The organism is Chryseobacterium sp. PTM-20240506, assembly GCF_048296755.1.
In the GTDB taxonomy this organism is placed as follows: Bacteria; Bacteroidota; Bacteroidia; order Flavobacteriales; family Weeksellaceae; genus Chryseobacterium; species Chryseobacterium proteolyticum.
Genome location: NZ_CP182581.1, coordinates 2,765,399 through 2,823,069 on the forward strand (window position 1 = coordinate 2,765,399; position 57,671 = coordinate 2,823,069).

The following is a 57,671-nucleotide window of genomic DNA, read 5'->3' on the forward strand; positions in this document are numbered from 1 at the left end:
TGTATTGCTTACCCAACGCCGGTGCACGGCCAATTAATCCTCGTAATCCATTCCTTTGTCCTTTTTCGGCCCAGTTTCCAATAGTAAATGCATTCCAGGTATTGACTGCATTTACAGTAATGGTTGTATTATCTGAAAATTTCAGTTCTCCATAATTGGTTTTGGCATCGTTGGTATAAGTAGGATAAAGAGAATAAATAGGATTGTTGAAATCACCGGGAATGTAAAATGTTTTGTATGCCCTAGGATCCATTTTGTTCGGAATTCCATCCAGCCAATATCCTGCAGATGGATCATTAGTAAGTTTTGTGAACTGCTCATCATATCTTATTCCAATATAATCTTCGTCCCGTATTGCACTATGCTTATCAGCGCTAAGTTGATCTGCAGAATTTATACCTCCCAATCCAACATATAGATTGTTAAGAGTAGCAGATAATAACTGTGAATTCCATTCACGCGACATCACACCGGTAAGAGCATCCCATCCCGGCTTTTCCGCGACACTAAAATTTTCGGTACTTACACTGATAAAATTATTAGTTGCCACAGCCGCCTCAAATTCTGATTTTGCCTTAGCCGGATCTACTCCAGAAATTCTCATTGCTATTCTCATGCGAAGCGAATTGGCATATTTAACCCATAAATTCCATTTTAATTTATAGGCAAGATCATATTTTGAGATATTGTCCGCAGGCACCGGCTGATTAAGATCGATTTTGCCCACAGCATCTTTTAATTCCTCCAGGATATAGTAATATACTTCTTTTTCAGAATTAAAATCAGGATTAACTGCCTGAAATGCCTGGATCGGCTGAGGTCCGAAATTATCCGAAAACTCACTCATTAGATAGGCTCTCCATATACGGGCAACCTGAATCAAATTGTCATAATGAGGCAGCCCCTGACCCTTAGCTTTCTTTTCATTGGCAATTTGAATCGTAGCATTGGCATTATTCAGCCATTGTGAGATATACTTCCAATATTCCACACTCCACGCATCATTATCCGTACCGCCGGCTATACCCGTACTGAGATGCTGCCTTGCTGCTGTTTTCCAGTATAACACAAAAACTCTTTCTGCAATATTGGGATCTTGCTGTGCTCCTAAGATTGAACTGTTTAGAAAATATTCAGGCTGTACCTGATCAATATTGGCAGATAACGGATCTGTATTAATTTCTTCAAAATCTTTACATCCTGAAAATGCTACAAAAATTAATACGAGAAGTGTAATTATATATTTTTTCATGGGTATTGTATTAAAATCCTAAGGTTATGGTAAATAAATATGATCTCATGGTCGGAAAGGCAAGGTTTTCAAAACCTACCGCATTTGAACTTATAGCGAACACTGATTCGGGGTCAATTCCCTTTGCCTTACTATAGATCATCCAAACATTATTTGCTGTGAATGCCACTTTAGCGCTTTTTATCACAAACTTTTCAAACATTGTCTTTGGAAAGTTATAAGAAACCTGAATATTTCTTAGTCGTATGTTCGTTGCATCATAAATATTCTGTTCTGTAATACCTAAATTTCCTGTGGTAACCGCTTCCCAGTAATTCTGCTGTGTGATCTCTTTAGTGTTGGCTGTAAAGCCTCCATTATTTCCGGCAACGACTCCGTCCACTACAAAATTATCGCGTTTTCCGCCAGGTGCAGTATCTTTCGCTAAACCTGATTTTTGCAATGCTAATTGGGTTCCTGAGAAAAATTCTCCACCGATACGCCCGTCAATCTGAAAGGAAAGACCAAAATTTTTGTAAACAAAACTATTGGTAAAACCAAATAATGCTTTAGGAGACTGATTTCCCAAATAGAAAAGACCGGTTTCCTTTTGAGGCGCACCATTTCCATCTACGATCAGTTTACCAAAATAAGGACTGCTTGTATCTTCAACCCTCTTAAATTTGGAGCCGAATATAGCACCATATCTTCTTCCAACCTCTGCGAATATGCTTACATCATCAAATCCGCCAAGCGAATATTTAGTAACCTCTCCATCGATCTTATCAATTCTGCTTGTCATTTGGGAAAAGTTGATATTCGCATTCCATGTAAAATCCTGTTTTTTAACAATATCCGTATTGAATACTACTTCAATTCCCTGATTCTGCAGGCCTCCTGCATTGATCTTTTTTTTCTCATACCCTGAAAGAGGATTCATTGGCAGGTTGATCAGCTGATCTGTTGCTTTGGTATTGTAATAACTGACATCCAGTGAAATCCGGTTAAATAATCGCAGATCCAGACCAACTTCAAATGTTTTAAGTTTTTCATTCCTTAAGTTCGGATCATATAAAATCTTTTTCCGATCTGCTGTTACGTTTCCGTTAGGATCTTTTTTAACTTCAAAAGTATTGTAGAGTTCATAAGCTTCCAACGAGTTTCCAGTTACAGCATAAGAAGCTCTTACTTTAGCAAAAGATAAAAATTTGAGCTTGGTCCCGTTTATTTTTGCAAGCATATCGGTAATAACCAATGAAGTACTTATTGAAGGATAAAAATAAGACCGGTTTTCTACCGTAAGCGTTGATGACCAATCATTCCTTGCTGTAGCATTAATAAACCAATATCCATCATAATTTATTTCTGCTGCTGCAAAAGCTGAGTTGATTTTTTTATTTAAAATTACTTCCCGTATGTCGGGATTACCTACAGAATTATTGATATTAAAAAAGTTGGGAGAAGTCAAATTGGGAGCTGAAAGATAGATCGCATTTGTCCTTGTTTCCATCATTTGTCCATATATCGATAAGGAACCACCCCATTTTCCAATAATATTGTCCTTTTTGGCATTCAAACTCGTTATATAATTATTCTCATAAAACTTTTCCTGGCTTGTATTATAAGAATTATTCAGCCTGGATCCCGTCCATGTTTTCGCATTGGCATCCAAGGAATAAAAGTCCGTTCCTAAGCGAACATCTGCGCTCAGCCAGTCATTGAATTGATATTTAAGATAGCCACTTAGCAAAAAGCGGTCTTTTTTATCTTCATTCAACCTATTGTAAGAAGCCCAATAAGGATTAACTCCGTTATTTGTTATCCATCTCTGCGTAACGTTATTCTCGGTCATTCCTTCTTTGTAATCTCTTATATCAATATTTCTCGGCATTAATAAGACACTACCATAAGTATTATTATCCAAACCTCCATTAGGACGATTATTTGCCTTGGTACTTATATACTGGATTTTCACATCAGTTGTCCATCTCTTTTGCGCCCCGAAATTAGAATTCATTTTAGCCATGAAATTCCATCTTTCATACTTCGAGTTGGGAACCTGACTATTGTCGTATAAATAATTTCCGGAAGTATATAAGTTTGTTCCCTCGCCCAAGTTTTCCTGAAAACTTATTGTATGTTGGACACTCGTACCTGTCCTGAAAAAACCTTTAAGGTTATCATAGACTTTCATATCTGTTCCATCGATCTGGGGTCCCCAACTGTTTGTATTATCAAGATTACTTGGCAGATTTGGAAGTCCGTTGCTTCCCTGAGCAAAGTTACTTTGCAAGTCGGGCTTCATAAATATCTTTTCAAAACCTAAACTTGTGGAGTACGTGATGCCAACTCCTCCTTTCTTTTTGCCGGATTTCGTTGTGATGAGAATAACCCCGTTTCCAGCTCTTGCTCCGTATAATGCCGATGCAGCTCCTCCTTTAAGAACAGAAATAGTTTCGATATCGTCAGGGTTAATATCACTTAAACCATTTCCCATATCAGTATCCGGGTTCCACAAATCATTATTCTTTGCCCCGTCCTGGCTCCTGCCTTTTACTCCGGCTGAATTATTAATGGGAATACCATCCACGACAATTAAAGGCTGGCTATCTCCTTCAAAGGAATTGAATCCCCTGATATTGATTCTGGAAGATGAAGCTGGACCAAATCCGCCCTTTACAACCTGAAGTCCCGCCACCTTACCTGTTAGTGCATTGGTGACATTGTTTTCCTTAGCGTCTACTAAAGCCTGTCCTTTAACATCCTGGAAAGAATATCCCAGAGATTTCTTCTCTTTTTTCACACCATATGCAGTAACAACTACTTCATCAATTTTTGAAGTTTTAATTGAATCTGTAGATTGTGCATAAAGCCCATTGAAACAAAAGAATGCAGATTGTAGTAGACCAATCCTAAATAGTGTTTTATTCATATTATATTAATGTGATGTGACACAAACATAATATTTTAATACTATTTAACAAAGTAGCAAAATCTAAAAAGAGGAATTAATGTATAAATTTGAATCTAACACATTTATATTCAAATCAAAAAAATGACGACAAAGTGAAATATTCCACTATATTTTAACCGGAATATCGTGTTTCTGTTGCATTATAACAATTAGGAAAATCAGAATATTTACCTAACAGGCTTTTACAAATCATTTTCTGAAAAAAAAGAATAGGCAAATTGTCGAATTCGTTTTGCCTGTTCAACCTCAAACCTTGCCTTGGCAGCAATTTCACCATAAGCAAAAGCACGCGCCATCTGAATTTTTTTAAACTTCTCTTTTGGAGTAGATTCCGATCTCATTTTCATCAGCTTGTACTCATTGGTTTGTATTTTATAGGTAGCTTCTTCAAGCTGGCGTGCTCTTTTTTCAAATTTTTCAATATGTTTATCTATCACAGAAAGTGCCTGTTCTAAAGTACACTTTTCCATGTAAGAAGACCAAAGTAAAAAAGGCTCCCGAATGGGGATATATTGAATATCATCCTGAATCCAATCATCAAGCTCTTTTCGACCGGTGTCGGTAAGGGTATACTGCTCCACATTCATTTTTTCTCCCCTGATACTATTTTCAGTTTCTACCAGGTTGCTCTCTTTCATACTTTTAAGAGCATTATAAATCTGGCTAGCTGTAGCACTCCAAAACGGAACTACTGAAGTACTCAAATTTTGAGCAATTTCGTAGCCTGTCATAGGGGCTATTTCCAACATAGACATAATGATGTGTTTGGTCGACATACAGATGTTTTATACAAATATAATCATTACAATTCTATTTTCTCATCAACTTAAAAATATTACTTAAAATACTATTTAAAAATGATATTGAAAAAACAACACATTATCAAAATATTTAAATTTATTCAAATTTAATTTGGAAAATTCATTTATTTATATCTAAATTTAACATCATCATATTATTTCAACTATAAAGGCAGTAATCCATATTTTGTAAAAATAAAATAAAATAATATCATAAATACTATATTATGGAACAAAAAGCAGCATTATACTCCAAACTCAAAGAGCAGAATTTAACTCCTCTTTGGCTTGTTGAGCAAGATGTATTACCACTACACCCTAGTCCGGCTGCTATCCCCTGGCTTTGGAAATGGGAGCAGTTGCATCAATTGGCAGCAACTGCCGGTAAGCTGGTAAACCTTGAAGACGGAGGGGACCGACGTGCTTTAGGATTAAGCAATCCCGGACTTAACGGAAAACCTTATGCTACTGAAACCCTATGGATGGCATTACAATGGTTAAATGGTAAAGAGATCGCTCCTCCACACCGCCATATTGCACAAGCCTCAAGATTCATTATCCAAAGTGAGGGATCCTATAGTACTGTTGAAGGAAATAGAATTTTTTTGGAAAGAGGAGATTATGTACTTAATCCTCCCATGCTATGGCATGACCATGGTTCTATTAATGATAATCATGCAATATGGCTGGACGCTTTAGATATTCCGCTTACCAACTATCTCAATGCGAATTTTTTTGAATCCTACCATCTGGATCAACAGGAAATAACCAAGAAAATGAATGCGTCTGTACTGAAGCATGGCAATGGTAATTACCGTCCTTTGTGGGAACCTTCTATCAATGAGTATCCTCCGGTATCAGTTTTTAAATGGAAAGACACCCTAAAAGCACTTAATGATCTTAAAGAAGCAGATGAAGCGAGTCCTTATGATGATGTTGCCCTGGAATACGTCAATTCATTCAATGGAAAGGCAGTCATGAAAACCTTTGGTGCATCAATACAAATGATCCGTCCTAAAGTACATACCAAAGCTCATCGTCATGTTTCCAGCAATGTATACTATGTTTTTGAAGGAAATGGCTATTCAGTGATAGATGGGGTACAATTTAACTGGTCGGAAGGGGATTTCTTTGTGATTCCTACCTGGGCCTATCATGAACATTGTAACATTTCAGAGGATTCTGATGCAATCCTATTCTCCGTAAATGATACCCCGCTGATGCAGACACTCGATAAATACAGAGAAGAACCTTATCTCGAAAACGATGGTTATCAAACCGTTCGCGAAGTCTTTAAAAGTCCTCTCTAATTCTTCTAATCAATTTAAAATTTTAAAATACATCCAATGAAATTATTAATGTTTACCGTGGGCTTTTCACAGCCCAAATTCGGGGCTTTTGTTCAGGAAAAAATCATTGATCTTAATGAAATTGCCCGCCTGGCAAAGCTTTCCCTGCCTCCCAGTATACAAGAATCTCTAAAAAGCAGTTCCGGATTATCAGATGCTGAAAAAGTTATCGCATATGCTGTGGCAAACTGGAATCAACTTCCGGAAAATGCGATTTGGAAAGAAGATCAGATTGAATGGCTTCCTATAGTAGGATCTCCCGAAAAAATTGTATGTGTGGGACTGAATTATAAGCACCATATTATGGAAATGAAAAGAGAAATGCCTTCCACACCTGTATTATTTGCTAAAATGGCAACGACATTAAACGGACATAGACAAGATGTTCCGTATATAGACCTCTCTAATTCTTTAGATTATGAAGCAGAAATGGCTGTTATTATCGGTAAAAAAGGGAAAAATATAAAAAAAGAGAATGCCTTGGAGTATGTAGCTGGGTATTCATGCTTTAATGATGTAACAGTACGTGAATATCAATTTAGAACTATTCAGTGGATGCAGGGAAAAAACTTTGATGGACATGGACCTATAGGCCCTATGCTGGTAACCCCCGACGAAATAGAAGATCTTGCTGCTTCCAGAATTACCCTTCGACTCAATGGAGAAGTAATGCAGGAGTCTTTTATTGGTGATCTCATTTTTGATGTTCCCACCCTTATTGAAGCTATATCAGAAATCATGACCCTGAATCCCGGAGACATCATCGCCACTGGCACTCCCTCTGGTGTCGGATTTGGGAGAACTCCAAAAGTATTCATGCAAAGAGGAGATGTAGTGGAAGTAGAAATTACCAATATCGGCTTGCTACAAAATATTATTAAATAAATACGATTCTTAAAACATAAATCATGAGCAATACAACATTAACTCTTGAGGAGATCAAGGAATCTCTTCAACATTCCCAAAAAAAATTCTTGGATTTACTAGACAAAGTTGTTCCCACACAAAAGCTATATATAAGGCCTTCGAGCGAAGAATGGTCTTCTGGTATTGTATTCTGGCATATTGGTGAAGCCCGGATTTTCTTTGTAAACGAAATCCAAAAAGTATTGGATGATCCTTCTATTTCTATTGGTAGAAAAATGGATAATCCAATTCGTTTAGCCAATATAGAAGAAGCGGATAAGACTCAACCATCACCAGTAGAAATCCGGGACAGGCTGGAAAAAAGCTATACCGAAATTACCCGTTTATTTGAAAAGCTGACCCCTTCCGACTTAGAAAAGGAAATTCAGCATATGAATCCTAAATTCGGATTAATGAAACTTAGGGATTTTATTGATCATTTTATCGTTGAGCATGATGCTATCCACGTTGCCCAAATTAACAGGGTCGTGAGTCAGATCAACTAGGGATATAATATATTCACATAAAAAATAAAACTTATATGGACTCTCAAATTTCTGAGCATAAAAGGCTGGGGCAAACCCAGCCTAATTATGCACTACTATTACTGACTTTGGTATTTGCGCTAGGGTTATTGGACCGGGTTATTTTCAATGTACTTTTGGACCCTATCAGAGAGGAATTCCACCTATCAGACACTGTGATGGGTTTATTATCAGGCTTCGCTTTCGTTGCATTTTATTCTGCCATGACCTTTCCCGTTGCAAGACTTGCCGACCGATATAACAGAAGGAATATTGTGGTTACAGGACTTACTATATGGAGTGCCATGACTGCTTTTAGCGGACTTGTGGCTAATACTCTTCAGCTTACTATTGCCAGGATCATGGTTGGCTTTGGAGAGTCAATGGGGTCTGCTCCTGGTCATTCTCTTCTTTCCGATTTTTTCCCGAAAGAAAAGCGTCCTAAAGCTTTCAGCATTTATTCCGGAGGTCTTCACATTGGAATACTGTTAGGCTATATCATTGCTGGTCTTGTAGGCCAAATGCTGGGATGGCGTTATGCCTTCTTTTTTGCCGGAGCACCAGGACTTATACTTGCTCTCATTATCCGTTTAACAATGAAAGAACCATTACGAGGCAGCTCAGAAGAACATTACAAACTAAAAGAGCTTGGAATTCCTTTAAAAGAAGCCCTTAAAGACATTTTTAGCCGGCAAAGTTATCTTCTTGTACTCATCGCAACCACTATGGGAGCTTTCGTGATTTATGCATTAAGTACGTGGGAAGCAACTTTCCTCAGAAGAATTTATCACTTTAATGGAAAACAAATAGGATTGATTGTAGGAGTGGTGAAAGGGGGAACGGGTCTTGCAGGTGCCTTTCTCGGAGGATGGCTTTCTAATACCTTTGGAAAGAAAGATTATAAATATATCTTACAAATCCCAGCTATAGCAACATTTTTATGTGCCGCCTTTTCTCTTGTATTCCTATTTTCCACAAATGCTGCTATGGCCATTATAGGACTCGGTATTACAACATTTTTTCTCGCATTTCATATTGGAGTATCGTGGGGTGTAGCTCAGACAGTCACACGTGTTGAAGTACGTACACTGGCAGCTGCAATATTAACCATATCCTGCAACTTTATCGGTCATGGATTTGGCAGTTCTATCCCAGGCTTTTTCAATGATCTTTTGTCTGAAACATATAGTGTTAATGCCATACGCTATTCATTGTTATCTGCAACAGGTGTAGCATTGCTAGCAAGTATCATTTATTGGAAAGCTTCAGGGCTTCTAAGAAAAGACATTAATACAATAGAACAAAGATAGATTTATTCTTACTGTTTTTGATACAACCTATTTTAATTGTTCATCTTAAAACTTATATCTCTATGCTGTATTCGTATAAAAAAAATTTCAGCTATTGCCTTTTACTTTTATCATACTTATTCCATGCACAAATCACCAATGATAGTATCCCATCTCCACCGATAATTCAAACAGAGATTGATGCAGGTTATAGAAAAATACTGCTGTCCACAATTGTTACAAAAAAAATTGATAGACAGAAGAAATTTAATTTTCTTAACATAACAGCTGTACACAGCTTCTATACTAAAGATGATCGCCGTTTTGATGAAGTATTTAGTAATATGGCTGTAACCTATAATTACGCAGGTCCTTTTGCGGCGGGTGCCGGAATGAAATTCGTTAATACTACCGGAATTACTCCTTTTCTAACAGCACAATATTCCAAACGTACTCCAAGATTATCCGCTATAATACTTCTTTCTTACATGGTAATCAATATTCCTTTGCGGGAAGCTATTGTAATGATCAATTATCGGTATCCAATCAATCGAGATTATCAGCTCTTTACCCAGCTACTGGCCACTACCAGCTGGTTAGATTTTAAACTACACCGTAGAAGTCAGCAACAATTTCGGATAGGATTGGACAACAAAGCCTTTCAATATGGACTTGCTATAGATTTTGATCAGTATGACTTAAACCCTGTAACCAAAACCAATGTTGGATTGTTTCTTCGAAAAGAGTTTAGATAGCTAGCATTAATAATAAATGATGAATGATAAATGATAAAAGATCATTTATCAATCATCAATGATAAATGATCACTGACCCTTATCGTTTATCATTTATTCCTATGGTATGGTAGGTATAGATGTGTATAGGTATAGTTATAAAACAAAAAAGTCTCATACAAATTCATGTATGAGACTTTTAATAAAAACTGGCGGCGACCTACTCTCCCGCTTGTCGCAGTACCATCGGCGCTGGTGGGCTTAACTTCTGTGTTCGGAATGGGAACAGGTGAGCCCCACCGCTAAAACCACCCTAAAGAAGGTATATAAGATATCAGAGGCTAGATTTCAGATTTCAGACTCATTATAAAGTCTGTCATCTGATGTCTTGTATCTGACATCTGTTTTATCGGTAAATTTCATCACAAAGGCAAAACCAGTATTGCACTTATAAGACTTGAACTAGTGTAACCTATAGGCTATAAATCTACGGGTAATTAGTACTACTCGGCTATGCTGTTACCAACTTTACACCTGTAGCCTATCAACGTGGTCATCTCCCACGACCCTTAAAAGATGTCTCATCTTGAGGCGAGTTTCGCACTTATATGCTTTCAGTGCTTATCTCTTCCAAACATAGCTACTCAGCGGTGCACCTGGCGGTACAACTGATACACCAGAGGTTTGTTCAATTCGGTCCTCTCGTACTAGAATCAAGCCCTCTCAAACATCTAACGCCCGCAATAGATAGAGACCGAACTGTCTCACGACGTTCTGAACCCAGCTCGCGTGCCACTTTAATGGGCGAACAGCCCAACCCTTGGGACCTTCTCCAGCCCCAGGATGTGACGAGCCGACATCGAGGTGCCGAACCTCCCCGTCGATGTGAGCTCTTGGGGGAGACTAGCCTGTTATCCCCGGAGTACCTTTTATCCTATGAGCGATGGCCCTTCCATACGGAACCACCGGATCACTATGTCCTGCTTTCGCACCTGATCGACTTGTAGGTCTCACAGTCAAGCACCCTTATGCCATTACACTCTACGCACGGTTACCAAGCGTGCTGAGGGTACCTTTGAAAGCCTCCGTTACTCTTTTGGAGGCGACCACCCCAGTCAAACTACCCACCACGCAATGTCCTTCCTAAAGGAAGTTAGGCTCCAAGTAAGTAAAGGGTGGTATTTCAACGTTGACTCCACAAACACTAGCGTGCCTGCTTCATAGTCTCCCACCTATCCTACACATTACTTACTCAAAGTCAATACGAAGTTATAGTAAAGGTTCACAGGGTCTTTTCGTCCCATTGCGGGTAATCGGCATCTTCACCGATACTACAATTTCACCGAGCTCGTGGCTGAGACAGTGCCCAGATCGTTACACCATTCGTGCAGGTCGGAACTTACCCGACAAGGAATTTCGCTACCTTAGGACCGTTATAGTTACGGCCGCCGTTTACTGGGGCTTCAGTCAAACGCTTCGCTTACGCTAACGCCCTTCCTTAACCTTCCAGCACCGGGCAGGTGTCAGACCCTATACAGCATCTTTCGATTTAGCAGAGTCCTGTGTTTTTGATAAACAGTCGCCTGGGCCTCTTCACTGCGGCCACCATTGCTGATGGCGTCTCTTCTTCCGAAGTTACGAGACTATTTTGCCTAGTTCCTTAGCCACGACTCACTCGAGCACCTTAGGATTCTCTCCTCGACTACCTGTGTCGGTTTTGGTACGGGTTGCTTCACTTCGGCTTTTCTTGGAAGCACTTTCCCTGCAGCAGCTTCGCCCGAAGGCTAGGCCTTGACTATTCCGTCAGTCTCCAGCAGGTACGGCACTCCGTCCCCTTTTTAGTGTGAGCAAGTATGGGAATATTAACCCATTGTCCATCCACTACCCCTTTCGGGTTCGCGTTAGGTCCCGACTAACCCTCAGCTGATTAGCATGGCTGAGGAAACCTTAGTCTTTCGGTGAGGGGGTTTCTCGCCCCCTTTATCGTTACTTATGCCTACATTTTCTTTTCTGTCCGCTCCACAATACCTCACGATACTGCTTCGGCGCAAACAGAATGCTCCCCTACCAGATGTACAATGTACAAATCCATAGCTTCGGTAATATGTTTATGCCCGATTATTATCCATGCCGGACCGCTCGACTAGTGAGCTGTTACGCACTCTTTAAATGAATGGCTGCTTCCAAGCCAACATCCTAGCTGTCAATGCAGTCCAACCGCGTTGCTTCAACTTAACATATATTTGGGGACCTTAGCTGTTGGTCTGGGTTCTTTCCCTCTCGGACATGGACCTTAGCACCCATGCCCTCACTGCTGATCAACATTTATTAGCATTCGGAGTTTGTCAGGAATTGGTAGGCGGTGAAACCCCCGCATCCAATCAGTAGCTCTACCTCTAATAAACTTATAATCAACGCTGCACCTAAATGCATTTCGGGGAGTACGAGCTATCTCCCAGTTTGATTGGCCTTTCACCCCTACCCACAGGTCATCCGAAGACTTTTCAACGTCAACCGGTTCGGTCCTCCACTCTGTGTTACCAGAGCTTCAACCTGCCCATGGGTAGATCACAAGGTTTCGCGTCTAATCCTACTAACTATCCGCCCTATTCAGACTCGCTTTCGCTCCGGCTCCGGACCTGAAGTCCTTAACCTCGCTAGTAAAATTAACTCGTAGGCTCATTATGCAAAAGGCACGCCGTCACCCAACTTGTGGGCTCCGACCGCTTGTAGGCGTACGGTTTCAGGTTCTATTTCACCCTTCTATTCGAAGTGCTTTTCACCTTTCCTTCACAGTACTTGTTCACTATCGGTCTTTCAGGAGTATTTAGCCTTGGAGGATGGTCCCCCCATATTCAGACAGGATTTCACGTGTCCCGCCCTACTCATTTATCATCTATATATACCTTTCGAATACCGGGCTATCACCGTCTATGGCCGCACTTTCCAGTACGTTCTTCTAAATATATAAAGACTTTTGGGCTAATCCGCTTTCGCTCGCCACTACTTACGGAATCTCTTCGATTTCTTTTCCTCCGGGTACTTAGATGTTTCAGTTCTCCGGGTTTGCTCCTCTTACGAGGTAATACATCTTCAATGTATTGGGTTGCCCCATTCGGACATCTGCGGATCAATTCGTGTGTGCCAATCCCCGCAGCTTTTCGCAGCTTACCACGTCCTTCGTCGCCTCTGAAAGCCTAGGCATCCGCCATACGCCCTTAACGATTTCTTTCCTATTTTTAGGTTACTCAAGCACTTATAAGTGCTCGGTTTTCTCTTTGTGATGTCTTTACCGTTAATGTCAATGATCTTTATTTCTTCTGTATTAATGTAAAACGTATTCATGTATCAATGACGGCTCTCGTCATGAGGTTTACATGCTTCTTTTTTACATATACAAACTGTGGAGAATAAGGGAGTCGAACCCTTGACCTCCTGCGTGCAAGGCAGGCGCTCTAGCCAGCTGAGCTAATTCCCCCTCTAGTAGACTTCAGATATCAGATCCTAGATCTCAGACTTAATGTCTCATGTCTTATATCTGATCTCTTCCCGTCTTATAATTAGTAGTCTCGGGCAGGCTCGAACTGCCGACCTCTACATTATCAGTGTAGCGCTCTAACCAGCTGAGCTACGAGACTTTGTTTTAGATGTTAGATTTTAGATATCAGATGTTAGACTAATCTCTAACTTCTAATTTCTAACTTCTTTTCTAAATCTCTTCCCTTTTACTAATTTCTAGTGGGTGTTGTATTTTTTTATATATCAACCAAATAAAAAACTAAAGCTTCTCTTTAAGTAAGTACATGGTACACTTAAGTACCTTTATTTTGTTTAACGTTCTTCAACGCTCTAAAATGAGATGTTCCAGCCGCACCTTCCGGTACGGCTACCTTGTTACGACTTAGCCCTAGTTACCTGTTTTACCCTAGGCAGCTCCTGTTACGGTCACCGACTTCAGGTACCCCAGACTTCCATGGCTTGACGGGCGGTGTGTACAAGGCCCGGGAACGTATTCACCGCGCCATGGCTGATGCGCGATTACTAGCGATTCCAGCTTCATAGAGTCGAGTTGCAGACTCCAATCCGAACTGAGACCAGCTTTCGAGATTAGCATCCAGTCGCCTGGTAGCAGCCCTCTGTACTGGCCATTGTATTACGTGTGTGGCCCAAGGCGTAAGGGCCGTGATGATTTGACGTCATCCCCACCTTCCTCTCTACTTGCGTAGGCAGTCTCACTAGAGTCCCCAACTGAATGATGGCAACTAGTGACAGGGGTTGCGCTCGTTGCAGGACTTAACCTAACACCTCACGGCACGAGCTGACGACAACCATGCAGCACCTTGAAAAATGTCCGAAGAAAAGCCTATTTCTAAGCCTGTCATTTCCCATTTAAGCCTTGGTAAGGTTCCTCGCGTATCATCGAATTAAACCACATAATCCACCGCTTGTGCGGGCCCCCGTCAATTCCTTTGAGTTTCAAACTTGCGTTCGTACTCCCCAGGTGGCTAACTTATCACTTTCGCTTAGTCTCTGAATCCGAAAACCCAAAAACGAGTTAGCATCGTTTACGGCGTGGACTACCAGGGTATCTAATCCTGTTCGCTCCCCACGCTTTCGTCCATCAGCGTCAGTTAAGACATGGTAACCTGCCTTCGCAATTGGTGTTCTAAGTAATATCTATGCATTTCACCGCTACACTACTTATTCCAGCTACCTCTACCTTACTCAAGACCCGCAGTATCAATGGCAGTTTCATAGTTAAGCTATGAGATTTCACCACTGACTTACGAGTCCGCCTACGGACCCTTTAAACCCAATAAATCCGGATAACGCTTGCACCCTCCGTATTACCGCGGCTGCTGGCACGGAGTTAGCCGGTGCTTATTCGTATAGTACCTTCAGCTACCCTCACGAGGGTAGGTTTATCCCTATACAAAAGAAGTTTACAACCCATAGGGCCGTCATCCTTCACGCGGGATGGCTGGATCAGGCTCTCACCCATTGTCCAATATTCCTCACTGCTGCCTCCCGTAGGAGTCTGGTCCGTGTCTCAGTACCAGTGTGGGGGATCACCCTCTCAGGCCCCCTAAAGATCATTGACTTGGTGAGCCGTTACCTCACCAACTATCTAATCTTGCGCGTGCCCATCTCTATCCACCGGAGTTTTCAATATCAAATGATGCCATCTAATATATTATGGGGTATTAATCTTCCTTTCGAAAGGCTATCCCCCTGATAAAGGTAGGTTGCACACGTGTTCCGCACCCGTGCGCCGCTCTCTAGATCCCGAAAGATCTATACCGCTCGGCTTGCATGTGTTAGGCCTCCCGCTAGCGTTCATCCTGAGCCAGGATCAAACTCTCCATTGTATGTTTGTCTGACTCACTCAAAGTTTTGACGCTTTAGTTTTTCCTTACTTGGTTGTTATATTGTATTTCAATGATCTCTCTTCTTCCGCTTTTCTCTAAAGCTTTTTTTCTGTCGTTTTTGCTTTAGATTTGCGAGTGCAAAAGTAATTAATGTTTCTGAACTGACCAAATGTTTTTGAAGAAAATTTTAAAGTTTTTTCTGTAACCTTAATCCCTCTCTAACACTTATCTCAATTTTACTCCGCGCTCCCTTAATTGGGACTGCAAAGATACAAACTTTTCTCAATTTTCAAAATAAATTATTATTTATTTTTTTAAATCTTCGTTTATAATTACCCTCTTCTGCGCTACCTACTATCTCTCGTTTTCAGTGGGGCAAAAGTACACCTTATTCATCACATAATCCAAATCATTTTATACTTAAATTCATATTTAGTTCATATTTGATCTTAACTCACTGATAAGCAACTTAAAAAATTTCAATGCTTTTTCCTGGGTTTAGAATGATAAAGGCGAAAACATAAGAGAAAACTGCCATAACAAGGGAAAAGGAAAAAAATAAAAGCTATAAAATGAAGGGTTTTCTATGGAAAAATGGAGGGTTGAGACAGGAAAAACAAGAAGTAGAAAGGGAAAAGTAAGGAGAAAAATGGAAAATGAAGTGCTGAAGAGTAAAGAAAAAAATATCTGACTAAAAAAAAGACTGCAATAAATTCGGTTTGAACACAACAAAAAATATGATGTAGCATTTTATAAGATCAATAAGTATCTCTTTATTCTTTATTCTTTATTCTTTATTTAAATTTCCTCCTTTTTCACCACATTGTGGTAGCTTGAATAATAAATCAACATACTTATTACTGGTAAAGGTGCAAGATAGGGTCTTTATATGATCTCCGATTATATTGATATTCGTAATCCATATCATTATGCCCGTTATTAAAGTATAGATCATATTATATCTTGTATTGCTCCGGATGACAGGATAAAATCTTTGAGCTCAAATTTCCTAGGATTTAGATCCTGTTCCTAAAGTAAAGCTTTTCATCAATTGCAATATACTATTGGGATATCTTTATTCCGGATAAGGTCATTCTTCCAGGCATATAATTCATTAAGCTGTGCATGCAATAACAATATGGAATAATTTATAATTGATTAAGATATTATTGGTGATTGGCGATTAAAACCTAAAAGTTGAAAATTAAAAATGGAACGTTTTTAAGTTGGCTAAAGCCACTAGGATTTTGGAGGCTATTACTGAAGGGCTAAAGACCACCTCTATTGATGAAAGCTTGTAAAAGAATAAAGAGCCTAAAGTAGTAGTAGTAGTAGTAGTAGTAGTAGTTGTTGTTGTTGTTGTTGTTGGAAGAGGAATAAAATACAAAGTCCTACTAACTATGAATGATAAATGATAAAATGATGATTGATAATGAGCCCTATTAATTGATATTTGTCTGTTAATCAATAATGATTGATAATTGATGATTGATCTTTTATCATTTATAATTCATCAATGATCATTTATCTTTTATTCCTATGGTATGGTAGGTATAGATATGTATAGGTATAGTTATAAAACAAAAAAGTCTCATACAAATTCATGTATGAGACTTTTAATAAAAACTGGCGGCGACCTACTCTCCCGCTTGTCGCAGTACCATCGGCGCTGGTGGGCTTAACTTCTGTGTTCGGAATGGGAACAGGTGAGCCCCACCGCTAAAACCACCCTAAAGAAGGTATATAAGATATCAGAGGCTAGATTTCAGATTTCAGACTCATTATAAAGTCTGTCATCTGATGTCTTGTATCTGACATCTGTTTTATCGGTAAATTTCATCACAAAGGCAAAACCAGTATTGCACTTATAAGACTTGAACTAGTGTAACCTATAGGCTATAAATCTACGGGTAATTAGTACTACTCGGCTATGCTGTTACCAACTTTACACCTGTAGCCTATCAACGTGGTCATCTCCCACGACCCTTAAAAGATGTCTCATCTTGAGGCGAGTTTCGCACTTATATGCTTTCAGTGCTTATCTCTTCCAAACATAGCTACTCAGCGGTGCACCTGGCGGTACAACTGATACACCAGAGGTTTGTTCAATTCGGTCCTCTCGTACTAGAATCAAGCCCTCTCAAACATCTAACGCCCGCAATAGATAGAGACCGAACTGTCTCACGACGTTCTGAACCCAGCTCGCGTGCCACTTTAATGGGCGAACAGCCCAACCCTTGGGACCTTCTCCAGCCCCAGGATGTGACGAGCCGACATCGAGGTGCCGAACCTCCCCGTCGATGTGAGCTCTTGGGGGAGACTAGCCTGTTATCCCCGGAGTACCTTTTATCCTATGAGCGATGGCCCTTCCATACGGAACCACCGGATCACTATGTCCTGCTTTCGCACCTGATCGACTTGTAGGTCTCACAGTCAAGCACCCTTATGCCATTACACTCTACGCACGGTTACCAAGCGTGCTGAGGGTACCTTTGAAAGCCTCCGTTACTCTTTTGGAGGCGACCACCCCAGTCAAACTACCCACCACGCAATGTCCTTCCTAAAGGAAGTTAGGCTCCAAGTAAGTAAAGGGTGGTATTTCAACGTTGACTCCACAAACACTAGCGTGCCTGCTTCATAGTCTCCCACCTATCCTACACATTACTTACTCAAAGTCAATACGAAGTTATAGTAAAGGTTCACAGGGTCTTTTCGTCCCATTGCGGGTAATCGGCATCTTCACCGATACTACAATTTCACCGAGCTCGTGGCTGAGACAGTGCCCAGATCGTTACACCATTCGTGCAGGTCGGAACTTACCCGACAAGGAATTTCGCTACCTTAGGACCGTTATAGTTACGGCCGCCGTTTACTGGGGCTTCAGTCAAACGCTTCGCTTACGCTAACGCCCTTCCTTAACCTTCCAGCACCGGGCAGGTGTCAGACCCTATACAGCATCTTTCGATTTAGCAGAGTCCTGTGTTTTTGATAAACAGTCGCCTGGGCCTCTTCACTGCGGCCACCATTGCTGATGGCGTCTCTTCTTCCGAAGTTACGAGACTATTTTGCCTAGTTCCTTAGCCACGACTCACTCGAGCACCTTAGGATTCTCTCCTCGACTACCTGTGTCGGTTTTGGTACGGGTTGCTTCACTTCGGCTTTTCTTGGAAGCACTTTCCCTGCAGCAGCTTCGCCCGAAGGCTAGGCCTTGACTATTCCGTCAGTCTCCAGCAGGTACGGCACTCCGTCCCCTTTTTAGTGTGAGCAAGTATGGGAATATTAACCCATTGTCCATCCACTACCCCTTTCGGGTTCGCGTTAGGTCCCGACTAACCCTCAGCTGATTAGCATGGCTGAGGAAACCTTAGTCTTTCGGTGAGGGGGTTTCTCGCCCCCTTTATCGTTACTTATGCCTACATTTTCTTTTCTGTCCGCTCCACAATACCTCACGATACTGCTTCGGCGCAAACAGAATGCTCCCCTACCAGATGTACAATGTACAAATCCATAGCTTCGGTAATATGTTTATGCCCGATTATTATCCATGCCGGACCGCTCGACTAGTGAGCTGTTACGCACTCTTTAAATGAATGGCTGCTTCCAAGCCAACATCCTAGCTGTCAATGCAGTCCAACCGCGTTGCTTCAACTTAACATATATTTGGGGACCTTAGCTGTTGGTCTGGGTTCTTTCCCTCTCGGACATGGACCTTAGCACCCATGCCCTCACTGCTGATCAACATTTATTAGCATTCGGAGTTTGTCAGGAATTGGTAGGCGGTGAAACCCCCGCATCCAATCAGTAGCTCTACCTCTAATAAACTTATAATCAACGCTGCACCTAAATGCATTTCGGGGAGTACGAGCTATCTCCCAGTTTGATTGGCCTTTCACCCCTACCCACAGGTCATCCGAAGACTTTTCAACGTCAACCGGTTCGGTCCTCCACTCTGTGTTACCAGAGCTTCAACCTGCCCATGGGTAGATCACAAGGTTTCGCGTCTAATCCTACTAACTATCCGCCCTATTCAGACTCGCTTTCGCTCCGGCTCCGGACCTGAAGTCCTTAACCTCGCTAGTAAAATTAACTCGTAGGCTCATTATGCAAAAGGCACGCCGTCACCCAACTTGTGGGCTCCGACCGCTTGTAGGCGTACGGTTTCAGGTTCTATTTCACCCTTCTATTCGAAGTGCTTTTCACCTTTCCTTCACAGTACTTGTTCACTATCGGTCTTTCAGGAGTATTTAGCCTTGGAGGATGGTCCCCCCATATTCAGACAGGATTTCACGTGTCCCGCCCTACTCATTTATCATCTATATATACCTTTCGAATACCGGGCTATCACCGTCTATGGCCGCACTTTCCAGTACGTTCTTCTAAATATATAAAGACTTTTGGGCTAATCCGCTTTCGCTCGCCACTACTTACGGAATCTCTTCGATTTCTTTTCCTCCGGGTACTTAGATGTTTCAGTTCTCCGGGTTTGCTCCTCTTACGAGGTAATACATCTTCAATGTATTGGGTTGCCCCATTCGGACATCTGCGGATCAATTCGTGTGTGCCAATCCCCGCAGCTTTTCGCAGCTTACCACGTCCTTCGTCGCCTCTGAAAGCCTAGGCATCCGCCATACGCCCTTAACGATTTCTTTCCTATTTTTAGGTTACTCAAGCACTTATAAGTGCTCGGTTTTCTCTTTGTGATGTCTTTACCGTTAATGTCAATGATCTTTATTTCTTCTGTATTAATGTAAAACGTATTCATGTATCAATGACGGCTCTCGTCATGAGGTTTACATGCTTCTTTTTTACATATACAAACTGTGGAGAATAAGGGAGTCGAACCCTTGACCTCCTGCGTGCAAGGCAGGCGCTCTAGCCAGCTGAGCTAATTCCCCCTCTAGTAGACTTCAGATATCAGATCCTAGATCTCAGACTTAATGTCTCATGTCTTATATCTGATCTCTTCCCGTCTTATAATTAGTAGTCTCGGGCAGGCTCGAACTGCCGACCTCTACATTATCAGTGTAGCGCTCTAACCAGCTGAGCTACGAGACTTTGTTTTAGATGTTAGATTTTAGATATCAGATGTTAGACTAATCTCTAACTTCTAATTTCTAACTTCTTTTCTAAATCTCTTCCCTTTTACTAATTTCTAGTGGGTGTTGTATTTTTTTATATATCAACCAAATAAAAAACTAAAGCTTCTCTTTAAGTAAGTACATGGTACACTTAAGTACCTTTATTTTGTTTAACGTTCTTCAACGCTCTAAAATGAGATGTTCCAGCCGCACCTTCCGGTACGGCTACCTTGTTACGACTTAGCCCTAGTTACCTGTTTTACCCTAGGCAGCTCCTGTTACGGTCACCGACTTCAGGTACCCCAGACTTCCATGGCTTGACGGGCGGTGTGTACAAGGCCCGGGAACGTATTCACCGCGCCATGGCTGATGCGCGATTACTAGCGATTCCAGCTTCATAGAGTCGAGTTGCAGACTCCAATCCGAACTGAGACCAGCTTTCGAGATTAGCATCCAGTCGCCTGGTAGCAGCCCTCTGTACTGGCCATTGTATTACGTGTGTGGCCCAAGGCGTAAGGGCCGTGATGATTTGACGTCATCCCCACCTTCCTCTCTACTTGCGTAGGCAGTCTCACTAGAGTCCCCAACTGAATGATGGCAACTAGTGACAGGGGTTGCGCTCGTTGCAGGACTTAACCTAACACCTCACGGCACGAGCTGACGACAACCATGCAGCACCTTGAAAAATGTCCGAAGAAAAGCCTATTTCTAAGCCTGTCATTTCCCATTTAAGCCTTGGTAAGGTTCCTCGCGTATCATCGAATTAAACCACATAATCCACCGCTTGTGCGGGCCCCCGTCAATTCCTTTGAGTTTCAAACTTGCGTTCGTACTCCCCAGGTGGCTAACTTATCACTTTCGCTTAGTCTCTGAATCCGAAAACCCAAAAACGAGTTAGCATCGTTTACGGCGTGGACTACCAGGGTATCTAATCCTGTTCGCTCCCCACGCTTTCGTCCATCAGCGTCAGTTAAGACATGGTAACCTGCCTTCGCAATTGGTGTTCTAAGTAATATCTATGCATTTCACCGCTACACTACTTATTCCAGCTACCTCTACCTTACTCAAGACCCGCAGTATCAATGGCAGTTTCATAGTTAAGCTATGAGATTTCACCACTGACTTACGAGTCCGCCTACGGACCCTTTAAACCCAATAAATCCGGATAACGCTTGCACCCTCCGTATTACCGCGGCTGCTGGCACGGAGTTAGCCGGTGCTTATTCGTATAGTACCTTCAGCTACCCTCACGAGGGTAGGTTTATCCCTATACAAAAGAAGTTTACAACCCATAGGGCCGTCATCCTTCACGCGGGATGGCTGGATCAGGCTCTCACCCATTGTCCAATATTCCTCACTGCTGCCTCCCGTAGGAGTCTGGTCCGTGTCTCAGTACCAGTGTGGGGGATCACCCTCTCAGGCCCCCTAAAGATCATTGACTTGGTGAGCCGTTACCTCACCAACTATCTAATCTTGCGCGTGCCCATCTCTATCCACCGGAGTTTTCAATATCAAATGATGCCATCTAATATATTATGGGGTATTAATCTTCCTTTCGAAAGGCTATCCCCCTGATAAAGGTAGGTTGCACACGTGTTCCGCACCCGTGCGCCGCTCTCTAGATCCCGAAAGATCTATACCGCTCGGCTTGCATGTGTTAGGCCTCCCGCTAGCGTTCATCCTGAGCCAGGATCAAACTCTCCATTGTATGTTTGTCTGACTCACTCAAAGTTTTGACGCTTTAGTTTTTCCTTACTTGGTTGTTATATTGTATTTCAATGATCTCTCTTCTTCCGCTTTTCTCTAAAGCTTTTTTTCTGTCGTTTTTGCTTTAGATTTGCGAGTGCAAAAGTAATTAATGTTTCTGAACTGACCAAATGTTTTTGAAGAAAATTTTAAAGTTTTTTCTGTAACCTTAATCCCTCTCTAACACTTATCTCAATTTTACTCCGCGCTCCCTTAATTGGGACTGCAAAGATACAAACTTTTCTCAATTTTCAAAATAAATTATTATTTATTTTTTTTTTAATCTTTCGTTTATAATTACTCTCTTCTGCGCTACCTACTATCTCTCGTTTTCAGTGGGGCAAAAGTACACCTTATTCATCACATAATCCAAATCATTTTATACTTAAATTCATATTTAGTTCATATTTGATCTTAACTCGCTGATAAGCAACTTAAAAAATTTCAATGCTTTTTTCTGGGTTTAGAGTGATAAAGGTAAAAACATAGGAGAAAACTGCTATAACAAGGGAAAAGGGAAAAATTAAAATCTAATAAAAGACGGGATTTTATCAAAAAGAAAAGTATAAAAGATGAAGAGACGGGTAAATACTAGATAAAGTTTACATATAGTATATATAAAAGAAAAACGACCTCTATGAATTTGAGGTCGTTTTTTATGCAAACAAGAAGATCCTTCTTATTTAGAATCTAATTTGGTATATATTAAACTTAAAAATTCAGCAAAAGATTTTTCCAGTCCAATAATATCACCTGATTTAAGGTTTAATCCACCAACTCCGGTATTATCAGATTTTACTTTAAGAGCTGACACCTGGAAATACTGATTGGTTTCATTTGCCTTAGGCTGAATTTTGATCGTCGAGCCTAATAATTTCCTCGTAGATATGGTATACACTTCACCCGGAACAACGTCTATTACAAAAAAAGATCTTGGAGATAATAAATAGTCTTTCTTATTAACACTAATTTTTTGATCTTTATCCGAGGATGCAAACAAAAATATATGATCTGTTTGTGAAACAAATTTTTCTTTTGGCAAATAATATAAATTCAATTTATAATTTGAAGGATTAAAAGCCTGATGAGATCCATCTACATTGTTAAAAGGCTGTAAAGAAATTGCATTTGCTCCGATTTCTTTTGCTTTTTTAAATATCATAGAAAAAACAGCAGCATCGTCTTTCGAAAAACCACGCACTTCAACTTCTCCCAGATATTGCGCATCTTTTATTTCCTCTTTAATTTTAAATAAAAATTTATCTGAGTTATCATTTGTTTTCTCAACTTTTGTTAAATACACATTTTGTGCATTAAAAAAATGAATGGCAAAAACAAAAATTACAATTGCAAGGTTCTTCATAGATATTTATTGTTGTGAAAGAATGCTAACACATTCTTCAAGACTATTCTCCCAATGTTTGGGTTCAATTTTATAAACTTCTTCAATTTTGTCTAAGCACATTGTACTTCTCTTAGGTCTTTTGGCCGGAGTAGGATATTGTTCAGTAGTCAGTGCATTTAATTTAACTGAAGATTCTGATAATTCAGCAATTTTTTTTGCAAACTCATACCAGGTGGTTTCAGGATAATTTGAAAAATGGAAAACACCAAAGTTCTTACGTGAGGTTTTAATAATATCCATAATGGCCTCTGCAAGATCATTTGCGTTAGTCGGTTGTCCGAATTGGTCTGCTACAATTCCCAACTCATCCTTTTGCGAAAACAAGTTCAGCATGGTTTTTACAAAATTCTTATTGAATTCAGAATACAGCCAGGAGGTTCTCAGGATAATTGTTTGAGGGTTAATTTCCAATGCAAGTTCTTCTCCTCTTAATTTAGATGCTCCATATACCCCAATCGGATTTGTAAAGTCATCTTCAGAATAGCATAAATTTGTTTCTCCATCAAAAACATAATCCGTAGAAACATGTATTAAAACTGTTTTATGTTCAGAACATGCCTGGGCAAGATGTGCTACCCCATCAGCATTTACTGCAAATGCTTTTTCTTTCTCTTTTTCAGCCAGATCTACCGCTGTATACGCTGATGCATTGATACAGAAGTCCGGCTTATTATCGTAAAAGAAGGTGTCTACCTGGTCTTCATCTGTAATATCAAGGGTCTGGGAGTCCGTAAAAATAAATTCATAATCACTTTCAAAATCAGGGGCTATTTTCCTTATACAATTGCCTAACTGACCATTACTGCCTATAACAACTATTTTCTTCATTATGGATTTTTTGCGTTTTGGGATCTTAAAAACTTAACTCTTGATTGAAAATCTTTTTCTTCTAAATCTACGTAGAACTTATGGAAAATTTCTTTAATATCTTCAGGATGTATATCTGATTTTCTTGTTTTAACATTAAAATAAATTACGGTAACCCATAAAACAGCATGAATTGTACTTTCATCAAGACTCTTCATAAGAATTTCAACTTTTGCAGTTCTGTCCTGTATGTCGATTGTTTTGCTGCTGATTACAACCTGGGTATTGTATCTTACTTCTTTCAGGTATGCTATTTCATTCTGTATAGCAATCCAGGTACAGCCAGTTTTTTTGGTGTACTCTTCATAAGTAAAGCCATAAAATGTTTCAACGTGATCTTCTCTCGCATTAAACATATAATCCAAATACTTTACATTATTGAGATGCCCGATAGGATCGCAATCACTGAATCTGACTTTTACCGTTGTTGATACTTCTTTTTCCATTTGGCAAAAATAAAAAAACCACCCCTAAAAGAGGTGGTAAGTTTTATAAATGTTTGTTAATTTGTTAGATTATTGAACACCTAATTCTTTTTTTACAGCTGGAGTCGCATCCGGACCTCCTTTGTATACAAATGCGGAAGAGTTTGCATCCATAATGAAATCATATCCTGCAGCTTTAGCTACTTTAGATACAGCCTCGTTTAGTTTCTTCTCAATAGGCTCGTAAGCTGCATCTTGTTTAGCCACAAAATCTTTCTGAGCTTTATCGTTCATTTGTTGAATTTCTTCTTGCATTTTAGCTAATTCAGCTTCTCTTGCTTTGTTTTCATCGGCAGTTTTCTTAGGAGCTTCCTCAGAATATTGCTTTAATTTAGCTTGTCCAGCATCTGCTTTCTTTTTGATCTCAGCTTGCTTAGTATCTAAGAAAGTCTTTAAGTCAGCATCAGCCTTTTTCTTTTCAGGCATTGCGTTAAGAACACCTATAACATCTAAAGTAGCAATTTTTTGAGCTTTTGCCATACCTACAGATACAACCATCATTACTGCTGCAAATAATACACTTAATTTTTTCATAATTGGTAAATAAATAATTTAATTTGTTTTAGATTTTTAATTTCAGTAAAAGTTAATTCCATCGATTACTTTTTACCTCTTGTATTAGTTTTTTCTTTCTTTTCTGTTCCTTTTAAAAGAATGTCTAGTACTTTGTCTGTATAGTCATATCTTTTTTGAAGAAAAATAACATTAATGTTATTGCTTTTATCAAGAACTATGCCCAAGCCATTTTTCTCGGACATGGTTTTTACAGCATTCCAAATTTGATCCTGAAAAGGTTCAACGAGATTAGATCTCAATTTTGTAATCTCCCCGTTTGTTCCAAAGCGTAAACTTGTTGTTGTTTTAATGTTTTTGTCGAGATCCATTACTTCCTTTTCTCTCAGTTTGAGCTGGTCTCCAACTAATAATACTCTCTCATTTTCAAATGCAGATCTTTTCTTTTCATACTCAGCATTCAAACTCTGAAGTTCCGATTCCCAAGTATCAATCTGCGAATTTAATCTTGCTTCTGCCTCTTTATATTGTGGAAGCTTGTTCAAAATATATTCTGTATCAACTACTCCAATTTTCTGCGCATTGCTAAAACTGAAGAGCAAAAATAATACAAATGTGAAAATGATTTTAATTTTTTTCATGTGATCATTATAATGATTGGTTCATTAAGAAGTGTGTCTTCCATCCTGAAGGCTCTGATGAGTTTATTGGTTTATCAAATCCATAAGCAAAATCAAATCCGATCAATCCAAATGCTCCCATATATACTCTTACCCCTACACCCACTGATCTTTTTAACTGGAAAGGATTGTAGCTTCCCCATGAGTTCCAAACGTTACCTCCTTCAGCAAAGGTTAGTGCATAAATTTTTGCTGTCTGATTTAATGATATCGGATATCTTAGCTCTAATGTAAATCTATTATAAATGGTACCTCCTCCTTGTGGAGTGATATCTCCCTGAGTACCATCTCCTCCGTAAGTAGAAGCATTTTCATAACCTCTTAAAGGAATTAATTCCCTACCGTCATATCTTCCTCCGAAAAGCCCGGTTCCTCCCATATAGAATCTTTCGAAAGGTGGTGCTCCCAACTGCTTGTTATAACCATCCATGAAGCCCATTTCGGCAGAAGACCTTAGAACTAACTTACCTGCAATTTCGTTATAAACATCAGCTTTGAATTTAATTTTATAAAATTCCATCCACTTATATTTATCCGTAGGCGACATTGTAGAATAGTCTTTATTACTAAACAATGAATATGGTGGAGTTAACTTCGCAGAAAGTTCGATATTGGAACCCATTGTAGGGAATATCGGGTCGATACCTGCAGAGTTTCTGCTTAGTCCTAAGTTTAAACTTAAGTTATTGGCAGTCCCGTAATTCTCTGTAGTTCCACCAAAGTCAAATGGGTAGTTTTTGAAATCATATTTCTGGTACTGAATCCCAGTATACAATGAGAAATAATCATCCGGCCATTTCAATAGCCTGTTTAACCCAACAGATGCCGAAAAAATGTTCAATCTTGATGCGTCAGTACTTGTCGTTGTAACTGACGTACTATATCTAACAATTGAGTTATTAATACTTACAGAAAGTGCCGTTGGCTTTGTTCCGAATAACCATGGTTCAGTAAACGACACCCCATAATTCTGAAAATATTGTCCGGCCTGAGCCTGAATAGACAGGGTCTGTCCATCTCCCTGAGGTACAGGTCTGAAATCCTTAAACTTCAGGAAGTTCTTTAAAGAGAAGTTATTAAAGGTTAAACCTAATGTTCCGATAAAGCTATTTCCTCCATATCCCGCTTGTAGCTGTACTTGTGAGGATCCTTTTTCAACAAGTTTCCAGTTGATGTCTACTGTATTGTCCTGCTGATTTGGCTGGATATCCTGACCGATCTGTTGCGGATCAAAGAAAGACATACCTGCTAAATCAAAATAAGTTCTTTTGATTTCGGTTTTCTTAAATAGCTCCCCTGGTTTTGTTCTTAATGCCCTCAGAATTACGTGGTCATGAGTTGTTGTATTTCCTTGCCAAGTAACTCTGTTCCAAGTTGCCTGTTCTCCTTCGTTTACTCTGATTTCCAGATTAATAGAATCACCAGATACTGATTTTTCAACAGGGGTTACATTAGAGAAAAGGTAACCATTATTCATGTATACCGATTTGATATCGGAATCATCCTCCTTACCTCCATCTTCTCCAACTTTTTTGTTGAAACCTACTGCATCATAAATATCTCCTTTTTTATAACCGAGAAGTCTTTGCAGGTATTCTGTGGCATATACTGTATTTCCGGTAAAAGTGATATCTCCGATATAGTATTTTTTACCTTCTTTTAATTTTACGTTGATTTCGTAATTATTTCTTTTATTTCTCCAAACAGAATCGGATACGATAGCAGCATCTCTATAACCTAATGAGTTATAATAGCTGATCAGGCTTTGTTTATCTTCCTGATATTTATCTTCGATAAATTTTGAGGATTTCAAGATACCACCGATCCCAAATCTTTTTTGTTTGGTTTCTTTAAATGCTTTGTTTCTAAGTTTAGAATCGCTCACATTTTCGTTCCCTTCGAACTCAATATGATCAATCTTTACTCTTTTGCCTTTATCTACATTGATGGTCCAGTCCACTAATGCAGGGTCATTTGCATTTACTTTATCCTGAATGGAAATCTTTGCATCTGCAAACCCCTTCTTAATATAGTCTTTAGGAACATTTGTTTTTAGGCTTGAAACTAAATTCTGTGTAATTTTAGTTCCCGGCTTAAGGTTATTATCCTTAGCTAGTTTCTCGCTTTTTGACTTTCCAATTCCTTTACCGGAAAATTTAACTTCTCCAAGTTCTTTTAAGTCCTGCAAGTAAAATTTCAAAACTACTGTTTCTCCTTCAATACTTTGAACATAAACCTCTACTTCTGAAAATGATTGGGTATCCCAAAGCTTTTTGATAGCATTGCTAACTTTTTGTCCGGGGATATCCACACTTTCTCCTTTAGATAATCCTGTAAATCTTAAGATTTGTGCAGGTGTATATTTCTTAACCCCATCTACAACAATGTCTTTAAGAACGTAGGTTCCTGTTTGGTTTTCTGCATGCACAGGGTTATTCACTTTTGTGCTATCCTGTGGAGTCACCTGTCCATAAAAATGTGCAGAAGCAACAAACATGATGATGGGTAATAGTCTAAACTTCATTTTATCGTAGTCTTTCTTTTCTTTAAATTTTACTGGATTTTTATTTGTTCGCCGGTTAGGCCATATCTCCTTTCTTTGTTTTGATAGTCTACAATACATTGGAAGAAAATATCTTTTGTGAAATCTGGCCACAGAACATTTAAAAACTGGAGTTCTGCATAGGCGATCTGCCAAAGAAGAAAATTACTAATTCTTATTTCACCACTGGTTCTTATTAATAAATCGACAGGTGGAAAATCTTTTGTATAGAGATAATTTTCGAATAATTTCTCATCAATATTCTCTACATTCACCTTGCCTTCTTTTACATCAGAACTTATATTTCTCACGGCATTCAGGATCTCGTTTTGCGAGCCATAGCTGATCGCTAATACTAAATTACCTTTTGTGTTTTCTTTTGTTAATTCCACCACTCTTAGCAGCTGCTCTTTTACAAGAGGTGGCAGCTTATCCAGATTCCCAATAACATGCATTCTTAGACCTTTGCTGAAGATTTCTTCCGCTTCCAGCAATAATGTTTCAGTAAGCAAATTCATTAAAGTATTTACTTCATCGCTCGGCCGGTTCCAATTCTCCGAAGAGAATGTATACAATGTTAAATATGGGATATTGATCTCATTACACGCATTAATGGCATTTCTTACAGCATTAATGGCATTTTTATGACCAAATGTTCTTTCTTCACCACGAGATTTTGCCCATCTTCCATTGCCATCCATAATGATAGCAACATGTTTTGGTAAATTCTCTGAATTTATTTTATCTTTAATCAACGACATACTAATTACTCACAATAACACGGAGGTCTTCCAAAGGAGAATGTAAGACCTAAGCTAAAGGTATTCATCCAATCCTTAGATTTTGTATCTCCAACATTTCTTCCATTAACAAATGCAGCTTCTCTTTCTTTTGAAACAGCATAATAATTTCCTGTTTGCAATAAAGACCCTCCTGTTGTAGGATTTACTATATCTCCATTATAGGTAGATACAACATCTTTAGTTAATATTTTACTATGATCCAACTGATCTGTTAATGTATATCTAAACGTAGCTTCCGCAAATATTGCCCAGCTATGGTTAAATTTATATTTTAATCCGACTCCAAAAGGAATATGCATTGTTACTTTCTTACCCAGAGAATATTCTGCTCTTGTAGTAAAATCCCTTTCATTAATCGGAGCTTGTGCTACTCCATCTGCATCTCTTCTAAAGTCATTCACTAAAGTCGCTTTAGGAGCATCAAACATTAAACCTCCAATACCCCCAAATATATAAGGGCTAACCATACTTATCTGCTCATTATTTACCGGGAAAAAATTATATTCAAATACCAAACTTGCTTCATATACATTATTCTTTCCAAATGAGTTTCTATTTCTTCTATAATCTTCTTTCGCTGCTTTATCACTGAACTGTACCTGATTATAACCTAAATCTAGTCTAACAGTTTGGTAGGGATTAAAATTAAATCTATATAATATACCACCATAAAATGGAACTCCCCAATCTGATGCTCTGCTTAAATCCAACGGCTTTTGTAAAATATAACTCGTACTTCCTATATCACCCACTAGGTTACTCATACCTAGACGAACTCCCAATTCGTTTCTTTGTGCTTTCACACCAGTCATTGTTCCAAGGACGGCCAGGAAGCTAAATAATAATTTTTTATTCATAAAAGAATATGGATTTATGGTTATTTTAAAATTTAATTTTTGCAAATATAAAACATTTTTATATTAATGATATTCTTAATGTTTAGTTAAAAACAAACAAAAAAACATAATTTGTTATAAAGTAAACGACAAAGTACCGAAAATATTCTTTTTTTAATAGAATCAATAAAAGCCTTATATAATAAACCCTCATTAAATGAGGGTTTAATGTTTTATTTTTTATTAAAAATTGCCTGTATTTTATTTCTTATTTTAATCAATAGCGGCTCTTTGTAATTTTTGTCCTCATCAAAATAGCCATAACCGTATCCGTATCCATAGCCATAACCATATCCCTGCTTTATAATATAATCATTATATACAAGACCAAGGTTTTCAATCTCATTATTATGATATTTTTCCGTAATCATTTTAAGCATATACTTTTCAGTATATTCATGACGCACCACATAGATGTTAGTATCAGAATATTTCATCAATTCATATGAGTCTGCAACAAGTCCTACCGGCGGGGAATCAATAATGATAAAATCATAAATCTCCCTTAACTCTTCAATGAATTTAATATTCTTTTTGCTCATTAACAGCTCTGACGGATTCGGAGGAATTGGCCCTGATGTGGCAACATCAAGATTTGGAATTGTTGTTTTATTGATAATCTGGTCAATGGAAACTTCGCCTGTAAGATAATTCGAAATTCCATATTTATTATCAATTTTGAAATCACCGAATATTTTTGGTTTTCTTAGGTCCATTCCCAAAAGAATAGTCTTTTTATCACTTAAACCAAGAACTGAAGCAAGGTTAATTGAAACATATGTTTTACCTTCCCCTCCAATCGATGAAGTAATTAAAACAACTTTACTCTTTTCATTTTCATCAGACAAAAATCGCATATTCGCCCTTATTCCTCTAAATGCTTCAGAAACTGAAGACTTAGGCTGATCAAGCACGGTAAGCATATTCTCATTATTATTATTACCTACCACTCCAAGCAATGGAATTTTGGTAGCACTCAATAATTCTTTAATATTTCTTATTTTATTATCCAGCAATTCTCCGATTAAAATAAACAAAAACGGCAGAAGTAATAAACCTCCCATAATGACCAGCTTCGTTCCTTTTACGTTGGGCCCGATAGGAGACTGTCCTACATTTTTGGCAGGGTCAATAACAGATATATCAGATTGATTCGTCGCCATCCTCATCTTAGTTTCATTCTGCCTTCCCAGTAAACTATTATAAGTGGCTTCAATCATATTGTATCCTCTTTCTGCATCTAAATACTTTCTTTCCTTTTCAGGGTAAGCGTCAAGATCAGCATTAGCTTCAGCTACCTGTTGATTAATCTTATTGATTTCAACATTAAATCCATTATAGTAATTGCTCAAAGAGTTGGAAGAGCTTAATTTTGCATCACTGATCAGCCTGTTGATTTCTTTCATAGGTTCTGAATTTGGCGTATAAATCGTAGCCATTTCTCTCCTTTTAAGATACAATGCCTTAAGTTCCGAAACTGAAGCCGTAAACATTCCGTCTTCGAACCCTGCAGCATTTGTACTGATCATTTTATCAAAATTCTGGTTCTCCAGTGTGTTCTTAATAAGATTAAGGGAGTTAATTTTACTTGTCAGGTCTGCCTTTTTTGCTTCCAGTTCCTTAATCTTCGTCAGAGATTTTTCATCTCTATCTTTAATGTCGTAGAGCTTTTCCGAAGTTTTTAAATAGTTGAGAACAGTAGCACTTGAATCCAGTTTCTTTCTTACTCCTGTAAGATTATCCTGAAGATAGGTTTCCGTATTTTTATCAACGGTCATTTTATCAAGCATCCTTTTCTTCTGTAGCTCACTTACAGACTTGTTAAGGAAATTTACAGTTCCATTAAGATTGAAACCTGTTTTTGTAATGATCATAATAGAATTGATCTCCTTATCAAACTCTACTCCGATGGTTGATACAATCTCATTAACGGACTGATTGACAGAACTAAGATTAACAATAATATTATCCAGTTTAATATTTGGGGTTATTGGATTCTGAAGCAGTCTAAATTTAATATTAGGTGCTATGAACCATTCTCCTACTTTAATTATTTTATTCGATGGTCTTTTAAAGCTATGAATATCCTGAAACCCCTCCACTTCATAATTATACAAATGAGTTGATTCTCCTTTATCAGGTAATACCACTTCATACGTATTTCCTCCTTTTGGCATCAATGTAATAGGATAATTAATCTGTTGTAAGTGTTTCTTATCAATCTGCACAAAGACCGGTGAATCGTCTTTATCCAGATAAGTAGATTTTATAGATCCTTTTGTAGAATAGTTAACAAAAAGATCAAGCTCCTTTACAAGAAATTCATTGTGTGATCTTGACAAAAGCATTTTTTTCAAATAAATCCCGTCTTGATTTCCTCCCTGTCCCCAAATAAAGTTAATTGACTGGTTAGGAGTAAAGTAGCTGGAAGTATTATTAGATACACTTAAAGAAAGGTTTGAAGCATAAATACTCTGTGCATAATATTTACCATACATCCATGAGATACAGTAGCCAATAAACAGCATTAAAACAAACCAATACCAGTTCTTTAATATCCTTCTTAAAAAGTGCTCAACATCAAACAATTCAAAAGAACCGGTTTTATCTTTTTGAGAATTATTCTTCTCAACGTTAGTTTCTTTTCCTGGAATCATGATATTAAAGTCTTGTTAGGATTAAATAAACTGACAACGCTGTAGTAATTAATGAAATTCCTGTTGTGATAGTCTGTACAGGGTCTTTTCCCAATCCATTCAAGCTTTTCCCTCTGGTATTAAGATAGATTTCATCACCATTTTGCACATAATAATATGGTGAATTCATTACATCTTCCCGGGTTAAATCTATTTTCGCAATTTTAATTCCTTCCGGTAATTTTCTGTGGATAACAATTGTTTTTCTATCTACACTTTTATTTAATCCTCCATTAATTGCCAGTGCTTCGGTAATGGTAAGCGTATTTTTGTGAGCCACTTTTTCTCCTGTAATAGCAACAGCTTCCGTATCTCCAAGAATATAATAAGTTATCCCGTCCGTATTTAATCTCACCTGAGACTTTCCATCCTGGAAATTTTCATTTACTTTCTCCTGGATCTCTTTGGTGATATCTTCGATAGTACGTCCTTCTGCTTTGATGTAGCCGATTCCAAAAACATTAATATCTCCATTGGAATCCACTTTTAATCCATTAAAATAGAAATTGGTATTTCCTCCACCACCACTTCCTCCACTTCCGCTTCCAACACGTCCTAAAGTTCCTATAGTTGTGGGATTAACCCCGGGAGCAACTGTACTACCGGAAGTATTTAAAGTAGAATAAAACTGCGCTGCATCGCCCTTTGGAGTAGTAACAATATTGAGATTCAGTATATCGTTCTTCGTGATCCTGTATACGGGAATGTTGTAAGGAACAAGACCTTCCTCATTGATCACAAGATTTTCATTAGGCTGCATATATCTTACATCTTTTTTTGTGATACAAGAGGTAATGAAAAAAGGCAGGATTAAAAGGGATAAATATTTAAAATTTCTTATCATAATCAAATGTTGTTTACAAAAATAAAAATTTAATTGTTACTTCCTATTATTTCTTATCCGATAAATAAAATCCGGCAAATAAGCACCAGTAAAGCCCAGCACAAGTATCACCAATAACAATAAATTTACATTTATATGTCTTAAAAAATATGCCACCATTACTATAAAAAGATAATAGACGACAATATAAAAACCCGATCTTCTATGGGTAAAGTCAAGCTTCAGAAGCTTATGGTGTATATGATTCTTATCCGCATCAAAGGGAGATTTTTTATTCCAAAGTCTTACAAAGATGACATTCAAAGTATCTACAATAGGTAAAATCAATATGGCTACAGCTATCGCCGGAGCTGACTGTAAGTGATACCTTGGAATATCCGGAAGCTTCTTGTCTATAAATATATCAATAAAACAGATGCTTGTAAATGCCAATAAAAATCCTAACAACATAGATCCTGTATCTCCCATGAATATCTTATTGGTCCTGTAATTCGAGAGGTTATAGTATAAAAATGCCAAAACAGCTCCAATGATTACAACGGACAATACGACCAGAGGATAATTATATTCTCCTAATCTATAATAACTTATCCCAAACAATGCACTACATATCACTGAATACCCTCCAGCGAGTCCGTCAATCCCATCAATGAGATTAAATGCATTAATAAGAACAATAAAAGTAATAACACTAAATATAACACTGACAACATACTCAAGTTCATAAATGCCAAAGATCCCAAAGAGATTTCTGATTCTTATATCAGATCCTATAACGATAAGCGTGGATACCACAATCTGGGCAACAAGCTTTTTGTAAGCTCTCATCACTACAATATCGTCCATTACTCCTACATAAAGGAGAATGAGCAATGAAGCAAATAAAAACTTATACAGATCAAAAAGTTCATAGGCAAAAATAGAAGTACAAATACCTATAGAATAGAAAATAGCAATTCCTCCAAGATTGGGAATTTTTCTCAAGTGTGAACTTCTTACCCCCGGCTCATCCATCAGATTTTTTCTTCTGGAAATTTTAATAATGGTTGGGATAGAGAAAAACGTGATTAAAAAAGAAAACAAGAATCCAAATCCTATTTTTACATAAAAAATAGAAATATCCATCTCGCTTAAGAACAATTCAAAATTCTTCATTTTTTCCTATTTAAGTACTTTCATTATGCTTTAGCACTCATTACTTAAGATCTGCTAAATAGTATCTACGAAATTTGTAATATATCGAAATGACAGTACTTACATTTGTGTTTAAATCAACTTTCTTATCAATTTTTTTTGCCCTGCAAAAAACAATAGATAAAATATCTTTTTTTTCAGTGGCAAATATAAAATATAATTCTTACCAAAACGACTATAGAACAATATATCTTTAATTTTAATATTCCTTTCCTCTATAAAATTTTTCAGCTGATCAGCCATATCGTAAAAAACTTTATCATCTTTTACAAACGCCAGATAGGCCAAAAAACTATATACTCCCTCTAAAATCTGGAAGTTTTTCAGTTCCTCTTTTTTTGTTGAATAGGATGATGTTTTAAATTCAGATTCTACATCTTTTACTGCTTTGAGGATATCTAATCCTTTTTCAGTATGTGTTTTAGTGATAGAATCATTTCTTTCCAAATAGTGATAATGAAAGTTTTGCGTCTGTGCTACAATCTTACACTTGAGTAAAAGTTGTGGAATGAGCTGAATATCTTCAAAATGCACCCCTTTTTTGAACCTTTTATCATTAAAAAGTTCCTTCCGGAACAACTTGTTGCATGCAAAATAGCTGAGATCAGAAAACACAGAAAAGTTTTTCTCCAAATCAATTTTTTCCGGCATATTAGGAATTTGAGTAAGCTTTTGGGTAACAATTCCCGACTCGTCAACTTTTTGAATATTACAGATGACCATTTCGGCATTATGCTTTTCCGCAAGGTTAAACATTTCTTCAAACATGGTTTTTCCGACATAATCATCACTATCCACAAAACCAATATAATCTCCCGTCGCTCGGTCAATGGCAAAATTCCGGGCATCGCTTAAACCTCCATTTTCTTTCTTCCAAACTTTTAGTCTTTCCGGAAAACGCTGGCCATATTCCTGTGCAATCAATCCAGAATTATCACTGCTACCATCGTCCACAACGATAATTTCAATTTCCTGCAGACTTTGATTAATCAAAGAGTCGAGACATTTAGCCAAATAATTTTCAACATTATAAACAGGAACTATGATAGAAACTTTTGAGGGAACAGTATTCATTATAAATTAAATTTTCGTCAGCCTTGCATTCAACCAGCCTTTCTTTGCTTCGTCAAAATCTTTTCTTGAACAAGGAATACAATTCTCAATATTCTCATCATCTCCAAAATACCACAGATTACTAAACGTATCACGCTTAAATGTATGTTGGCTATCATCGATCAACACATAAAAAATTTCGTAGTGCCTTTCTTTTGGGTGTGATCTTTGGATATTGATTCCTTCTATCAGATACCAGATCATCTGTGCCAACAATTGATGATTCAACTGGCTTTCCGAATATATGTTATAATTAAAAATTCCGACAGACTTCAAATTTTCACTCAACCCAACTTCCTTCATGTAAGCGCAGATTTCCCGTCTATTTAGTCCATTCACCTGCGGATTTATTGAAAAAGGTTCTCCAAAACTTTCAATTGCATCACAATTGAGAGTCACCAAATCAGCCTTTCTGAAGAAGGGCTCTGTTTTTTCTGTAGAATTCATCATTTCTGCCAGACGGACAATATCAAACTCAACTTCTTTAATCAGCTTTACAGAATCTACTTCGTTCAGGTGCTTCTGATATCCCAAGTGGTGGTAATTCTTAATCGAAAAATTCTTAGCACCCAAAATTTTGCTTAGAAAAGTATGCTCATTGATATGCTCACCCTGTTTAAGAGAAATGACGTTACTGATCTGTGTATAATTGATATTTTTTTGATGAAAATTCAATCCTGAAAATAAAGAAAAGGCGAAATCATTAGAACCTCCGATAATGACAGGAATTGCTCTTTTATAGTGACAGGCAGAAAGAACCTCTTGTAAGATATAATGGGAATCCTGAACAGATTTACCGGAAACAAGGTCTCCAAGATCAACGATGGGAATTTCAAAATCCAACTGTGATAATTTATAAAATTCCTTTCTTACAGAGGTAAAATCCTGTACTTCAGCATCGCCACCTGATCCTCTGTAATCTGATACGAAAAGCAAAACAATACTGTCTTCTTTTATTTCTTTGGTAATCTGGTTTCCAATCTGCCAATTCTCAGTTTTGAAATTCCTAGGGGCAATTATAAAATCTTCAAAATTCATTCTCTCTAATTAAGTCTTAAAAACCAAAAATATTAAAATAAAATCATTTAATGGTCATAAAAAAAGCCATTAACACTGTTTGTTAATGGCTTTGTAATATCATTACTTTTTATTTCTTTTTTGTGGCAGTCGCTTTTTTCTTGGCTGCCGGCTTTTTTTTCTCGGCAAAAGCATTTTTATCCTGGGCAGTAATCCACTTTTTCACCTCATCCAATGAAACTTCTTTCAGTTCTTCAGCATCATATTTTGTGTCATCTTTTTTCTTTGGAATTTTGAACATGCTCTTTCCAAACTTAATAAATGGTCCCCATCTTCCATTTTCAATAGATATTTTTTCTTTCTCCCACTGCTGAATATATCTGTTTGCTTCTTTCTCCAGTTTAGCATCAATTAATTCATTAATGTCGCTTTGAGAAAGATTATCGAAATCATACTTTTTAGGAACGTTTACAAAAATACTCTGATATTTGATAAATGGACCAAACCTTCCTGTTCCTTTGGTTACCGGCTCTCCCTTGTAGGTTGCAATAGGAGCATCAGCTTTTTTCTTTTCTCCGATAATTTCTTCAGCCCTGTTCTGATCTACAGAAAGCGGATCCTCTCCTTTTGGAATACTGATATACGTTTCACCCCACTTTACATAAGGACCGAATCTCCCCACACCTACTGAAACGGATTGGCCTTCATAATCTTTCAGATCAAAAGGCAGCTTGAATAGTTCCAATGCTTCTTCAAGCGTAATGGTTGCAATATTCTGCCCACTCATTAGCGATGCAAAAGTAGGTTTTTCTTCATCTTCAGTCTCCCCTATCTGGATCATAGCTCCAAATCTTCCAATTCTGGCATGAACATTTTTACCTGTTTTTGGATCAACACCCAACAGCCTATCCCCATTTGCACGGTCCGCATTTTCTTCTACGTCTTCAATTCTTGGATGGAATTTGGAATAAAAATCAGTCATCATCTCCTTCCATTTCTGATCTCCGTTTGCAATTTCATCGAAACTTTCTTCAACTCTTGCCGTGAATCCGTAATCAAGAATTTCCTTAAAATGATCAATAAGAAAGTCATTGACTACCTCACCAATATCTGTAGGAACAAATTTATTTTTATCACCTCCGAATTTCTCGTCGAGTATTACCTTTTTAATTTTATCTTTTACCAAAGACATTTTCACCACTTCACGAATCTGTGGCTCAATCTCACGCTTATCAACATACTCACGGTTCTGGATGGTCTGAATGGTAGGCGCATACGTGGAAGGACGGCCTATTCCCAATTCTTCAAGCTTTCTTACCAATCCTGCTTCTGTATATCTTGCGCTGGGTCTGGTGAACTTTTCAGTTGCCGTAATTGATTTATAACTTAAAACTTCTCCTACTTTTACTTTCGGAAGTAATTTCTCATTATTTTCCTCGTCGTCATCTTCCGTTTTTACAATACCGTAAGCTTTAAGGAAACCATCAAAAATAATAACCTCACCCTGAGCTTCAAAATGCTGAGGCAAGCTCGCATTACCTATTTCAATGACCGTTTTTTCAATTTTAGCATTAGCCATCTGAGAGGCCAGCGTTCTTCTGTATATTAATTGATATAATCTGTTTAATTGAGCATCCCCAATACTTTTTACTGCGAAATCAGTCGGTCGTATCGCTTCGTGAGCCTCCTGTGCTGAAGCCGACTTTGTCGTATAATTTCTCGGAGCGGAATATTCTGCACCGTATTCAGATATAATCTGTCTTTTTGATCCTTCGATTGCTTCCTGAGAAAGATTCACGGAATCTGTTCTCATATAGGTAATGTATCCTTCTTCATACAGTCTTTGTGCAAGACGCATAGTGTTTGTTACATTATAACCTAATCTGGAAGAAGCTTCCTGCTGTAATGTAGAAGTAGTAAAAGGAGCAGATGCGGAACGCGTTCCAGGCTTTGTTTCAACATTCAGAACTTTAAACTCTGTTGTTTTTGCCTTTTCCAAAAATTTTTCAGCTTCTTCTTCTTTTTCGAAATCTTTTTTAAGTTTCGCAGCGATTTCCTGATCTTCTTTATTCAGGAAAATCCCGTCAAGCTTAAAGCTTGCTTTAGGATTGAAAGCGCGTATTTCTTTTTCTCTTTCAACAATTAATCTCACGGCTACAGACTGAACTCTACCCGCTGATAATCCCGGTTTTACTTTTTTCCAAAGAACAGGAGACATTTCAAAACCTACGATTCTGTCAAGAACTCTTCTTGCCTGTTGTGCATTAACCAGATTCTGATCGATATCTCTCGGGTTGTCAATTGCTTTTAGAATAGCATTTTTAGTAATTTCATGAAAAACAATACGTTTTCTGTTTTCCGGCTTAAGCTTTAATTCATCTGCCAAATGCCATGCAATGGCTTCTCCTTCACGATCCTCATCGGAAGCAAGCCAAACAATTTCAGCTTTTTTAACAGCAGATTTTAATTCTGTTACCAATTTCTTTTTGTCAGCAGAAACTTCGTAATCAGGACTGAATGTCTCAAGATCTATACCCATCCCTTTTTTAGGTAAATCCCGGATATGTCCGAAACTGGATTTCACCTCAAAATCCTTTCCTAAATATTTCTGAATAGTTTTTGCTTTTGCCGGGGACTCTACAATTACTAAATTTTTCGACATTCTAAAATTTTTGCAAAAGTAAAGCTTTTTTATTACATAGGTTTTGCAATACTTGTTTAATTTAAAAATGAAATGACTTTACAGGGCATTTATATACTGGTTTTATTCTTTTCAATCAAGTGATTGACTTAAAATTAATTTAGTAAAACACATCTTAATAGAATTTTTCACCTATTATTATAAGATCGGTAAATAAAGTAGTAAAAAATAAGCTGTCTCATGATTGAAACAGCCTATTTATATTTAAATTTTTATTCTTTTATAAGCTTAATGATCTTATTCGAGTTATTTATCCGGATCAAATATATTCCTGATGTCAATGTAGAAAGATTAGTCTTATCATTTTCAAATTTTCCGGACATGATCAGTTGTCCCGACATATTATATATCTGATAATAATATCCTCCGGTAGTATCCGGTGCCTTGATATGAAGTTCACTTTTTACCGGATTAGGAAAAACAGAGACCTGCTCTTTGCCCATAATATCCAAAAACTCATCTTTATTTAAAGGTGCTGCAGCTTTTGTCGCTGACAAAGATGTAATCTGAAGTTTTGTAATTACCCCTTCTTCATTTCCGTCTTCATCATATTTAACCTTTACACAACGGCAGCTCATTCCAAAATAAGGGTCGTTATTATCATGAAAAGCCATAATACGGTTTGAAGAGGAAGCTGCATCGAATAACATATTTACAGAACGCCCTGTATAATTCGACGCCAATGCACCGGTCCAGAATCCGGGATATTGATAATTAAGGACGTTATAAGTTCCCTGGGCAGATTGATTCCCTGTAACACTTCTGAAACCTCTGGATCCGGAATTAGGATAATTGCCGACAGGATATGCTGACTGATTGAACATATAGCCAATCGTAGTTGTCGTGCTTGGATTTCTGACTCTCACTCCCTGATAATCGTTAACGATACTATACATGGTTGCAACATTTTTATCCTTTTTATACCATGGAGTCATTCCAAAATCTTTACCGGAAACAATTGCAACACCAGACACATCAGGAATTCTCCAGCCTTCCGGACAAGGATCAAACGGTGATTTCACACCTCCTCTTCCCCATCTGTCCTGCGCCAGGTTCGGTTCAGTAGATAGCCAATCCGTTCCATTTGTATAATTAGGAGTACTGCTATTATAGGGAGCAAAAGTACTTGGAATCATATATACTAAAGGATTTCTAACAGAATAAGACAAGATTTTCGAAATTTTGTCAGACACCTTATCTGTATCCAGGAGATTTGCATTCGCAGCATAAGTATTATAAGGAACAATATAACTTCCGGACATATTATTATAAGTAGACGCAGCAAGGGTAGTATAACTAATCGTTCCGGTTGCTAAAACATTCCCAAGAAACACATTGTATGACCCTCTGTTATCAGCATACTGGAATGTTGGAATAGGATCTTTTCTTCCCCACTGATAATGAAGCCCAGTGGATGCCCTGATTCTGGATAATTCCGCAGAGGTAGGGGTAAGATTATTTACAACCATCGGAAATGCATCCGTTGCCCCCAGATTTCTGTCCATAAATTCGGTCCGGAAGGGAATATCTGCTTTATCTACATAATTGACATAATTGGTGGCATTTCCGGCCGGCAATTCTGTTGTATATTGAAGACTGTTCACGGGCGTGTCAGTAACCCAAATATGCCAGCTCCAGTAAACAGGATTAGTGATATTGCCATTATGAAGAGTAACCACCGCATTTCCACTTTGATTGGGATTAATTGCAACTACAATTTTAGACCCGCTTAAACCGCCCAGCGACGCAGGAGAGGGATTAGCTATTGATACATTACTAATTAAACTTGTATTAGTTGTCCAAAGTACATTTACCTTAAGGTTGTTATAATTGGAAGGATCAAGAATCTCCTGATTATTAAGAAGCTGACTTTGAACTGAAAATGCTTTACTCACTGGAATCTCTATGGTAGATACAGTCGTCGCCTTAACGATCTGATAAGTATTCGGATTATTTAACCCTTCAAGATATTCATTGGAAATGTTTAAAAATTCAGTAGGAAAATCATAATTATCCACCACATACAAAGGATCTTTTACGCAACGGCATCCATTAGCTTCTGAAGTATTCATTGTTGCTAACGGCACATATTGAAATCTACCTTTTATCGTAGGGAAATTTGAATCCGGAATGTCAGGCTGGGCTTTATCCGGAATCATATATAAGCCTCTTGCAACAGTAGCAGGAGTAGCATCAAACTGTCTGGCCATCGTCGCAGTCCATATGTTGGTATGGTGCTGGTCCGCATATTGTCCGGCCTGTGTTTCAATAGCTACCTGCCCCGTTCCGGGAAACAATCCCATATCGTAACCTCCGACCTGAGAAAGGTCAAATCCGATATTGGGATACAATTTAATTCCCTTCATAAATAAAGGCATATTCGTATCAGTGGGTTTTACAATATGGTAGCCATTGGATTCAAAAGCATTTTTCCCCATATTGGTTCTTACTCCAAAGGGAGAAAAATCGGTCCTGATATCATCCACATAATTTGCTGAGGCAAGATTAGCAACCAAAACCGATGGAATCCGCCATCCGTTGGGACAAGGATCATAAGATGACTTATCACGGTACGGTTGAGCTGAATCATCAGTGGTATAAGTTGCGTTTATTTTCCCCTGTGAATTGTCTGACCATAAATTAAGCTCAGATAACTGGTAGTCTTTAAAATTAGAGGATTTTCCAAACCAGTTAACCATCAGATTAGCATTGTTATTATAATATGCGGGACCAGAGTTATCATCCTTATTCACATAGATAAGACTCAAAGGATTTTTTACAGAAAGCTTGATATTATTGGTTACTTCAGCATTGGATAATAAAACAAACTTTCTGAGATCATCAATTTTAATGGCATTAGTGAAATTTTTTGCTCCCCGGTGCCTTATTCTTCCGATAGATCCTGATACTTCATAGAAATCATTACCCCTGTATACCAGAGAGGGTATCGGGTCTTTTCTACCCCATTGATAGAGTAAGCCTAAATTCCTGTTCCATTCTGTTCCTGTGATCGTTCCGCTTACAGAGCCTAAATCCCTATCCATCCACCTCCAGTCCGAATCGGGGATCTGCTCAATCACTCCATCGTTTCTCTGTCTTTTAATTGTTTCAAAACTTTTATAGGCAGATCCGTTAGTGGGATCATCAGTAACCCATACATGCCATGACCAAAAAATTTCGCCATTTATTCTAAATGCTATTACAGCATTTCCCTCTTTTGATTTATTTACAGGAACTTTAATTTTGGCATTCTGCCCCGTATCAAGTACTTCAAGAGCGTAATTACCTCCACTTATTATTAGCCCAGGAACATCCTCCCATAATACATCAGCCGTTAATTTTCCTTCGGGAATACCTTCACTGCCTATATATTTATCATCTTCCCACATGGCATAGGCTTTTCTGACCGGTATAAGCAGACCGGCATATTCCTGGTTAGGATCAAAAATATAACTATTGGGCGCCTTAGTCCAATCTAAGGCAAGTGGGTTTACTTTACTTTTTACATTAAGCTGGGATGAAAAACTTTGGGTATCAGCAGAATTGATCACTCTTTGATCATAGTTTTGTGGTATCCTGACCAAAGAATCGTTAACTTTTGTATAGTGATCACCTGGCCACTCATCATCTTTATCATATCTATACCCATTGCTACAATAGGCACTCACTGACACAAGGCAAAAAATTGCCGTCATTTTTTTTAGTATACTGTTTCTCATATCCTTAGGTTTGGTGTAGAAACACCAATACAAATTTTAAGCCCGCATCAATAAATAGTGATTTATATTATAAATATATATTTAATAAGTTAATTATTATATAAATACTATTAAATAAAACAATTATTTATAGATATTCTATTTTGATTAAAACAGCACAAAACTACAATATTATTGTATTGAATTTTAAATTTGTGGTATATTAAGTTCACAAATAATAAGGAAAAATACAGTCTGGAGCGTAAAGAAACGAGCATTGATAAAGGATAACAGAAAAAAGACGCATCTTTAAAGTGCGCCTTTTGTCAATACATTTACTTTACTGTTAAGGTAAAATATGATTTTTATAGAGGTCAATGGTGAACCTACCTGCAATAATATTTCTGAAACTGGAAAATACCACGAAGTTGAATATGGTCAATGCAATGATAAAGGAATATATTAATCTCTTTTTATTAGCCGAAACAACATACATTGCATTAGGAATCAATACAAATGAGAAACCAATAAACGCTCCCGCAAGCCTGGATGAGAACACCGGATTGTTTCTGAATATGAAATAAAAACAGATTCCAATGACGGCATAGTTCCTGTGATATTCATAATATGGATATTTTTCCTTCATGGGAGTATCAAATGCAAATAAAAAGAATGTGAGAATTGCCATTAACGCTTCGGGAATACCAAATCCCCCATTTAATCGCTGCGCCGTCTCATCCACATATCCGTTAAAACCTTCCACAAGCATACTATCGGAGGCAATATTACTCAAAAAGTTACCAAAAACCTTATACACTTCGAATGGAGACAAAAAGATCGAAACAATAATAGACACCAGCATCATTGTTTTATTTAAAGGTATGCGTGCAACCCAATACATGGGTAGAAATATATAACATACATTATGAATCCCTGAAGCTATGAATACAAAGAATAAATAGTGCCATAATTTTCTTTCTTTGATATACCTGATTGCGAAGTATATAATAAAGGTTCCAAGATTCTGCCTGATCTGTCCACTTTCTCCAATGAAGAAATTGGGAATAAACATAAACAGCGTAAAAGTAAATGGATAAAAAGTATTGTCTTCGGTATATTTTATCTTAAAAAATATAGCAAAAATAGCAATAACGAGTGTCAGCATGTAAAACGGAGCATTGAACAAATTAAGCATGATCTTATTGATCAATGCATACAACCATTCTATATCAACATTCTCTGAACCTTCTATGTGAAGGGCCTTTAAAAAGATACTCCAATACTCTTTTGTATCTGAATAGATATAAATCCCTTTATAACTCCCATAATCCGGCCCAACACTATCTCTGAGCCCGGCAATAATAATCAGGTAAACCCCTAAAAACCAAAACCACTTTTTATCAACTTTATTTCCAAAGACCTCCTGCACGCTAAAAATAAGCATGTAGATCATCGCAATGATGTAATATGGATGCAATAAACTCATGAGAGGATCAGGGAATTTTTAAATTGATGATAAGCCACTACAATTCCTGTAAGAATAAGTGGAAGGAAAAGCCTCACCTCCCAGTAAAGTCCCACCATGGTAATCATAGCAAGATAAGGCAATGAGAAAAATAAATACTTTTTAAATATCGTTTTATTGTCAGCAGATACGCCCAACAGGTATACAAAATACAAGACTATGGATCCAAATAACAGCCCCGCCAGATTGAACGGGCTTTCGAAGTTCCTGTTGATATAAAAGCCTTCTACAAAAGTAGTTTCCTGAACAACAATCATTCTCAATCCTAAATAGGCTGTTAAAAAAGAGATCACCAGAGGAATTGTTTTTGCGACCATTGTATAATTTCCTTTTCTGAGATCATCTATATCCAGGAAGAGTGCAGCAAAAAAAGCAATATTCAGACAAGCCGTCTCCCTAACGAACGTCGAAAGAAATATTAAAACAATTAGAATATAAAAATATGCAGTCTTATTTGTATGAAAATACTTTAATGTTAAAAATACTCCTGTCAGATAACAAAAAAGTGCCATCATATCACAATTTGTAGGTGCATATTGCGTGATTACAATAAAAAACACGGCCAGCAGATGAATAACTCTTTTTAGATTGATGTTTACAAGAAGTGAAACCGGCTTCAGGGAAAGTAGTTTATTAAAAACAACGGAAGAAAGAATAAAGAAGAAACTGTTCATCAGAAAAAGACCATGATAAAATGCAGTTCCGTTTTTATGTAGAAATTTCCGAAAAAAGCCCAAATAATTTTCAATAATATATCCCACAATGTCCGTAAGATACAAACTGAGATAGTTGGGAAGTACCCGATAAGCATACACCGATGAAAACAAATAATCGGGCGGCCTTTCTGCTGTTTTCAATCTTGTGTAGGAAGACTCAAATCCATAATAGGACATTGAGAACAGCAAAAGCGGAAGTATTATCGTAAATAAAAATCCGTTTATTTTTTCATCAAATATTTTCAACATATCAAAACAGCTTTTTATTCAGAATAATTTTGTTTTAAAATATATTATTATGAGGGACATTTGCAAAAGTATAAGTTTTTTTTATTTTACCTAAACATTTTATTGATTTTAAAATAAACTTACGGGGTAAAAGTTTTGAACTAATACTTAAAAAATTAAATTTGCAAACTTGATTTTTTAATGCGATGCATCGTTTTTTTATATTTTTATACTATTTAATCTCCAAAAACAGAGTTCTATCTGCATTATTTGCAGTGGGAATTGCTTTGGTTTGCCTGTTTTTTGCATCAAAAATAAATTTCGAGGAAGACATCAATCAGATCATTCCTAAAAGTGAAAAATCTGATCTTACTGCAAAAATTCTTAAACAACTTAATTTTTCAGATAAGATCATCGTCATCATTGAGAATAAATCTTCGGAGGATAATTTTCAGCTTTCTGAAACCGCCAATACTTTTCTGGAAAAAATTTCTCCTTTAGAAAAGTATATCGGAGCGATTCAGGGAAAGGTAAATGACAGTGAAATTTCCGAGACTTTTGATTTTGTAAATCAAAACCTCCCTTTGTTTTTAGATGAAAATGACTATAAAGAAATCAACAGGAAGATTCAGAAAGACAGCATTGCAAAACAGGTAGAAAACAATTACATTTCTCTTGCTTCCCCAACAAGCCTGGTTACAAAAGAATTTATAAAAAAAGATCCCCTCGGAATTACTTTTTTAGGCATTAAAAAATTGAATGCACTTAACGTCAGCAAAGATTTTAAGCTGGAGGATAATTTTATTGTAACGAAAGACGGAAAAAATTTATTACTTTTTATTGATCCTAAAAACAAAAGTAACGATACTAAAAACAATGAATTTTTTGTAGACCAGCTCAACAAAATAAAGGATGATCTTAATAAAGAATTTAAAGGAAAAACAGAAATCAGCTACTTTGGTTCACCCGTAATTGCGGTTGCAAATGCTGAACAGATAAAAAAGGACATTCAGAATACAGTAATGATTTCCATGACTGTACTGCTGATCCTGCTTATTTATTATTTCAGGAATTTCTTCACTCCGATTATTGTTTTTCTTCCTACGGTATTTTCTGTTCTGCTGGCACTGCTTATCTTATATTTTATTAAGGATAAGATCTCAGCAATTTCATTAAGTGTCGGAGCAATCCTGATCGGAATTACAATAGATTATGCCTTGCACATCCTTACACACTATAAACACAATAATAATATTGAAGAGCTCTATAAAGAAATTACCCAACCTATTATTTTAAGCAGTGCTACCACTGCGGTTTCATTCTTATGTCTTGTCTTCGTAAGATCGGAAGCCTTAAAGGATCTGGGACTATTTGCTTCACTAACCGTAATGCTTTCTTCCATTTCAGCCCTGATTATCGTTCCCCAACTATACCACCCTAAAGAAAAAGGGGAAAAAGCAAGCACAAATTTCATTGACAGGATCGGCTTTTATCCCTATGAAAAGAACAAACCCCTAATTATAGGATGCTCCCTGGTCATTATTGCCTGCTTATTTGGATTCAGGCACGTGGGTTTTAATGAAGACATTGGAGATCTAAACTACATTCCAAAGGATCTGAAAATAAGCGAAGCAAAATTACAGAAGCTTTCAGATATTACTTCAAAATCAATCTACACCATTTCCTATGGTAATTCTGAAGAAGAAGCATTAACCCGAAACACCCAACTGAACCAATTTCTGGAAAAAGAAAAAAAGGAAGGAAAAATCCTGAGCTATAATTCTCTGGGCAATGTAGTCCTGTCTGAAAAGGATCAGCAAAAAAAGATTGAAAACTGGAAAAAATTCTGGAACGACCAAAAGAAAAATCAAACGGTTTCAGAATTGGTAAGCAATGGAAACAAATTTGGATTTAATAGTTCAGCTTTTAAGCAATTTACAGAACTTTTAAACAAAAACTACTCCACCCGCAGCATTGAGGATTATGAAAAAATAAAAGCACTACAGGTATCTGAATTTTTAAGCAATGAAAAAGGATTTTATACTATTTCCAATATTATAAAAGTGGATGAAACTAAAAGAGATGCCTTTATCAGAGATGTAGAAAAAAAGCAGGATGTTCTTGCTATTGACCGCCAGCAAATGAATGAGAACTTTCTGGGATTATTGAAAAGAGATTTCAACACCCTGATCAATTATTCACTACTCGCCATCATCCTTACTATTATTGTCTTTTTCAGAAATTTTGAACTCACTGTCCTTACCATGTTCCCTATTGTATTAACAGGAGTGGTTACAGCCGGCATTCTTTATTTCTTAGGGCTAGAACTCAATATTTTCAGTACTGTAGTCTGTACCCTTATCTTTGGAGTCGGAGACGATTTCAGCATCTTTCTGACAAAGGCTATGCAAAAGGAACATACTACAGGTAAAAATGAACTTCCTACTTACAGGATCTCAATCATATTAGCTGTTTTCACCACTATTTTATCGATCGGCTCATTGATTTTTGCCAAGCACCCGGCATTACACTCTTTGGCACTGGTGGCTTTAATAGGAATGTTTTCGGTTATTATCATTACTTCTACTTTGTATCCGTTCTGGTTCAGACTTTTAATTATTAACAGAGCAAAAAAGGGACTTTCTCCTATTACTTTTAGATTATTCCTTCACTCCGTGGTATCGTTTGCCTATTATGGGCTGGGAGGATTTCTTTTTTCCTTATTTGGAGCTTTTTTTGTTAAAAATGCCAAGGGAAATACACTCAGGTATATCAAAATATTCATTGCCCGGTTTTTAACTTCTGTTTTATATAGTAATCCATTTGTAAAAAAGACGGTGATAAAAAATCCTGAAGAAGATTTCAGTAAACCTGCTATTATTATTGCCAATCATACTTCATTCCTGGATACACTAGCACTGGCAATGACCAATTACAAGATTGTATATCTTGTAAATGATTGGGTGTATAACTCACCTATTTTTGGAAAACTTGTAAAGGCATTAGGTTTTTATCCGGTTTCCCAAGGTATTGAAAACGGAATTGACAAACTAAAAGAAAAGGTACAACAAGGATATTCGCTGGTGGTCTTTCCGGAAGCAGAACGTTCTTATACAAATGATATCAAAAGATTTCATAAAGGAGCTTTCTACCTTTCTGAACAATTGAATCTGGATATTTTGCCTGTATATATTCATGGCAACTCGGAAGTATTGCCAAAAGGAGACTTTATCATTTATGATGGGAGCATTACGGTAAAAGTAGGAGATCGTATCCATCAAAATGATGAGAGTTTTGGGTCCACGTATTCTGAACGAACAAAAAAAATAAACGCTTATTTCAGAGAAGAGTTTTCAAAGCTAAGAGAAGAGCTGGAGGATGAGGATTACTTTAAAAAGAAGCTGTTTCTGAGCTTTTTGTATAAGGAAAATGAGATTGTAAAACAGGTTAAAGAAGATTTCAGGATCAATAAGTCTGCTTACTTTGAATTGAACATGCATATTCCTAAAGACGCAACGCTTCTTCATATTGCAGATGACTACGGCCAGATTGATATCCTACTTTCTCTTCAACAGGCAAGCCGCAAGATATTCAGTTTGATTCCGGATATTGAAAAAAGAGAAATCGCTGATCATAATTATCTCGTTAAAAAAAGAAAAATAAACTATATATCCACAATTTCAGAGATTAATAAAAAGGTTGGTATACTTTTAGTTTCCAGTGATAACTATGCTTTAAACAGTATTGATCAGCTTCCTGATGTTATTATCTTCTTCAATATTAAAAACTTATTGTTTCAAAACGACGAATATAATTTATATTTTAGTTCAGAATCAATTAAAATCTATAAGAGATAACAGATAAATTATAAAATTATATTTTTGTAAACAATAAAAATTTCCATGCAGAAGAACATACTTGTCTTATACTATACACAAACGGGCCAATTAGAGGATATTGTAAAGAATATTGCCCAGCCTTTTGAGGATAAAAAGGACGAATATAATGTCACCTATTATAGCATTAAGCTTAAGGAAGACTTCCCTTTTCCATGGCCAGGTGATGTTTTTTTCAATACATTCCCGGAGTCTTATTTACAAATCCCAAGAGAAATCCTTCCTCCGCCCGAAGAAGTATTGAATAAGAAATTCGATCTTATTATTTTCGGGTACCAGGTTTGGTATTTAACTCCCTCAATTCCAATTATCTCTTTCTTAAAAAGCGGTTATGCGGAAAACATTTTAAAAGACACTCCTGTTGTTACTGTTTCAGGAACCCGAAATATGTGGATGCTTTCGCAGGAAAAACTTAAGGTATATTTAAAAAACTTAAATGCAAAACTGGTCGGAAACATTGCATTGGTAGACAGACATGATAATTATACCAGTGTATTGACTATTTTGCGCTGGTTGACAACTGGAAAAAAAGAAAAATCGGGAATGCTTCCGGCAGCAGGAATTTCCGATGAAGAGATTGCCGGAGCCGGAAAATACGGTAACATCATCAAAAGGCATTTCGATAATAACCACTATGATAATCTGCAACCTGAACTAGTAAAGAACGGAGCTGTAGAAATCAGACCTTTTTTAGTAAGGGTGGAAAAAGTAGGAAACAAAATCTTTACTGTATGGTCTAACCTTATTATCAGGAAAAAAGAAAAGCGACCAATGCTTATCAAATTCTTTAAGGTATATTTGATGGCAGCGATATGGATTATTTCTCCTATTGTTTTAGTTTTTCACATATTGTTGGCACCTCTTTTGAGATCTAAAAGAATGAAAGAAAAAAAATATTTACAAGGAATAAATTTAAAATAAGAGATGAACGACGTATTTATAACCAAAGCTTCAACATACTTACCCAATGATCCGGTTTCTAATGATGAGATGGAAAGCTATCTTGGCTTGGTCAATGACACCCCCTCTAAAGCAAGAGCTTTGATCTTAAGAAATAATCAGATTAAAACAAGATATTACGCTTTAGATAAAAACAGCCAACCTACCCATACCAATGCTCAGATCACAGCAAGAGCTGTAGAAGGGTTGTTTGATGAAAATTTCACGAAAGATGATATTCAGTTATTATCTTGTGGAACTACTTCTGCAGATCAGATTCAGCCTTCTCATGCTTCGATGGTTCATGGAGAGCTGAATGTGGGAAAATCTATAGAAATCAATACCTCAACGGGACTTTGTAATTCAGGAATGAATGCCTTTAATTATGGTTTTCTTTCTGTAAAAGCCGGTGTACGTGATAATGCGGTTTGTGTAGGTTCTGAGAGATTTTCGGCCTGGATGACAGCAGATAAATTCAATCACGAAGCAGAAAACCTGAAACTACTGGAAGAAAGACCAATCATTGCTTTTAAAAGAGAATTTTTAAGATGGATGCTTTCCGATGGTGCAGGTGCTTTATTATTAGAAAACAAACCAAGGGAAAACAGCATTTCTTTAAAAGTAGAATTCATCGATTTTTATTCTTATGCACATGAAATTGAAGCTTGTATGTATTCCGGCTGTGAAAAACAAGAAGACGGAAGCTTAAAATCATGGGCAGATTATCCATCTGATGAATGGCTGAAGCAGTCTCTTTTTGCATTAAAGCAGGATACAAAGCTTCTGGATCAATATATATTAGTAAAAGGGGCAGAAAGTTTAAGAGCTTCTTTCGACAAGCACCAGCTAGACCCTGAAAAAATAGATCACGTCCTGGCACATATTTCATCCGGTTACTTTAAAAATGGGCTTAAGGAAGAATTTGCCAAAAAAGGAATGGATTTCCCATGGGAAAAATGGTATTATAACCTTTCCGAAGTAGGAAATATTGGAGCTGGCTCTATTTTCATTGCTTTAGAAGAACTGATGAATTCAGGAAAACTGAAAAAGGGAGAAAAAGTACTTCTTTGTGTTCCTGAAAGTGGAAGGTTTGCTTACTCCTGTGCATTATTAACGGTTTGCTAATGGAAATCAATCTGCCAACATCTGATAAAAGTTTTGTGGAAAGTTTAATTCCACAGAGGTTTCCTTTTGTCATGGTGAATGAATTAACTGAATACTCTGAGAATCATTTGGTCTCGGGTTTTACGATAAAAGAAGACAATATCTTCTTGCAGGATGGAATATTCCAGGCATCGGGATTGATCGAACATCAGGCTCAAAGCGTAGCTTTGCATACAGGCTATAAGTATTACCTTTTAGGTAAAGAAGCTCCAACGGGTTATATAGGAGCCATCAAATCTTTTGACGCGGAATCTTTACCCAAACTTGGAGATGAGCTAAAAACAGAAGTGGCAATCCTCAACGAAGTAATGGGAGTTACATTAGTTAACTGTATTACGAAACTGAACGGACTAACTATCGCAAGCTCTCAAATGAAAACTGTTGTAAAATAATAGTAATGAAAATTAAGGAAGACAATATCATCAATATCCATAACTTTTTACCTCATCGGGAACCGATGCTGATGGTAGATTATATTTTGGAATTAACAGAAGAAAATGTGATTACTTCCTTTCTGATAACAGCAGATAATATTTTTGTTCATAACAATGAACTTGTAGAAGCAGGGTTAATCGAAAATTCCGCACAAACATGCTCCTCTATTGTAGGCCAGAGTTTTTTTGAAGGACCCGAAATAGAAACAAAAGTGATCGGATTCATTACCAATATTAAAAAAATCGAAGTCTTTTCATTACCGAAAGTGGGTGATACGATCATTTCGAAGGCATCGCTTATTTCCAAATATGAGAATATATGCAATATCTTCTGCGAAACTTTTAATAATAATGAATTATTGATAAGAGCTGAAATCAATCTGTTTATTCAAAAACTATCATAATAAAAAACAGACTATGAAAAAGCAGGATCTTCCACAGGACGAAAGTAATCTGAAATCAGCGAACATGACCGAAGTGGTATATGTTACCGATGAAAATGACAATTATACAACAGCAAACAGTATTGGCTGGGAAGCCAAAAAGCTTGCCCTTGACGAATCCATGGCTCTTATTAATGAGAGGATAGAAGAAGCCCGGCAAAACGTTGCTGCTCAGATCGTAAGTCCGATCATTTATTTCATGGAATTAAATAAAATGGATATGGCTGTCCTTTCTGCATATGTCGGAATGTGGCAGTGGCGGATAAAAAGACATACCAAACCAAAAGTATTTAGAACACTAAGCGATACTGTGCTGAAAAAATATGCTGATGCATTCGGAATCACAGTAGAAGAATTAAAAAATTTCAATGGAAGATAATAAGATAAAGTACATAATTGATACTGATTCTATCTTCCCTGAAATAAAAAAATATAAGGATGAAATTGAATTTTGAACACCACCAAACCGCTCATTGCGAAAACGGTGTTGCCTCTAATTTATTACTCTATAAAGGTATAAAATTAAGCGAACCTATGATTTTCGGAATAGGTTCGGGGTTATTTTTTGTGTATCTGCCTTTCCTAAAAGTAAACTTTGCACCGGGCTTTAGCTATCGTCCGATGCCAGGTGCTATTTTCAGCAAAGCAGCAAAAAGATTGGGTATTAAAATTAAAAGACAAAAATTCTCAAATCCTAAAGATGCCCAGGTAGCATTAGAAAAAAACTTAGAGAACAATATCCCTACAGGACTTCAGGTCGGGGTTTTTAACCTTACGTATTTCCCGGAAGAATATAAATTTCATTTTAATGCGCATAATCTTGTCGTTTACGGAAAGGAAGACGGAAGGTTTCTGATCAGTGATCCTGTAATGGATTACGTAACCACATTATCTGAAGCTGAACTCGAAAAAGTAAGATATGCAAAGGGAGCATTACCACCAAAAGGACATATGTATTATCCCGTTTATATCCCGGAAAACATCCATTTGGAAGAAGCCATAAAAAAAGGGATTAAAGACACCTGTAAAAATATGCTTGCTCCCGTGCCTCTCATAGGAGTAAAAGCCATGAGATGGGTCGCGAAAAGTATTCCCAAATGGGCCGAGAAAAAAGGAACGAAAGTGACCAACCATTATTTGGGGCAATTAATAAGAATGCAGGAAGAAATAGGAACCGGTGGTGGCGGATTCAGATTTATTTACGGAGCTTTTTTACAAGAAGCAGCAGAAATTCTTAAGAATGATCAATTAAGGGAGTTGTCAAAAGAAATTACAGCCATAGGTGATCTATGGAGAGACTTTGCTGTGGATATTGCCCGCGTTTATAAAAACAGGAATTCAAAAAGCAATATTTATCAGGAACTTTCGAAATCAATGCTTCATATAGCAGATCTGGAAGAAGCTTTCTATAAAAAACTAAGAAAAGCAATCTGATATGGCAGAGCATATTATTGAAATTAAAAATCTTTATAAAAAATACAAGAACTCTGATGAGTTTTCTGTCAATGATATTTCTTTAAATATCGACAAAAACGAAATCTATGGAATTCTTGGGCCAAACGGTGCGGGAAAAACGACCCTCATTTCCATGCTTTCGGGACTGATCAAGCCCACTTCCGGCCAGTTTACCATTAATGGTCTTTCACCACAGAAAAACAGTTTTAAAATAAAGCAGATCATTGGAATAGTTCCTCAGGAATATGCTCTTTATCCTACCCTTACTGCAAAAGAGAATTTGTTATTCTTTGGAAGCTTATATGGGCTCAAGCATAAAGCACTTCATAAAAGCATTGATGAATCCCTCGAAATTATGGGATTATCAAAATTTGCCAATAAAAAGGTAGAACAATTTTCAGGAGGTATGAAACGTCGTTGTAATCTTATTGCAGGAACACTTCACAATCCTAAAGTCCTTTTCCTGGATGAGCCTACCGTAGGAGTAGATGTACAATCCAAAAAAGTGATCATTGATTTCCTTCAGGAACTCAATAAAAACGGAACCTGTATTATTTATACCTCCCACCATCTTTCAGAAGCCGAGGAATTTTGTACAAAAATTGCCATTATCGACAGAGGGAAGATCCATGCTACAGGGACCCCGGAGGAGCTTGTTGCACAGATAGCTTCCGCCGAAAATCTGGAAGACGTTTTCATTTCATTAACCGGAAAAGAACTAAGAGATGTTGTTGTATAAATTGTGGAGAAGTTTTATTAAAGAAATCCTTTTATTAAAAAGGGATATCGGAGGGATCGTTATTATTTTTGTGATGCCTTTGCTGCTTATCGTTACTATCACATTGATTCAGGATTCGACTTTTAAAAATCTGGAAGGATCCAAAATACCAATCATTTTTATCGATAAAGACAAGTCTGACGTTTCTCAAAATATAAAAAAGGAACTGGAAAACAGCAAGACATTTCAGCTTCTGACCCATTACAACGAAAAGTCCGCCCGGGACGCCGTTTTTTCGGGCGAATATCAGATGGCCATTGTCATTCCTGAAGACTTAACCAAAAACCTGAATTCAAATATAGAATCCAAAGTTCAGACGATCGTAAGTTCTTTCGGACTGGAAACTGACTCCGCAGCTGTAAAAAAAACAGCTCCAAAGACAAAAGATATTCATTTATATTTTGATCCTGCAACCAATGCAGGCTTCAAAAACTCCGTGATGAATTCTGTGAATAAAATGATCTTTGAGATTGAAAATAAAAAAATTTACAAAGCTTTCCAGAATCAGCTCGGAACAACAGAAAACCTGGAGGAAAACAAGAATCTCATCAGCTTTAAAGAGATCACTCCATCGAAAGGCAATGTGGAGATAATCCCGAATTCTGTTCAGCATAACGTTCCTGCATGGACATTATTTGCTATCTTTTTCATTGTAGTCCCTCTTTCCATCAATCTGGTTAAAGAAAAAAGCCAGGGCACCAGTGTTAGAGCCAGAGTGAGTCCAACACCTTATTATATTCATATTCTCGGTAAAACATGTACTTATCTGATCATTTGTATGATTCAGTTTTTACTGATGGTTGCTGTAGGTATATACCTTTTCCCATACATGAATCTTCCGGCTTTCGATGTGTCGGGAAAAATGTTCCACCTTATTGTGGTTACTTTATTTGCCGGGCTTGCCGCTATTGGGTTTGGGGTTTTATTGGGAACCATTGCAGATACTCAGGAACAGTCTGCGCCTTTTGGCGCAACATCTGTTGTTGTATTGGCTGCTATTGGTGGAATCTGGGTTCCCGTGTTCCTGATGCCTGAATTTATGCAGCATATGGCCAAGTTCTCACCCATGAACTGGGGACTTAATGCATATTACGATATTATTTTAAGAAACAGTGGAATCACCGATATAGCGAAAGAGCTTATTTTATTATTTTTATTTTATATCGCTATGGTCACAATTTCTATTTTTTACGAAAGGAAAAAAAATGCAGTCTAAAGAAAAAAATATTACCTTTTCTGAACAAGTCAGAGTAAGATTCAATGAAACAGATCCTTTGGGAATTGTCTGGCATGGTCATTATATTGTCTATTTTGAAGACGGAAGGGAAGCTTTTGGAAGGGAGCACGGACTTTCGTATCTCGACATCCAGAATGCCGGTTACCTTACTCCTATTGTAAAAAGCACCTGCGAGCATTTTCTTCCCTTAAAATACGGAGAAATCTTCAGGATAGAAACTACTTTTGTGAATTCGGTTGCGGCAAAACTGATCTTTACTTATGAAATATTCAATCAGGATAATAAACTGGTTTGCAAAGGCGAGACCATTCAGGTATTTTTAGATAATGACGGAAATTTATGCCTCTATAATCCCGACTTCTTTCAGAAATGGAAAGATAAAATGAAATTGTCATGATGAAGGAGATCTACATAACTGATTATAACTGCGTCACTCCGCTGGGTATGAACCTCAATGACAATTGGCATGCTCTGTTGCAAAACCAGTCCGGAGTTGCCCAGCATCCAATTTTAGAGAACCAGGAAGCAGTATATGCTTCAATGGTGGATACGGAAAAATTAAATGCGGAATTCAACAGTCATTTTCCCGACCAGAATTTCACCCGATTGGAAAAAATGTTCCTGTTGTGCTTAAAACCTTTAATAGAAAGGCACGACATTACTACAGAAACAGCTTTTATATTATCTACCACAAAGGGAAATGTGAGCTTACTAAAGAATCAATCTTCTTTACCAGAGGGGGCATTTCTTTCTGTCTTGGCACAAAAGATCGCTGATTTTTTTGGATTTAAATCAAAGCCCATTGTTGTTTCTAACGCCTGTGTTTCAGGAGTGATGGCTATTGGCGTAGCTAAAAACCTGATTCAATCGGGAAATTATAAAGATGCTTTTGTCATTGCAGGTGATGAAATCACGGAGTTTGTTATCTCCGGTTTTAACTCTTTTCAGGCTCTGGCAAAAGAACCTTGCCAGCCTTATGACAAAAATCGAAACGGGATCAATATCGGAGAGGCTGCGGCAGCGGTATATATAACTTCCTGGGCAATTTCTCCTGATCAGTTTAGGTTTAAAATTCTCGGAGATTCTGCTATTAATGACGCTAACCATATTTCAGGTCCTTCAAGAACAGGAGACGGACTGTATAAAAGTATCAGGAATGCCATGACAGAGGCTAAAGTAGCTGCCACTGATATTGATTTTATCTCTGCACACGGAACAGCAACCCTGTATAATGATGAAATGGAAGCTGTTGCTTTTAACAGAATGGAGCTTCAACATGTCCCTTTGAATAGTATGAAGGGGTTTTACGGACATTGTCTTGGTGCATCGGGATTATTAGAAAGTATCATTTCAATGGAAAGCGCTTTACACAATACCCTTCTTCCCTCCAAAAACTTTAAAG

36 protein-coding genes, 4 tRNA genes and 6 rRNA genes (2 of these 46 running past the window's edge) are annotated in these 57,671 nt (G+C 37.5%); 16 read left to right on the forward strand and 30 right to left on the reverse strand.

All coding sequences use genetic code 11. From position 1 onward, the window contains the following. The 3 genes from ACNFU2_RS12220 to ACNFU2_RS12230 all read right to left on the reverse strand — a co-directional run. Nucleotides 1–1,252, reverse strand: the 5' portion of a protein-coding gene (locus ACNFU2_RS12220; RefSeq protein WP_418121890.1) for a SusD/RagB family nutrient-binding outer membrane lipoprotein. It extends 650 nt beyond the left edge of the window; the window shows 1,252 of its 1,902 coding nt (coding positions 1–1,252); it begins with the start codon at nucleotides 1,250–1,252; its stop codon lies off the left edge, out of view. A 10-nt stretch (nucleotides 1,253–1,262) separates the two neighbouring features. Next, nucleotides 1,263–4,163: a SusC/RagA family TonB-linked outer membrane protein gene (locus ACNFU2_RS12225; RefSeq protein WP_418121892.1), complete on the reverse strand. Its 2,901-nt coding sequence runs from the start codon at nucleotides 4,161–4,163 to the stop codon at nucleotides 1,263–1,265. Nucleotides 4,164–4,387: 224 nt separating this feature from the next. After that, complete coding sequence (locus ACNFU2_RS12230) at nucleotides 4,388–4,981, reverse strand: PadR family transcriptional regulator (protein WP_172280977.1); 594 nt, start codon at nucleotides 4,979–4,981, stop codon at nucleotides 4,388–4,390. A 251-nt stretch (nucleotides 4,982–5,232) separates the two neighbouring features. Here ACNFU2_RS12230 and ACNFU2_RS12235 point away from each other — a divergent pair, with 251 nt between their 5' ends. The 5 genes from ACNFU2_RS12235 to ACNFU2_RS12255 all read left to right on the forward strand — a co-directional run bounded on the left by ACNFU2_RS12235 (nucleotide 5,233) and on the right by ACNFU2_RS12255 (nucleotide 9,828). Beyond that, a complete protein-coding gene (locus tag ACNFU2_RS12235; RefSeq protein ID WP_418121895.1) occupies nucleotides 5,233–6,315 on the forward strand; it encodes a cupin domain-containing protein in 1,083 nt (360 codons plus the stop codon). A gap of 36 nt (nucleotides 6,316–6,351) precedes the next feature. Continuing rightward, nucleotides 6,352–7,239 (forward strand): fumarylacetoacetate hydrolase family protein, encoded by an 888-nt coding sequence (locus tag ACNFU2_RS12240; RefSeq protein ID WP_418121897.1) that lies wholly within the window; start codon nucleotides 6,352–6,354, stop codon nucleotides 7,237–7,239. 23 nt (nucleotides 7,240–7,262) lie between these two features. After that, the gene (locus ACNFU2_RS12245) at nucleotides 7,263–7,766 is read left to right on the forward strand and encodes a DinB family protein (RefSeq protein ID WP_418121899.1); all 504 of its coding nucleotides are present in this window, start codon (nucleotides 7,263–7,265) and stop codon (nucleotides 7,764–7,766) included. 35 nt (nucleotides 7,767–7,801) lie between these two features. After that, nucleotides 7,802–9,094: a spinster family MFS transporter gene (locus ACNFU2_RS12250; RefSeq protein ID WP_418121901.1), complete on the forward strand. Its 1,293-nt coding sequence runs from the start codon at nucleotides 7,802–7,804 to the stop codon at nucleotides 9,092–9,094. A 62-nt stretch (nucleotides 9,095–9,156) separates the two neighbouring features. Further along, complete coding sequence (locus ACNFU2_RS12255; RefSeq protein WP_418121903.1) at nucleotides 9,157–9,828, forward strand: hypothetical protein; 672 nt, start codon at nucleotides 9,157–9,159, stop codon at nucleotides 9,826–9,828. Nucleotides 9,829–10,014: 186 nt separating this feature from the next. Here the strand turns inward: ACNFU2_RS12255 and rrf (ACNFU2_RS12260) are convergent. From rrf (ACNFU2_RS12260) to ACNFU2_RS12390, 27 genes are all read right to left on the reverse strand, one after another. Further along, nucleotides 10,015–10,123: ribosomal RNA gene (gene rrf, locus ACNFU2_RS12260) — 5S ribosomal RNA — on the reverse strand. A gap of 161 nt (nucleotides 10,124–10,284) precedes the next feature. Continuing rightward, a 23S ribosomal RNA gene (locus ACNFU2_RS12265) occupies nucleotides 10,285–13,039 on the reverse strand. A gap of 172 nt (nucleotides 13,040–13,211) precedes the next feature. After that, nucleotides 13,212–13,285 (reverse strand) — tRNA-Ala (locus ACNFU2_RS12270). 86 nt (nucleotides 13,286–13,371) lie between these two features. After that, nucleotides 13,372–13,445, reverse strand: a tRNA-Ile gene (locus ACNFU2_RS12275). 214 nt (nucleotides 13,446–13,659) lie between these two features. Continuing rightward, nucleotides 13,660–15,176: ribosomal RNA gene (locus ACNFU2_RS12280) — 16S ribosomal RNA — on the reverse strand. Between the two features lie 1,624 nt (nucleotides 15,177–16,800). Next, nucleotides 16,801–16,909, reverse strand: a 5S ribosomal RNA gene (rrf, locus tag ACNFU2_RS12285). 161 nt (nucleotides 16,910–17,070) lie between these two features. After that, nucleotides 17,071–19,825 (reverse strand): 23S ribosomal RNA (locus ACNFU2_RS12290). A gap of 172 nt (nucleotides 19,826–19,997) precedes the next feature. Next, nucleotides 19,998–20,071 (reverse strand) — tRNA-Ala (locus tag ACNFU2_RS12295). Between the two features lie 86 nt (nucleotides 20,072–20,157). Beyond that, nucleotides 20,158–20,231 (reverse strand) — tRNA-Ile (locus tag ACNFU2_RS12300). 214 nt (nucleotides 20,232–20,445) lie between these two features. Continuing rightward, a 16S ribosomal RNA gene (locus ACNFU2_RS12305) occupies nucleotides 20,446–21,962 on the reverse strand. The 16S, 23S and 5S rRNA genes sit together here with 4 tRNA genes alongside, the layout of an rRNA operon. A 717-nt stretch (nucleotides 21,963–22,679) precedes the next feature. Then, nucleotides 22,680–23,363, reverse strand: a complete 684-nt coding sequence (locus ACNFU2_RS12310) for a hypothetical protein (protein ID WP_418121905.1) — start codon at nucleotides 23,361–23,363, stop codon at nucleotides 22,680–22,682. A gap of 6 nt (nucleotides 23,364–23,369) precedes the next feature. Then, the gene (rfbD, locus tag ACNFU2_RS12315) at nucleotides 23,370–24,233 is read right to left on the reverse strand and encodes a dTDP-4-dehydrorhamnose reductase (protein WP_418121907.1); all 864 of its coding nucleotides are present in this window, start codon (nucleotides 24,231–24,233) and stop codon (nucleotides 23,370–23,372) included. Next, nucleotides 24,233–24,718, reverse strand: coding sequence for an acyl-CoA thioesterase (locus ACNFU2_RS12320; RefSeq protein ID WP_172281071.1), 486 nt, complete (start codon nucleotides 24,716–24,718; stop codon nucleotides 24,233–24,235). Before ACNFU2_RS12320 ends, rfbD begins: the two co-directional genes overlap by 1 nt. A gap of 69 nt (nucleotides 24,719–24,787) precedes the next feature. Next, entirely contained in the window at nucleotides 24,788–25,291 is a 504-nt protein-coding gene (locus ACNFU2_RS12325) for an OmpH family outer membrane protein (RefSeq protein WP_172281073.1), read from the reverse strand. A gap of 65 nt (nucleotides 25,292–25,356) precedes the next feature. Beyond that, nucleotides 25,357–25,911, reverse strand: coding sequence for an OmpH family outer membrane protein (locus ACNFU2_RS12330; protein ID WP_172281075.1), 555 nt, complete (start codon nucleotides 25,909–25,911; stop codon nucleotides 25,357–25,359). Between the two features lie 7 nt (nucleotides 25,912–25,918). Next, nucleotides 25,919–28,474 carry an outer membrane protein assembly factor BamA gene (gene bamA / locus ACNFU2_RS12335; protein WP_273649870.1) on the reverse strand — a complete coding sequence of 852 codons (2,556 nt, stop codon included), beginning with the start codon at nucleotides 28,472–28,474 and terminating at the stop codon, nucleotides 25,919–25,921. A 29-nt stretch (nucleotides 28,475–28,503) separates the two neighbouring features. Beyond that, entirely contained in the window at nucleotides 28,504–29,253 is a 750-nt protein-coding gene (locus tag ACNFU2_RS12340; RefSeq protein WP_418121910.1) for an isoprenyl transferase, read from the reverse strand. Between the two features lie 5 nt (nucleotides 29,254–29,258). Beyond that, a complete protein-coding gene (locus ACNFU2_RS12345; RefSeq protein ID WP_172282395.1) occupies nucleotides 29,259–30,152 on the reverse strand; it encodes a DUF6089 family protein in 894 nt (297 codons plus the stop codon). A gap of 212 nt (nucleotides 30,153–30,364) precedes the next feature. Then, nucleotides 30,365–32,848 carry an exopolysaccharide transport family protein gene (locus ACNFU2_RS12350; protein ID WP_273649872.1) on the reverse strand — a complete coding sequence of 828 codons (2,484 nt, stop codon included), beginning with the start codon at nucleotides 32,846–32,848 and terminating at the stop codon, nucleotides 30,365–30,367. Nucleotides 32,849–32,852: 4 nt separating this feature from the next. Beyond that, nucleotides 32,853–33,731: a polysaccharide biosynthesis/export family protein gene (locus ACNFU2_RS12355; protein ID WP_172281083.1), complete on the reverse strand. Its 879-nt coding sequence runs from the start codon at nucleotides 33,729–33,731 to the stop codon at nucleotides 32,853–32,855. 36 nt (nucleotides 33,732–33,767) lie between these two features. Then, entirely contained in the window at nucleotides 33,768–34,886 is a 1,119-nt protein-coding gene (locus tag ACNFU2_RS12360; RefSeq protein ID WP_273649875.1) for a glycosyltransferase family 4 protein, read from the reverse strand. A gap of 111 nt (nucleotides 34,887–34,997) precedes the next feature. After that, on the reverse strand, nucleotides 34,998–35,999 hold the full coding sequence (locus ACNFU2_RS12365) for a glycosyltransferase family 2 protein (RefSeq protein WP_172282397.1): 1,002 nt from the start codon (nucleotides 35,997–35,999) through the stop codon (nucleotides 34,998–35,000). 6 nt (nucleotides 36,000–36,005) lie between these two features. Continuing rightward, nucleotides 36,006–37,076, reverse strand: coding sequence for a formimidoylglutamase (locus tag ACNFU2_RS12370; protein WP_273649878.1), 1,071 nt, complete (start codon nucleotides 37,074–37,076; stop codon nucleotides 36,006–36,008). 109 nt (nucleotides 37,077–37,185) lie between these two features. Continuing rightward, on the reverse strand, nucleotides 37,186–39,717 hold the full coding sequence (gene topA / locus ACNFU2_RS12375; protein ID WP_418121914.1) for a type I DNA topoisomerase: 2,532 nt from the start codon (nucleotides 39,715–39,717) through the stop codon (nucleotides 37,186–37,188). A 251-nt stretch (nucleotides 39,718–39,968) separates the two neighbouring features. Further along, nucleotides 39,969–43,451, reverse strand: coding sequence for a T9SS type A sorting domain-containing protein (locus ACNFU2_RS12380; RefSeq protein ID WP_273649882.1), 3,483 nt, complete (start codon nucleotides 43,449–43,451; stop codon nucleotides 39,969–39,971). Nucleotides 43,452–43,800: 349 nt separating this feature from the next. Further along, nucleotides 43,801–44,940, reverse strand: coding sequence for an EpsG family protein (locus tag ACNFU2_RS12385; RefSeq protein WP_418121915.1), 1,140 nt, complete (start codon nucleotides 44,938–44,940; stop codon nucleotides 43,801–43,803). Continuing rightward, nucleotides 44,937–45,944: a hypothetical protein gene (locus ACNFU2_RS12390; RefSeq protein ID WP_273649886.1), complete on the reverse strand. Its 1,008-nt coding sequence runs from the start codon at nucleotides 45,942–45,944 to the stop codon at nucleotides 44,937–44,939. Before ACNFU2_RS12390 ends, ACNFU2_RS12385 begins: the two co-directional genes overlap by 4 nt. A gap of 185 nt (nucleotides 45,945–46,129) precedes the next feature. Between ACNFU2_RS12390 and ACNFU2_RS12395 the strand changes: the two genes are divergently transcribed. The 11 genes in view from ACNFU2_RS12395 to ACNFU2_RS12445 are tightly spaced (at most 59 nt apart) and all read left to right on the forward strand, a layout consistent with a single transcriptional unit that may run on beyond the window. Continuing rightward, a complete protein-coding gene (locus ACNFU2_RS12395; RefSeq protein WP_273649888.1) occupies nucleotides 46,130–49,780 on the forward strand; it encodes an MMPL family transporter in 3,651 nt (1,216 codons plus the stop codon). Nucleotides 49,781–49,825: 45 nt separating this feature from the next. Next, nucleotides 49,826–50,740: a dialkylrecorsinol condensing enzyme DarA gene (locus ACNFU2_RS12400; RefSeq protein ID WP_172281097.1), complete on the forward strand. Its 915-nt coding sequence runs from the start codon at nucleotides 49,826–49,828 to the stop codon at nucleotides 50,738–50,740. A 3-nt stretch (nucleotides 50,741–50,743) separates the two neighbouring features. Then, nucleotides 50,744–51,883, forward strand: a complete 1,140-nt coding sequence (locus ACNFU2_RS12405; protein WP_172281099.1) for a beta-ketoacyl-ACP synthase III — start codon at nucleotides 50,744–50,746, stop codon at nucleotides 51,881–51,883. Further along, the gene (locus tag ACNFU2_RS12410) at nucleotides 51,883–52,314 is read left to right on the forward strand and encodes a hypothetical protein (protein ID WP_172281101.1); all 432 of its coding nucleotides are present in this window, start codon (nucleotides 51,883–51,885) and stop codon (nucleotides 52,312–52,314) included. Before ACNFU2_RS12405 ends, ACNFU2_RS12410 begins: the two co-directional genes overlap by 1 nt. 5 nt (nucleotides 52,315–52,319) lie before the next feature. After that, nucleotides 52,320–52,760 (forward strand): ABC transporter permease, encoded by a 441-nt coding sequence (locus tag ACNFU2_RS12415; RefSeq protein ID WP_273649892.1) that lies wholly within the window; start codon nucleotides 52,320–52,322, stop codon nucleotides 52,758–52,760. Between the two features lie 13 nt (nucleotides 52,761–52,773). After that, on the forward strand, nucleotides 52,774–53,178 hold the full coding sequence (locus ACNFU2_RS12420) for a hypothetical protein (protein ID WP_273649894.1): 405 nt from the start codon (nucleotides 52,774–52,776) through the stop codon (nucleotides 53,176–53,178). A 59-nt stretch (nucleotides 53,179–53,237) separates the two neighbouring features. Next, nucleotides 53,238–54,233, forward strand: a complete 996-nt coding sequence (locus tag ACNFU2_RS12425; protein ID WP_172281107.1) for a BtrH N-terminal domain-containing protein — start codon at nucleotides 53,238–53,240, stop codon at nucleotides 54,231–54,233. Between the two features lies 1 nt (nucleotide 54,234). Next, nucleotides 54,235–54,993 carry an ABC transporter ATP-binding protein gene (locus ACNFU2_RS12430; RefSeq protein WP_172281109.1) on the forward strand — a complete coding sequence of 253 codons (759 nt, stop codon included), beginning with the start codon at nucleotides 54,235–54,237 and terminating at the stop codon, nucleotides 54,991–54,993. Further along, the gene (locus ACNFU2_RS12435) at nucleotides 54,980–56,248 is read left to right on the forward strand and encodes an ABC transporter permease (RefSeq protein ID WP_273649897.1); all 1,269 of its coding nucleotides are present in this window, start codon (nucleotides 54,980–54,982) and stop codon (nucleotides 56,246–56,248) included. The genes ACNFU2_RS12430 and ACNFU2_RS12435 overlap by 14 nt, the downstream gene beginning before the upstream one ends. Further along, on the forward strand, nucleotides 56,238–56,666 hold the full coding sequence (locus tag ACNFU2_RS12440; RefSeq protein ID WP_273649899.1) for an acyl-CoA thioesterase: 429 nt from the start codon (nucleotides 56,238–56,240) through the stop codon (nucleotides 56,664–56,666). Before ACNFU2_RS12435 ends, ACNFU2_RS12440 begins: the two co-directional genes overlap by 11 nt. Then, nucleotides 56,663–57,671 carry the 5' portion of a beta-ketoacyl synthase N-terminal-like domain-containing protein gene (locus tag ACNFU2_RS12445; RefSeq protein WP_273649901.1) on the forward strand. The gene runs 125 nt beyond the window's last position, so only the first 1,009 of its 1,134 coding nucleotides appear in the window; it begins with the start codon at nucleotides 56,663–56,665; the stop codon falls past the right edge of the window. Before ACNFU2_RS12440 ends, ACNFU2_RS12445 begins: the two co-directional genes overlap by 4 nt.

Excerpts from the sequence above, each read along its gene's own strand:
- ACNFU2_RS12420 (WP_273649894.1), top strand. The coding sequence starts at position 52,774 with ATGAAAAAGCAGGATCTTCCACAGGACGAAAGTAATCTGAAATCAGCG.
- ACNFU2_RS12385 (WP_418121915.1), bottom strand. The coding sequence starts at position 44,940 with ATGAGTTTATTGCATCCATATTACATCATTGCGATGATCTACATGCTT.
- ACNFU2_RS12255 (WP_418121903.1), top strand. The coding sequence starts at position 9,157 with ATGCTGTATTCGTATAAAAAAAATTTCAGCTATTGCCTTTTACTTTTA.
- ACNFU2_RS12235 (WP_418121895.1), top strand. The coding sequence starts at position 5,233 with ATGGAACAAAAAGCAGCATTATACTCCAAACTCAAAGAGCAGAATTTA.
- ACNFU2_RS12390 (WP_273649886.1), bottom strand. The coding sequence starts at position 45,944 with ATGTTGAAAATATTTGATGAAAAAATAAACGGATTTTTATTTACGATA.
- ACNFU2_RS12225 (WP_418121892.1), bottom strand. The coding sequence starts at position 4,163 with ATGAATAAAACACTATTTAGGATTGGTCTACTACAATCTGCATTCTTT.
- ACNFU2_RS12380 (WP_273649882.1), bottom strand. The coding sequence starts at position 43,451 with ATGACGGCAATTTTTTGCCTTGTGTCAGTGAGTGCCTATTGTAGCAAT.
- ACNFU2_RS12430 (WP_172281109.1), top strand. The coding sequence starts at position 54,235 with ATGGCAGAGCATATTATTGAAATTAAAAATCTTTATAAAAAATACAAG.
- ACNFU2_RS12230 (WP_172280977.1), bottom strand. The coding sequence starts at position 4,981 with ATGTCGACCAAACACATCATTATGTCTATGTTGGAAATAGCCCCTATG.
- ACNFU2_RS12370 (WP_273649878.1), bottom strand. The coding sequence starts at position 37,076 with ATGAATTTTGAAGATTTTATAATTGCCCCTAGGAATTTCAAAACTGAG.
- ACNFU2_RS12340 (WP_418121910.1), bottom strand. The coding sequence starts at position 29,253 with ATGTCGTTGATTAAAGATAAAATAAATTCAGAGAATTTACCAAAACAT.
- ACNFU2_RS12240 (WP_418121897.1), top strand. The coding sequence starts at position 6,352 with ATGAAATTATTAATGTTTACCGTGGGCTTTTCACAGCCCAAATTCGGG.
- ACNFU2_RS12400 (WP_172281097.1), top strand. The coding sequence starts at position 49,826 with ATGCAGAAGAACATACTTGTCTTATACTATACACAAACGGGCCAATTA.
- topA (WP_418121914.1), bottom strand. The coding sequence starts at position 39,717 with ATGTCGAAAAATTTAGTAATTGTAGAGTCCCCGGCAAAAGCAAAAACT.
- ACNFU2_RS12435 (WP_273649897.1), top strand. The coding sequence starts at position 54,980 with ATGTTGTTGTATAAATTGTGGAGAAGTTTTATTAAAGAAATCCTTTTA.
- ACNFU2_RS12320 (WP_172281071.1), bottom strand. The coding sequence starts at position 24,718 with ATGGAAAAAGAAGTATCAACAACGGTAAAAGTCAGATTCAGTGATTGC.
- ACNFU2_RS12365 (WP_172282397.1), bottom strand. The coding sequence starts at position 35,999 with ATGAATACTGTTCCCTCAAAAGTTTCTATCATAGTTCCTGTTTATAAT.
- ACNFU2_RS12355 (WP_172281083.1), bottom strand. The coding sequence starts at position 33,731 with ATGATAAGAAATTTTAAATATTTATCCCTTTTAATCCTGCCTTTTTTC.
- ACNFU2_RS12360 (WP_273649875.1), bottom strand. The coding sequence starts at position 34,886 with ATGAAGAATTTTGAATTGTTCTTAAGCGAGATGGATATTTCTATTTTT.
- ACNFU2_RS12345 (WP_172282395.1), bottom strand. The coding sequence starts at position 30,152 with ATGAATAAAAAATTATTATTTAGCTTCCTGGCCGTCCTTGGAACAATG.
- ACNFU2_RS12440 (WP_273649899.1), top strand. The coding sequence starts at position 56,238 with ATGCAGTCTAAAGAAAAAAATATTACCTTTTCTGAACAAGTCAGAGTA.
- rfbD (WP_418121907.1), bottom strand. The coding sequence starts at position 24,233 with ATGAAGAAAATAGTTGTTATAGGCAGTAATGGTCAGTTAGGCAATTGT.
- ACNFU2_RS12425 (WP_172281107.1), top strand. The coding sequence starts at position 53,238 with ATGAAATTGAATTTTGAACACCACCAAACCGCTCATTGCGAAAACGGT.
- ACNFU2_RS12330 (WP_172281075.1), bottom strand. The coding sequence starts at position 25,911 with ATGAAAAAAATTAAAATCATTTTCACATTTGTATTATTTTTGCTCTTC.
- ACNFU2_RS12415 (WP_273649892.1), top strand. The coding sequence starts at position 52,320 with ATGAAAATTAAGGAAGACAATATCATCAATATCCATAACTTTTTACCT.
- ACNFU2_RS12325 (WP_172281073.1), bottom strand. The coding sequence starts at position 25,291 with ATGAAAAAATTAAGTGTATTATTTGCAGCAGTAATGATGGTTGTATCT.
- ACNFU2_RS12395 (WP_273649888.1), top strand. The coding sequence starts at position 46,130 with ATGCATCGTTTTTTTATATTTTTATACTATTTAATCTCCAAAAACAGA.
- ACNFU2_RS12410 (WP_172281101.1), top strand. The coding sequence starts at position 51,883 with ATGGAAATCAATCTGCCAACATCTGATAAAAGTTTTGTGGAAAGTTTA.
- ACNFU2_RS12405 (WP_172281099.1), top strand. The coding sequence starts at position 50,744 with ATGAACGACGTATTTATAACCAAAGCTTCAACATACTTACCCAATGAT.
- ACNFU2_RS12250 (WP_418121901.1), top strand. The coding sequence starts at position 7,802 with ATGGACTCTCAAATTTCTGAGCATAAAAGGCTGGGGCAAACCCAGCCT.
- ACNFU2_RS12245 (WP_418121899.1), top strand. The coding sequence starts at position 7,263 with ATGAGCAATACAACATTAACTCTTGAGGAGATCAAGGAATCTCTTCAA.
- ACNFU2_RS12350 (WP_273649872.1), bottom strand. The coding sequence starts at position 32,848 with ATGATTCCAGGAAAAGAAACTAACGTTGAGAAGAATAATTCTCAAAAA.
- bamA (WP_273649870.1), bottom strand. The coding sequence starts at position 28,474 with ATGAAGTTTAGACTATTACCCATCATCATGTTTGTTGCTTCTGCACAT.
- ACNFU2_RS12310 (WP_418121905.1), bottom strand. The coding sequence starts at position 23,363 with ATGAAGAACCTTGCAATTGTAATTTTTGTTTTTGCCATTCATTTTTTT.